A 57,671-nucleotide genomic window follows, 5' to 3' on the forward strand; every position below is an offset into this window, starting at 1 on the left:
ATCAGGGCTCCGGCGTCGATCCGGGCCTGTTCTTCCTGGGTGGGGAACGCGGGCGCGGCCCGGGCGGAGAGGTAGCTGTCGAAGAGCACGTTCATGATGCCGCGGAGTTCGGGGGTGACACCGCCGCGGAGCGGGTAGAGGCCGTCTTTGAACAGGCCGAAGCCGAGGGTGCTGCGGCTTTCGAGCACGGGCTCGGTCGGGGCCGTCCCGTCGGGATCGAGCCGGGCCTGCCACTGCAGCATGATCCCGCGGAGGATGTCCGGGCTGAACGCGAGGCCCTCGCCGGGCAGACCCTGGGTCTCGTCGGTCACCGCGCCGGTCGCGCACGCAACCAGGGCGCGCTCGGCGGTGTGCAGGTCGTCGGGGGCGACCCGGGCGCTGATCTGCTCCAGCCCGGTCACGATCACCTCCGCCGCCTCCAGCCCGAGCTCGCCCTGGGTCAGTGCGGCAGCCACCGCCGGGTAGAACGGCGGCAGGACACCGCCGACCCCGGTGCGGGCGGTGACGAACCCGCCCAGCCGGGACCGGCGTTTGGCCTCCCGCACCGAGATCCGGGTCGCCCGCACGACCACTTCCAGGCCGTCCCGGCACCCCAGCGCGGCCGGCAGCCCCGGCTGGGAACGGCCCGGCGCGATTCGCACCGCCCGGCTGCCGACCTCCGCGGCGGCTGCCACCCTCGCCGCATCGATGCTCCGGCCCAGCCCCTCCACCACGGTGAGCACCGCCACCGTGTCCAGATCACTCAACCGGGACAACGGCACCGCCGCCAACGCGCCCGCCACCATCGCCTGCAGGGCGGCCAGACGCTGCACCGGCGATACCTCCGCAGCATCCGCCCCACCGGCATCCGCCTCGGCACCCGTCGCAACGCCGCCCACACCACCGCCCGCGCCGGCATCCGCCTCGGGGAAGGCGGTGGTGGCACTGGGATCAGGGGTTCCTGCCATGACCCCAGAATACCACAATTCGAACATACATACGAGTATTACTCGTGTTTGTTTGATCGAACATTGGATTCAGTATTCGGTGGCACGGAGTGGACGCGGTCACATAGTCTGGTGGGCTCGCCGACGCCGAGCGGGAAGAGGACGACGATGCAGCACCATCTGGACACGAATCGCGCCAACTGGGACGATCGCGCGGCGGCCCACGCCGCGCGAAACGGACTGGGTTACAACGTTCAGCGCTATGTTGACGACCCCGGACTCCTGTCGGAAATCGTGCGCTTCGACCTCGACCGGCTGGGGGATGTCGCCGGGCTGCGCACGGTGCACCTGCAGTGTCACATCGGAACCGACACTCTCTCCCTGGCCAGACTCGGTGCGCGCGTCACGGGATTGGACTTCTCCCCGGTTGCCCTTGCTGAGGCGCGTGCCCTCGTTGCGGACACCGGCGACCAGGTCGACTTCGTCGAATCGGATGTCTACTCGGCCCTGTCGGTGCTCGAGCCGGAGACCTTCGATCTCGTCTACACGGGGATCGGGGCGCTCTGCTGGCTGCCCAGCATCGACCGCTGGGCGGCCGTGGTGTGTGGCCTGTTGGCGCCGGGCGGACGGCTCTTCCTGCGTGAGGGCCATCCAATCCTGTGGACCATGGACGAGAGGATCGCCGACGACCTGCACCTGCGTTTTCCCTACTTCGAGCAGGAGGAGCCGCTCGAATGGGATGACGACTCCAGCTATGTCGAGACCGACCGGCCGATCACGGCCACGAAGACGTTCGAGTGGAACCACGGTCTCGGCGAGATCGTGACCGCGCTGCTGGGCGTGGGCCTCAACCTCACCATGCTTGTCGAACACGACAGCGTTCCGTGGGAGGCGCTTCCCGGGCAGATGCTTCGGCGCGGCGACGGCGAGTACGCCCTCGACGCGCGGGCCGGGGTCGCGCCGTTGAGCTACACGATCCAGGCCGTGAAGCCGCTGCGTTGAGGCTCTCGGCCGCGGCGAACGGAGGAACCGCCGGCGCTGCTAGGCTGAACCCCGACAGACATCCTTTAACAACCGTCCGGTGAGGCGGGGAAGGAGGTCCGGTTTATGGCACGCACCGTGCTGAACCAGGCTGACATTGCCCGAGCGTTGACTCGGATCTCGCACGAGATCCTGGAGTCCAATCGAGGCCCCGACAAGCTGGTGATCCTGGGCATCCCGACCAGGGGCGTCGTGCTCGCCCAGCGGATCGCCGAGACGATCCAGAGGATCGAACCCACGGCGACGGATGTGCGGGTCGGCTCCCTCGACGTCACCATGTACCGCGACGACCTGGCCCACACTCGCACCCGGACCCCGTCCCGCACCCTGGTGCCCGGCAGCATCGACGGGGCCACGGTCGTGCTCGTCGACGACGTGCTCTACTCCGGTCGCACCATCCGCGCCGCCCTCGACGCGCTCGGCGACCACGGTCGCCCCACCATCGTGCGCCTGGCCGTGCTCGTCGACCGCGGTCACCGCGAACTGCCGATCCGGGCGGACTTCGTCGGCAAGAACCTGCCCAGCTCCACGGCCGAGCGGATCAACGTGCACCTGCTCGAGGTCGACGGCGACGAATTCGTCAGCATCGACGGCGGGGCGCCGGTCGACCATGCTGCGACCAGCCACGACGAGGAGGCCACCCGATGAAGCACCTGCTCTCGACCAAGGCACTGGGCCGCGCCGAGGCGATCGGGCTGCTCGACATCGCCGAGGACATGGCCGACGTCGCCAACCGTGAGGTCAAGAAACTGCCCACGTTGCGCGGCAAGACCGTGGTGAACCTCTTCTTCGAGGACTCCACCCGCACCCGGATCTCCTTCGAGGCCGCCGCCAAACGGCTCAGCGCCGACGTGATCAACTTCAGCGCGAAGGGATCGAGCGTGTCGAAGGGCGAGAGCCTCAAGGACACCGCCCAGACCCTGGCCGCGATGGGAGCCGACGGCGTCGTCATCCGTCACCCGGCCTCCGGCGCCCCCGAGGTGCTCGCCGCCAGCGGCTGGATCGACGCCGGCATCATCAACGCCGGCGACGGCACCCACGAACACCCCACCCAGGCACTGCTCGACGCGTTCACGATCCGCCGCCGGCTGCACGGCGCCGCCTCCCGCGGCAAGGGCCTCGACGGGGTGAGCGTCACCATCGTCGGGGACGTGCTGCACTCCCGGGTGGCCCGCTCCAACCTGTGGCTGCTCACCACACTCGGCGCGGGAGTGACCTTCGTCGCCCCGCCGACCCTGCTGCCGATGGACATGTCCGGCTGGCCCGCCGACGTCGGGTTCGACCTCGACGCGGCGATCGCCGCGAAGCCTGACGTGATCATGATGCTGCGGATCCAGTCCGAGCGGATGAACGCGGCCTTCTTCCCGAACAGCCGCGAGTACTCGCGTCGCTGGGGTCTCGACGACGAGCGATTCGCCCGGCTGGCTCCGACTAGCATTGTCATGCACCCCGGCCCGATGAACCGCGGCCTCGAGATCTCTTCGGCGGCTGCCGATTCGGCCGCGTCGACTGTGCTCGAACAGGTGGCGAACGGGGTTTCCGTGCGGATGGCGGCGCTGTACCTGCTTATGTCCGGTGACCGGGAGGATTCCTAAATGCCCAGCGATAGCACCCCAGGCACGCCCTGGCTCATCCGGGGCGCCACGCTCCCCGACGGCACCCGCGCCGACCTCGTCCTGGACGGCGGACGGATCGCCGAGATCGGCCCCGGCCTCTCCCGCGCCGGCGCCACCACGGTCGACGCCGACGGGCTGATCGCCCTGCCCGGGCTCGTCGACCTGCACACCCACCTTCGCGAGCCGGGCTACGAGCAGAGCGAGACCATTCTCACCGGCAGCCAGGCTGCCGCAATGGGCGGTTTCACCAGCGTCTTCGCCATGGCCAACACCTCCCCGGTGCAGGACACCGCCGGCGTCGTCGAACAGGTCCTCGCACTCGGCGAACAGGCCGGCTACGTCACCGTGCAGCCGATCGGCGCCGTGACCGTCGGCCTGGCGGGGGAGCGGCTGGCCGAACTCGGCGCCATGGCGACCAGCCGGGCGCGCGTGCGGGTGTTCTCCGACGACGGGTTCTGCGTCGCCGACCCGCTCCTGATGCGCCGCGCCCTCGAATACGTCAAGGCGTTCGACGGAGTCATCGCGCAGCATGCCCAGGAGCCGCGGCTCACCGAGAAGGCCCAGATGAACGAGGGCGCCCTGTCCAGCGAACTGGGACTGGCCGGCTGGCCCGCGGTCGCCGAGGAGTCGATCATCGCCCGCGACGTGCTGCTCGCCGAGCACGTCGGTTCCCGCCTGCACGTGTGCCACGTTTCCACCGCCGGGTCCGTCGACGTCATCCGCTGGGCGAAGGCCCGCGGCATCAACGTGACCGCCGAAGCCACCCCGCACCACCTGCTGCTGACGGAAGACCTCGTGCGCGGCTACGACGCCCGGTTCAAGGTCAACCCGCCGCTGCGCCGCCGCGAAGACGTCGAGGCGCTGCGCGCCGGACTTGCCGACGGCACCATCGACATCGTCGCCACCGACCACGCCCCGCACCCGGTCGAGGCCAAGGATTGCGAATGGGATGCCGCGGCCAACGGCATGGTCGGCCTCGAATCCGCCCTGTCCGTCGTGCACGCCGCAGTGGTCCAGAGCGGACTGCTCGACTGGGCGGACATCGCCCGGGTGCTCTCGGCCACGCCCGCGCGGATCGGCCGCGTCACCGGCCAGGGCCAGGGACTCGTCGTCGGAGCGCCGGCGGAGCTCACCCTCTACGACCCGGCCGCCAGCCGGGTCTTCGGGCGGGCCGACCTCGCCGGCAAGGGAACCAACTCGCCGTACCTGAGCATGACGCTCCCCGGCCGGGTGCTCGCGACGTTCCACCGCGGCTACGCGACGGTGCTGGACGGCGCACTGCGACCGGCCGCCGAAATCTCGTCGGAACGGGAGAACAACCATGGATAGGACCATCCCCACTGTCATCACGGCGCTCGTGCTGCTGGGGCTGCTCGCCCTGATGATGCGCAGCTGGCGGGCCCGCGGACGCCGCGACGCCGCCCTGCCGGCCGGTTACCCGCTGCCCGGAGAGACCAGCCCGGAGCTGGCGTCGGCGGCGGCCTTCTATGTGGCCACCACCAGGCGGGGGACACCCCTCGAACGCCTGAACATACGCGGGCTCGGGTTCCGGGCCAGGTCAGTCGTCACCGTCACCGAGGCCGGCGTCCTCCTTTCCCTCGCCGGCGAGGAAGTCGTGTTCATCCCGGCCGACGCCATCGAACTGCTCGAAGCCGCCACCTGGACGATCGACCGGGCCGTCGAATCAGACGGCCTGCTCCTGCTCGGTTGGCGGCTGAACGCCCCGGCCGACGAGACCGGCGAGATCGTCGACAGCTACCTCCGCATCATCGACCCCAGTGACCGCGCCACCGTGAACGACGCGATCCGAACCATTGCTGCCGGAGCCCTGAGCCCGGCCGCGCACGACGAAAGCGAGGCGTAGCGTGAGCAACGCAGCGACCCTGGACCACCCGGACACCAGCCGGCCGAACACCCGCACCACGGATCCCGCCGTGCTCGTGCTCGAGGACGGCCGCCGCTTCGTCGGCCGTGCCTACGGAAGCCGCGGACGGACTCTCGGCGAGATCGTCTTCGCCACCGGGATGACCGGCTACCAGGAGACCCTCACCGACCCGTCCTACGCCGGGCAGATCGTGCTGATGACGGCGCCGCACATCGGCAACACGGGCGCGAACGACGAGGACATGGAGTCCCGCCGGATCTGGGTGTCCGGATTCGTCGTGCGCGAACCCGCCCGAATCGCCTCCAACTTCCGCTCGACCCGGCCCCTGGACGACGACCTCCAAGACGGCGGCGTGGTCGGGATCAGCGGGATCGACACCCGGGCGATCACTCGGCACATCCGCTCGGCCGGCGCCATGCGCTCCGGCATCTTCTCCGGCGACGCCTTCGGCCTCTCCGACGGCGAGCAGCTCGAACTGGTGCGCTCCGGCCAGGCCATGCGCGGCCGCAACCTCTCCGACGAGGTGTCGACAGTCGAACCGTTCTCGGTGCCGGCGAAGGGGGAGCGGATCGGCTCGGTCGCGGTGCTCGACCTCGGCGTGAAGACCTCCACCCTCAACCACCTCGCCGAGCGCGGCTTCGAAGTGCTCGTGCTGCCGCAGTCGGTCACCGCGGAGCACGTGCTCTCGCTGGACCCGTCCGCCGTGTTCTTCTCCAACGGCCCCGGCGACCCGGCCGCCTCCGACGCCCACGTCACCCTCCTCCAGGAGGTGCTCCGTGCGGGCGTGCCGTACTTCGGCATCTGCTTCGGCAACCAGCTCCTCGGCCGGGCCCTCGGCTTCCGCACCTACAAGCTGCCGTTCGGGCACCGCGGCATCAACCAGCCGGTGCTCGACAAGACCACGGGCCGGGTGGAGATCACCTCGCAGAACCACGGCTTCGCCGTCGACATGCCGATCGAGGGGATCAGCGACTCCCGCACCGGATTCGGCCGGGTCGAGGTCAGCCACTACAGCCTCAACGACCAGGTGGTCGAGGGCATCCGCTGCCTCGACATCCCCGCCTTCTCGGTGCAGTACCACCCGGAGTCGGCGGCCGGCCCGCACGACGCCGAGTATCTTTTCGACAGGTTCAGGGACGTGGTTGTCGCGCATATCGCGGCCGCCGGAGCAGGAGACGCCAAGTAATGCCCAAGCGCGACGACATCAACAGCGTCCTTGTCATCGGAAGCGGACCGATCGTGATCGGCCAGGCCTGCGAGTTCGACTACTCCGGCACCCAGGCCTGCCGGGTGCTGCGGGCGGAGGGGGTGCGGGTGATCCTGGTCAACTCCAACCCGGCCACGATCATGACCGACCCCGACTTCGCCGACGCCACCTACATCGAACCGATCACCCCCGAGATCCTCGAGACGATCATCGCCAAGGAACGACCGGATGCGATCCTGCCGACCCTCGGCGGCCAGACGGCCCTCAACGCGGCCATCCAGCTGCACGAGCGCGGCATCCTCGAGAAATACGAAGTCGAACTCATCGGCGCGTCGTTCGACGCGATCCAGAAGGGCGAAGACCGCCAGATCTTCAAACAGCTCGTGCAGGACCTGGGCGGCGGCGTCGCCCGCTCCCACATCGCGCACACCGTCGATGAAGCCGTCGCGTTCGCGGAAGACCTCGGTTACCCGCTCGTCGTGCGCCCCTCCTTCACCATGGGCGGCCTCGGCTCCGGCTTCGCCTACACCGAGGAGGAGCTGCGCCGGATCGTCGGCGACGGCCTGCACCACAGCCCGACCACAGAGGTTCTCCTCGAGGAATCCATCCTAGGCTGGAAGGAATACGAACTCGAGATGATGCGCGACACGGCCGACAACACGGTCGTCGTCTGCTCGATCGAGAACGTCGACCCGGTCGGGGTGCACACCGGTGACTCGATCACCGTCGCCCCCGCCCTGACCCTGACCGACCGCGAATACCAGAAGCTGCGCGACCTCAGCATCGACATCATCCGCGCCGTCGGCGTCGACACCGGCGGCTGCAACATCCAGTTCGCGATCAATCCGGCCGACGGGCGGATCATCGTGATCGAGATGAACCCGCGGGTGTCCCGGTCCTCGGCCCTGGCCAGCAAGGCCACCGGCTTCCCGATCGCGAAGATCGCCGCCAAGCTCGCGCTCGGATACCGGCTCGACGAGATCCCCAACGACATCACCGGGGTCACCCCGGCCAGTTTCGAGCCCACCCTCGACTACGTCGTGGTCAAGGTGCCCCGGTTCGCGTTCGAGAAGTTCCCGGCCGCCGACCCCCGCCTCACCACCACCATGAAGTCCGTCGGTGAGGCCATGGCGATCGGCCGCAACTACGCCTCCGCCCTGCAGAAGGCGCTCCGCTCGCTGGAGAAGCGCGGATCCTCGTTCCACTGGGGCGCCGAGACCCGCAGCCTCGAGGAGCTGCTCCTCGTCGCCGCCGTGCCCACCGACGGCCGCATCGTCACGGTGCAGCAGGCGCTCCGCAAGGGCGCGACCATCGAGCAGGTCTTCGAATCCACGAAGATCGATCCCTGGTTCATCGACCAGATAGTGCTGATCAACGAGATCGCCGCCGAGATCGCCGCCGCCGAGCGCCTCGACACCGACATCCTCCGCACCGCGAAGGACCACGGCTTCTCCGACGCCCAGATCGGCGAGCTCCGCGGCTTCGGCGAAGCGGATGTGCGCAAGGTGCGCCACATCCTCGGCGTGCGCCCGGTCTTCAAGACCGTCGACACCTGCGCCGGCGAATTTCCCGCGCTCACCCCGTACCACTACTCCAGCTACGACCAGGAGACCGAGGTCGTGCCCAGCGACCGCCGGAAGGTCGTCATCCTCGGCTCCGGCCCGAACCGGATCGGGCAGGGCGTCGAGTTCGACTACTCCTGCGTGCACGCGTCCTTCGCGCTCTCGGAGGCCGGCTACGAGACCATCATGATCAACTGCAACCCCGAGACGGTCTCCACCGACTACGACACCTCCGACCGCCTCTACTTCGAGCCGCTCACCCTCGAAGACGTGCTCGAGGTGATCCACGCCGAGAGCCAGAGCGGCGAACTCGTCGGCGTGGTCGTGCAGCTCGGCGGCCAGACCGCGCTCGGCCTGGCCAAGGGCCTCGAGGCAGCCGGGATCCCCATCCTGGGCACCTCGCCGGCAGCGATCGACCTCGCCGAGGAACGCGGACTGTTCTCCGGCATCCTCGACCAGGCCGGCCTGCTCGCGCCGCGCAACGGCGTCGCGACCGACTTCGCCGGCGCCGTCGTCGTCGCGGAGGAGATCGGCTACCCGGTGCTCGTGCGGCCGAGCTACGTGCTCGGCGGCCGCGGCATGGAGATCATCTACGACAGCGCCTCGCTGGCCGACTACTTCACCAGGATGGCCGGCCAGGGCATCATCGGCCCGTCGCATCCGCTGCTCGTGGACCGGTTCCTCGACGACGCGATCGAGATCGACGTCGACGCCATCTTCGACGGCACCGAGCTCTACATCGGCGGCGTGATGGAGCACATCGAGGAGGCGGGCATCCACTCGGGCGACTCCAGCTGCACCCTCCCGCCGGTGACCCTCGGCCGCGCCGAGATCGACCGCGTCCGCGAGGCCACCCTCGGCATCGCCAGGGGCATCGGCGTGCGCGGCCTGCTCAACGTGCAGTTCGCCATCGGGGCCGGGGTGCTCTACGTGCTCGAGGCCAACCCGCGCGCCTCCCGCACGGTGCCGTTCGTCGCCAAGGCGCTGGGCATCACCCTCGCCAAGGCCGCGTCGCTGATCATGGTGGGCAAGACCATCGCCGAGCTCAAGGCCGAGGGCAAACTGCCTCTCATCGACGGGTCCCGGGTGCCGATGGAATCGCCCGTCGCCGTCAAGGAGGCCGTGCTCCCGTTCAACCGGTTCCGCACCCCGGCCGGCCTGGTCGTCGACTCCGTGCTCGGCCCGGAGATGCGCTCCACCGGCGAGGTCATGGGCATCGACCGGGACTTCCCCCGGGCGTTCGCGAAGAGCCAGCTCGCCGCCTACGGCGGAATCCCGCTCAGCGGAACCGTCTTCGTCTCGGTCTCCGACCGGGACAAGCGGGCCATCATCCTGCCGATGCTGCGGATGCAGCAGCTCGGCTACGAGATCGCCGCGACGGAAGGCACCGCGGAGGTCCTCCAGCGCAACGGCATCCGCGCCCGGATCGTGACCAAGTTCAGCGAGAAGAGCGGCGCGGATGACGTGTCGATCGTCGAGCTGATCCGCCGTGAGGAGGTGCAGATCGTCATCAACACCCCCGGCGGTCGCACCGCGCGCGCCGACGGTTACGAGATCCGCGCCGCCGCCGTCGCCGGAGACCTGCCGCTGTTCACGACGATCGCCGAATTGAGCGCCGCCGTCGCCTCGATCGACGCCATCCGAGGTGGCTTCGAGGTGACCTCGCTGCAGGAGTACGCCACCACCCGGACGAACGCCCTGTGAGCCACGATCCGTCCGCGGCGGTCGCCGCGTCGTTCGGGGACCGCCTGGACGCGGTCTTCACCGCGCGCGGCCCGTTGTGCGTGGGCATCGACCCCCACGCCTGGCTCCTGGCCGACTGGGGGCTGCCGGATTCCGCGGCCGGCGCCGAGTCCTTCGGGCGCACGGTGGTCGAGGCCTGCGCCGGGCAGGCGGGAATCGTCAAACCCCAGGTCGCCTTCTACGAGCGCTTCGGCTCGGCCGGCTACGCCGCGCTCGAACGCGTGCTGGCGGATGCCCGCGCCGCCGGTCTCCTCGTCATCGCCGACGTCAAGCGCGGCGACCTCGGCACCAGCGCCGAGGCCTACGGGCAGGCCTGGCTCAGCGGCGGCTCGCCGCTCGAGGTGGATGCCATCACCGTGAACGCCTACATGGGCGTCGGCTCCCTGGCCGCCGTCATCGCCCAGGCCGAGCGGGAGAGCAAAGGGCTGTTCCTGCTCGCCGCCACCTCGAACCCCGAGGCCGAGGCGATTCAGCAGGCGGTTCTGGCCGGCGGGGGACAGGCCGGCCTCACGGTGGCCGGCGCGATCTTCGAGGACGTCGCGGCGCGCAATGCGGAGCACCCGACCCACAGGATCGGCTCCCTCGGCGTCGTGCTCGGCGCGACCCTCGACCTGGCGGCATTCGGGGTCGACCTGACCGTCGCGCCGGCCCGGGCGCTCACTCCTATCCTCGCTCCCGGCTTCGGCCACCAGGGCGCGCAGGTATCAGATGTGAGGAACTTGTACGGGGGGTACGCTCAAGGCGTTATCGTGAGTGAATCGCGTAGCGTTCTTTCGGCCGGTCCCCGCCGAATTGCCGAGACGATAGCGCGCCGAGTACTTGAAGCTGGAGCGGCCCGTGGCTGAGAATCGCCCTACCCCACCCGACGTCGACCGGGTCGCCGCCTCGCGCGCCGCCGTGGCCGCCAGGCGCGCCCGCGCGGCCGTGAAAGACCAAATCGCGCACGAGAAGCGCTCGGCCCTCGAGGTGCTGTCGACCGCGATCAGCAGCCCCGACGGCGTCGAGGGGCGCCTGCGCGTGACCGAGTTCCTGATCAGCATCCCGGCCATCGGCGTGACCAAGATGCGACGCATCATGAGCCAGTTGGAGATCTCGCCGTCCAAGCGTCTCGGCGGCCTGGGCAAGCACCAGCGTGACCGGCTGCGTGACTTCCTGACGAGCCGGTCGAGGGTGCGGCGGGGCGCATCGCCTGCCCGGCTCGTCGTGCTCGCCGGGCCGACGGCGGTGGGCAAGGGAACCGTCGCCGGGTACATCCGCGAGCACTATCCCCAGGTGCTGTTGTCCGTCTCGGCCACCACCAGGGCGCCACGGCCGGGAGAAGTCGAGGGAGTGAGTTACTTCTTCGTCGACGACGCCGAATTCGACCGGATGGTCGAGGCAGGCGAGCTCCTCGAATGGGCGGTCGTGCACAACGCCTACCGGTACGGCACCCCGCGCGGCCCCGTCGAGGCGGCGCTGGCCCGCGGCGACAGCGTCCTGCTCGAGATCGACATCCAGGGCGCCCGCGCCGTGCGACGTTCGATGCCGCAGGCCAGGCTGGTCTTCCTGCTGCCGCCGACCTGGGACGAATTGGTGCGCCGCCTGATCGGCCGCGGCACCGAAAGCCCGGCCGAGCAGGCCCGTCGGCTGGAGACCGCGAAGCTCGAATTGGCTGCCCAGGAGGAGTTCGATTTCCGTGTCGTCAACCACGACGTGGCCGAGGCCGCCCGGGAGGTCGTAGACTTGATGAATCTGCGTCAGGCACCCCAGCTGCCTTAGCGCCCGATTTTTCGTGTTTGAGACGTGCCGACACTCGCCCGTCCAGCCGATCCAGCGTCACCCGCACCACCGCTACCCGCTGCGGCATCACCCCGCAGCACGAACCGCTCTGAAGGAGTGACACCAATGGCCAACAAGCCCACTGGCATCATTGACCCGCCCATCGACGACCTGCTGACCAAGGTCGACTCCAAGTACGCCCTCGTGGTTTTCGCGTCGAAGCGCGCTCGTCAGATCAACGACTACTACGCCGACCTGCACGAAGGCAGCCTGTTCGACAACGTCGGACCGCTGGTCGACTCCACCGTCGACGACAAGCCCCTGTCGGTCGCGCTGCGCGAGATCAACGAAGACAAGCTCGTCTCCCGCCCCATCGTCGAGTAGCCGACCGGGCATACTCGAGCGCGCAGGATGTCGTCAGGTCGCACGGTCGTCGTCGGGATCACCGGGGGCATCGCTGCCTATAAGGCCGTCAACATCGTGCGCGCTTTTGTGTTGCGCGGGGACTCCGTGCACGTCGTCGCCACGCCGGCCGCCCTGCGCTTCGTCGGCCGACCCACCCTCGAGGCCATCTCGCGCAACCCTGTGCACACCGACCTCTACGAGGGGGTCGCCGAGGTGCGGCACGTGGCCATCGGCCAGTCCGCCGACCTGATCGTCGTCGCGCCGGCCACCGCGAACACCATCGCCAAACTCGCCTGCGGGCTGGCCGACGACCTGCTCGGGAACACCATCCTGGCCAGCACAGCGCCGCTGGTGATCGCACCGGCGATGCACACCGAGATGTGGAACAACGCCGCCACCCGGGCCAACGTCGCAACCCTGCGCGAACGCGGCGTCGTCGTCGTCGGTCCGGGGACGGGCCGGCTCACCGGCGCCGACTCCGGGGCGGGCCGGATGGAAGAGCCGGACACGATCGTCGCCGCGGCCCTCGCAGCGTTGGCCGTAGCCGACCGCGGAGGCGCCGCTGGCGACCTGGCCGGGAAACGGATCGTCATCTCCGCCGGGGGAACCCGGGAACCACTCGACCCGGTGAGGTTCCTCGGCAACCGGTCCAGCGGCAAACAGGGCGTCGCCCTGGCTGAGGCGGCCGTGGCCCGCGGGGCCGAGGTCGTCCTCGTCGCCGCCAACCTGGAGGTGCCCGCGCCGACGAACGTCGACGTGCGCCTGGCCGGTTCCGCGGCCGACCTCGAACGGGCGATGACCGAGGCGGCGGCCGAGGCAGACGTCATCATCATGGCGGCCGCCGTGGCCGACTACCGGCCCGCCGAAGTGCGCGCCGACAAGATCAAGAAGGACGACACGGGCGACACCCTCGTGCTCACCCTCGTGCGCAACCCCGACATCCTCGCCGGGCTGGCCGCCGCCCGGAAGCCAGGGCAGGTCGTCATCGGGTTCGCAGCCGAGACCGAGGCCGACCCGGAGTTGCTGCTCCAACTCGGCCGGGAGAAGGCCGCCCGCAAGGGCTGCGACTACCTCGTCCTCAACATGGTGGGCTGGACCGAGGGTTTCGCCTCCGAACGTAATGAGGTCCGGGTGCTCAACCGCCACGGAGATATAGTGATTGAGGCCTCCGGCAGCAAGATGTCGGTGGCCGAGAGCATCCTCGACCTGCTGAGCTGAGCAGGCTCAGCTGATCAACGCTGAGCCGACCGGTTCGGCTCAGACAGACTCCGGCGTGGAACGCAGGCCGTTCCGCGCCGCGTCGGCCGCGTCCGCCGCAACCGTTTTCCCCCATGTACATGAACCACCAACAGAGACGGGCCAGATGAGCGATCTACGCCTCTTCACCTCGGAGTCAGTCACCGAAGGCCACCCCGACAAGATCTGCGACCAGATCTCCGACAGCATCCTGGACGCGCTTCTGGCCGAGGACCCGCACAGCCGGGTCGCGGTGGAGACGCTCGTCACCACCGGTCTCGTGCACGTCGCCGGCGAGGTCACCACGGAGGCCTACGTCGAGATCCCCTCGATCGTGCGCAAGTGCATCACCGACATCGGCTACGACTCGTCCGACGTGTGGTTCGACGGCCGTTCCTGCGGTGTGGAGATCTCCATCGGCGGTCAGTCACCCGACATCGCCCAGGGCGTCGACAACGCCTTCGAACGGCGCGAGGAGTCGAGCATCGACGACTTCGACCGGCAGGGCGCGGGCGACCAGGGCATCATGTTCGGCTACGCCACCCGGGAGACCCCCGAGCTCATGCCGATCCCGATCTGGATCGCGCACCGCCTCGCCGAGCGCCTCGCCGAGGTGCGCAAGTCCGGCGAGCTGGACTACCTCCGCCCCGACGGCAAGACCCAGGTCACCATCGGCTACGACGGCATCATCCCGCGCACCGTCGAGACCGTCGTGCTCTCCACCCAGCACTCCAAGACCGTCTCCAACGAGCAGTTGCGCGCCGAGGTCGAAGAACTCGTCATCCGGCCTGTGCTCGACCGGGTCGACCTCGACTCCTCCGGCCTGAACATGCTGATCAACCCGACCGGCCGCTTCGAGATCGGCGGCCCGCAGGGCGACGCCGGCCTGACCGGGCGCAAGATCATCATCGACACCTACGGCGGATCGAGCCGGCACGGCGGCGGAGCGTTCAGCGGCAAGGACCCGTCGAAGGTCGACCGTTCCGCCGCCTACGCCATGCGCTGGGTGGCCAAGAACGCGGTGGCCGCCGGACTGGCCGACCGCCTGGAGATCCAGGTCGCCTACGCCATCGGCAAGGCCTCCCCGGTGGGGTTGTACGTCGAAACGTTCGGCACCGGAACCCTTCCCGACCGGGAGATCACCGCCGCGATCCGGGAGGTCTTCGATCTCCGGCCGGCCGCGATCATCCATTCCCTCGACCTGCTGCGCCCGATCTACGCCAAGACGGCCACCTACGGCCACTTCGGCCGTGAACTGCCCGACTTCACCTGGGAGCGGCTTGACCGGGTCGAGGAACTGAAGAGCGCCGCCGGGCTGTAGCGATGACCCGCACCGGCCTCGTGGCACGGGTGCTGATCGATTCGCCCCTGCCGCAGCTCGACCACCTCTTCGACTACCGCATCCCGGAAGAGCTCGCCACGCTCGCGCAGCCCGGAGTGCGGGTGCGCGTGCCGCTCCGGTCGGCCGGGCGGGTGGCCGACGGTTACCTGATCGAGGTCGTCGGCGGGGAGACGGCCGCCCCTCCGAGCGGGAGGGAACCGGCGACCCTCGACGGGGTCACCCCCGACTACCACGGCGCGCTCAGCCCGCTCGACGCGGTCGTGTCCGAGGCGCCGGTACTCACCCCCGAGGTCTGGAAGCTGGCCAGGCGGGTGGCCGACCGCGCCGCCGGCAACGCCAGCGACATCATCCGGCTCGCCGTCCCACCCCGGCAGGTGCGGGTCGAGAAGGCCTGGCTCGCCGGCCTGGCTGCGACGGCTGCGACGGCTGCGACGGCTGCGCCGGATGTGACGGCCCCCGTGGCCGCGCCGGCCGCCGCCGACCCGTCATCCGCGGCGCCGCACGTCTTCGCCGACTACCCGGCCGGCAGCCTCGACACCGTCGTCGCGGAACAGAAACGGCTCTGCGTCGCGGCAGTGCCGACGCTGATGCTGCTGCCGGGTGGACTCACCATCGGGCGCTGGGCGCACACCATGGCCGAGCTCGCCGTCGCCGCCCTCTCGGCCGGTCGGAGCAGCATCCTCGTCGTTCCCGACTACCGCGACCAGGACCAGGTCCAGGCGGCACTGGAGCTGCTCGCCCCCGCAGGCACGGTCAGCCGGGTCGACGCCCGCCAGCCCAACGCCGACCGGTACCGGGCCTTCCTCGCCTGCCTGGCCGCCGCCCCGCGGATCGTGCTGGGCAACCGCTCCGCCGTCTACGCCCCGGCGCATGACCTGGGCCTGATCGCGCTCTGGGACGACGGCGACCCCCTGCACGGCGAACAGCTCAGCCCCTACGTGCACGCCAGGGACGCCGCGCTGGTCAGGCAGGGCCAGGCCGGCTGCGCGCTCGTCTTCCTCGGGCACACCCGCACGGTCGAGGTGCAGCGCCTGGTCGAACTCGGCTGGCTCGGCCAGGTGCACCCCACCAGGAACCAGCACCCCCGGATTATCCCAACCGACTTCCAGGCCGAACCCGACCAGCAGGTCCGCGCCGCGCGCATCCCCACCGCCGCGTGGCAGGCCGCCAGGGAAGCCCTCCAGCACGGGCCCGTGCTCGTGCAGGTGGCGAGCCCCGGCTACGCGCCCATGCTCGCCTGCCAGACCTGCAAGAAGGCCGCGCGGTGCACCACCTGCCAGGGCCCGCTCGGCCTGGCCTCGGCGGCCGCGATGCCGTCCTGCCGCTGGTGCGGCGCCCTGGCGGCCGACTGGAGCTGCGTACACTGCGAAGGCCGCAAGCTGCGGGTCGTCACCCTGGGCACCGGCCGCACCGCCGAGGAACTCGGCCGGGCCTTCCCCGGGGCCAGGGTCATCATCGCCGACGGCGACCACCAGGTGCAGCAGCTCGGCGCGGAACCCGCCCTCATCATCGCGACCCGCGGCGCCGAGCCGATCCCGGCCGGCGGCTACCGGGCCATCCTGCTGCTCGACGGGGAACGGATGCTCGCCCGCGAGTCGCTCCGCGTCGGGGACGACAGCCTTCGCGCCTGGTGCAACACGGCCGCCCTGGCCGCCCCGGGGGCGGCCGTGATGCTCGTCGGAGTCGGCGGCACCCTCGCCCGCGCACTGAACGCCTGGCAGCCCGAGGCACACGCGGCAGCGGAGCTGGCCGACCGGCGGCAGCTGCGCTTCCCGCCCGCCGTGCGGGCGGCCTCCGTCACCGGCACCGCCGACGACGTCGCGGCGGCCCTCGTCGACCTCGACCAGGTTCCCGGGCTCGACGTGCTCGGCCCGGTGGCCACCGAGCCGCCCCTCGTGCGCGGAATCGTGCGCTTCCCCTACGCGAGCGGCGACGAGGCCGCCCGCCTGCTCAAGGCCGCCATCGTGCGGAACGCGGCCCGGCGGCGGCGGCCGAAGGGCGCTCCCTTCCGTGCGGCACCTACACTCAAAGTACGATTCGACGACCCGGAGCTGCTCTAAATGAAAATCGTCTTCGCGGGCACCCCCCAGGCGGCCGTGCCCAGCCTGGCGCTGCTGGCCGACTCTCGGCACGACCTCGTCGCCGTGGTGACCAGGGCGGACGCGCCGCTCGGCCGCAAGCGCACTCTCTCCCCGTCCCCGGTCGGGCAGGCAGCCGCGGACCGCGGCCTGCGCCTGCTCAAGACCAACCGGCTCGACGAAGCGGCGACCGCCGAGATCGCGGCCCTCGCCCCCGACCTGGGCGTGATCGTCGCCTACGGGGGACTCGTGCGGGAACCGCTGCTCTCCGTGCCGCGTCTCGGCTGGATCAACCTGCACTTCTCCCTGCTTCCCCGCTGGCGCGGCGCCGCACCGGTGCAGCGCGCCCTGATCGCCGGCGACGCGCGCACCGGCGCCGCCGTGTTCCAGCTGGTGCCCGAACTCGACGCCGGCGCGGTCTTCGCCCAGCAGTCGGAACCGATCGGACGGCACGCGACCGCCGGCACCCTGCTCGCCGGACTCAGTGAGAGCGGCGCCCAGCTGCTGCTCGGCGTGATCGACGACCTCGCCGCCGGGCGGGCGACCTCCCTCGCCCAGGCCGGGGAGGTCACCCTCGCCCCCAAGCTCACCCTCGACGACGCCCGGATCGACTGGGCCGCCCCCGCGGAAACGGTCTACAACCGGGTGCGCGGGGTCACCCCCGAGCCCGGCGCGTTCACGACGGTGAACGACGCGCGCCTCAAACTCCTCGAAGTCGCCCCGACCCATGGGGCCCTGCCGCAACCGGCGGGCTCGATTCGAGAGATCGACAAAAAAGTGCTGATTGGCACCGGGACAGAGCCGCTCGAGCTCGTCACGGTGCAACCGGCGGGAAAGACGGCAATGAAGGCAACGGACTGGTGGCGTGGAGTGGCGGCGACGGAGGTGGTCGCCTCATGAGCGACGAGCGCGGCCGGGGCCGGCAGCAGGAACGCCCGCGCCCGCAACACGATTTCGTCCAGCCGGCCAGGCGGGTCGCCTACGAGGTGATCGCGGCGGTGCGCGAATCCGACGCCTACGCCAACCTGCTGCTGCCCACCCGCATCAAGCGGGCCGCCCTGAACACGGCGGATGCCGCGCTGGCCACCGAGCTGACCTACGGCACCCTGCGAATGCAGGGGTTCTACGACCGGGTCATCGCCGAAGCGGCCGGGCGGCCGGTCTCCGCCATCGACCCGGCCATCCTCGACGTGCTGCGGCTCGGCGCCCACCAGCTCCTCGCGACCCGGGTCGCCACCCACGCCGCGGTGAACGAATCGGTCGAGCTGGCCAGGCAGGTCGGCTCGCGCGCCGCCACCGGCTTCACCAACGGGGTGCTGCGCACCATCTCCCGCTCCAGCACCGAGGAATGGCGGGAGCGGATCCTCGCCGACGCCACCGGGGAGGACGACCGACTCGCGATCGAACACTCGCACCCGGTCTGGGTGGTCCGGGCCTTCCGCCAGTCCCTGCGACTCGAGGGGCGCGAAGCCGAACTGGAAGACCTGCTCATCGCCGACAATGCGGCCCCCCGGGTGAACATGGTCGCCCTCCCTGGGCTCGTGCCCGCCGACGAGACGGCCGGCCTTGGCGAGCCCAACGCGTTCTCCCCGACCGGATTCGTGCTCGCCGGCGGAGACCCCGTGCACCTCATGCACGACCACAACGGCCGCATCCGCGTGCAGGACGAAGGCTCGCAACTGGCAGCCCTGGCCCTGAGCCGTGCCCGCCCGGCCGTCCCGGGCGAACGCTGGCTCGACCTCTGCGCCGGCCCGGGCGGCAAGGCCGCGCTGCTTGCCGCCGAGGCCCTCGCCGCCGGCGCCACCCTCGTCGCCAACGAACTCGTCCCCGCGCGGGCGACGCTCGTGCGCAAGGCCCTGGCCGCCGTTCCGGCCTCGGTCCCCGTCTGGGAAGAGGACGGCACCACCTTCGGTGATGCCCACCCCGAGGCCTTCGACCGGATCCTCCTCGACGCGCCGTGCACCGGCCTCGGCGCCCTGCGCCGCCGGCCGGAGGCGCGCTGGCGCAAACTGCCCCGGGACGTCGCGGAACTCAGCGACCTGCAGTCGGGCCTGATCGACGCCGCCCTCGGTGCCCTCAAGCCCGGCGGCATCCTGGCCTACGTCACCTGTTCGCCGCACATCGCCGAGACCCGGGGGATCGTGGCCACGGCGCTGAAGAAGTGGGGCGGCACGGTGCGCACCCTCGACACCGCCGGGATCGTTCAGGGCCTCGCGAATTCGCCGCTCGACCTGCCCGCCGACGGCGGGAGCGTGCAGCTCTGGCCGCACCGGCACGGCACCGACGCGATGTTCATCACCCTGCTCGAACGCACCGCCTAGCCTGCGCCGAATCGGACGGGCCGCAGGGCGGCGGCGGCGGCGGGCGGCGGGCGGATGCCACGGGCTAGGGTGAAGTCATGCCCTCCAGGATCAACCCGAGCATTCTCGCCGCCGACTTCGCCAACCTCGAACGGGAACTGGGGCGCATCCGCACCGCCGACCTCGTGCACGTGGACATCATGGACAACCATTTCGTGCCCAACCTCACGTTCGGCCCGCCCGTCGTCTCCCGCCTGGCCCAGGTTTCACCGCTGCCGTTCGACGTGCACCTGATGATCGAGAACCCCGAACGGTGGGCTCCCGGCTACGCGGAGGCCGGCGCCTTCTCGGTGACCTTCCACGCCGAGGCCACCACCAACCCGGTCGGCCTGGCGCGGAAGCTGCGCTCGATCGGCGCTCGGGCGGGCATCGCCCTCAAGCCGGGCACCGCGGTCGAGCCCTACCTCGAACTCCTGCCCGAATTCGACCAGGTGCTGGTGATGACCGTCGAGCCCGGTTTCGGTGGGCAGAGCTTCATGCCGTCGACCATGCGCAAGCTGAAGACGCTCTCCGAGACGGTGCGCAAAAGCGGTCTCGACGTCTGGGTGCAGGTCGACGGGGGCATCACCGAGGAGACCATCGTGGTCGCCGCCGAGGCCGGCGCCGACACCTTCGTGGCCGGTTCGAGCGTGTTCAACGCCGCCGACCCTGCCGCCCAGATCGCCCGGCTGCGCGCCGCCGCGGACGAACACCGGCACGCGCACTAGTAACCTAGGGGAGTGAAGACATTCGACGACCTCTTCGCTGAGCTGAGCGACAAAGCACTAACCAGGCCCGAGGGGTCTGGAACCGTGCGTGAGCTTGATGCCGGCGTGCACGCCATTGGCAAGAAGATCGTTGAGGAAGCCGCAGAAGTCTGGATGGCGGCCGAATTCCAAAGCGACGAGGAGACGGCGGCCGAGATGTCGCAGCTCATCTACCACGTGCAGGTGCTCATGCTGGCCAAGGGGCTCACCCCGGCCGACGTGTACCGGCATCTGTGACGGCCAGGCCACCGGCCGACTCCGTCCACCTCCCCGCCAACGCTGAAAGAACACCATGCTGAGAATCGCCGTGCCCAACAAGGGCTCGTTGTCCGAAACCGCCGCGCAGATGCTGGCCGAGGCCGGGTACACCGGCCGCCGCGACCCGCGCGACCTCGTCGTCGCCGATCCGCTCAACGACGTCGAGTTCTTCTACCTCCGGCCCCGCGACATCGCGACCTACGTCGGATCCGGAGCCCTCGACGTGGGAATCACCGGCCGGGACCTGCTGCTCGACTCCCGCTCGACCGCCCACGAGATCGCCAGCCTCGACTTCGGCGACTCCACCTTCCGCTTCGCCGGCCCCGCGGGCCGCTTCACCGACCTCTCCGACCTGGCCGGCCTCCGCGTGGCGACCAGCTACCCGGGCCTGGTCGAGGCGTTCCTCGCCCGGCACGACGTGTCGGTCACCCTCGTCACCCTCGACGGGGCGGTCGAATCCGCGGTGCAGCTCGGCGTGGCGGATGCCGTCGCCGACGTCGTCTCCACCGGCTCCACCCTGCGCAAGGCCGGCCTGGACATCTTCGGCCCGGTCATCCTCCAGTCGACGGCCGTGCTGATCACCGCCGAAAACGAGAAGCCCGGGATCGCGACCCTCCTCCGCCGGCTGCAGGGTGTGCTCGTGGCCCGCCAGTACGTGCTGATGGACTACGACATCCCGGCGGCCCTGCTCGACGACGCCTGCCTGCTGGCCCCCGGCATCGAGTCGCCCACGGTGTCGTCGCTGCACGACCCCGACTGGGTCGCCGTGCGGGTGATGATCCCGCGCCTGAACACCAACCACGTCATGGACGCGCTCTACGAGCTGGGCGCCAGGGCGATCCTGATCAGCTCCATCCACAACGCCCGCCTGTAACCAACGAGTCCGGGTAAGAGAATTGTCACGGAGGAAATCGTGAGTCTTGCTGTGCGGGTCATCCCCTGTCTCGACGTGGCCAACGGCCGCGTGGTGAAGGGCGTGAACTTCCAGAACCTGCGCGACGCGGGCGACCCGGTCGAGCTCGCCCGCCGGTACTACGAACAGGGTGCCGACGAACTCACCTTCCTCGACGTCACCGCGACCGTGGACAACCGGTCCACCACCTACGACGTGGTGCGTGCCACCGCGGAACAGGTGTTCATCCCGCTCACCGTCGGCGGCGGCATCCGCAGCGTCGAGGACGTCTCCCGGCTGCAGGCCAGCGGCGCCGACAAGGTCGGCGTCAACAGTGCGGCCATCGCCCGCCCGGCGCTGATCGGGGAGATCGCCGACCGCTTCGGCTCGCAGGTCCTCGTGCTCTCACTCGACGTGAAGCGCAGCGACCGGACCGAATCCGGCTTCGTCGTCACGACCCACGGCGGCCGCACCGAAACCGACCTGGACGCCCTGGCCTGGGCCGGCACCGCGATCGAACTGGGCGTCGGCGAACTCCTCGTGAACTCCATCGACGCCGACGGCACCAAGGCCGGCTTCGACCTCGAACTCATCCGGCTCATGCGGGAAATCAGCCGCGTGCCGGTGATCGCCTCCGGCGGCGCCGGACGGGCACAGGACTTCCCACCGGCGATCGCTGCCGGAGCGGACGCGGTGCTCGCGGCATCCGTCTTCCACAACGGCGAACTGACCATCGACGACGTGAAGCGGGAGCTCCGCGCCGCCGGGATGCCGGTGCGCTGATGAGCCACGCCAGACGACCCCAGCCCCACGACCGATGAACCCCGAACGAGAGGGCGCCACCATGAACGACCAGGCACTGTCATCCGTCGACGCCGGCCTCGCGCTGGCCGCCTTCAACGCCGACGGCCTGCTGCCGGCGGTGATCCAGCAGTGGGACACCGGCGAGGTGCTCATGCTCGGCTGGATGGACCGGGAGGCGCTGCGACGCACCCTCACCGAGGGCCGCGTCACCTTCTGGTCTCGCAGCCGCCAGGAATACTGGCGCAAGGGCGACACCTCCGGGCACGGGCAGTACGTGAAGTCCGCCGCCCTCGACTGCGACGCCGACACCCTCCTCGTGCAGGTCGACCAGGTCGGCGCCGCCTGTCACACCGGCACGCGCACCTGTTTCGACGGCCGGGGCATCGGCGTCGCCACCGGCACCCGCCCTGTCGCCTCCGCCGCCGCATCCGTCGAAACGGTGAACTGACCGTGGCCGTCGACGAAACCACGGCCGGCACGACGACGGCCGAACAGTTCGCCGCCCTCGGACAGGAGCACCGGGTCATCCCGGTCATCCGTGAACTCTTCGCCGACGGGGAGACCCCGGTCGGCATCTACCGGAAGCTCGCCGCCGGGGCGCCGGGCAGCTTCCTCCTCGAGTCGGCCGAACAGGGCGGGATCTGGTCCCGGTTCTCCTTCGTCGGGGTGTCCTCCTTCGGCGTGCTGACCCAGCAGGGGGACGACACCCGCTGGATCGACTACGGCGTGGACGCCGACCGCGCGCTCGGAGTCGCCGCCGGTCTCGGCCCGCTGGCGGCGCTCTCCGGCCTGTTCGAACGTTGGCGGACGCCGTGCCTGCCCGGGCACCCGCCGCTCACCGGCGGCCTGGTCGGTTTCATCGGCTGGGAAGCCATCCGCCAGATCGAACGTCTGCCGAACCGGCCGCCGGCCGACTACGACGTGCCGGGTGAGGCGTTCAGTTTCGTTGCCGACCTCGTCGCGATCGACCACAAGTACGGCACCGTGCAGCTCATCGCGAACGTGCTCAACGACGGCACGGACACCCAGGCCGAACTCTGGGCGAGCGCCCAGGCGAGGCTCGACTCCCTCCAGGCCCGCCTCGCGGCACCCTCGGAGGCGTGGCTCGCGGAGGTCGACCTGTCCACGGCGCCCGAACCGGAGATGCGCACCACCCGCGCCGACTTCCTCGCCTCGGTCGAGGTCGCCAAGCAGCGCATCGTCGACGGGGACATCTTCCAGGTCGTCATCTCCCAGCGCTTCGACCAGGCCTGCACCGCCGACCCGATCGACGTCTACCGGGTGCTCCGCAGCCTCAACCCCAGCCCGTACATGTACCTGCTCAGCCTCGAGTCCACGACGGGCGAACCGTACTGGATCGTCGGCTCCTCGCCGGAGGCCCTGGTCAAGGTGCAGCAGGACCGGGTGTTCACCCACCCGATCGCCGGATCGAAGCCCCGCGGGACCACACCGGAAACCGATGCCGACTTCGAAACCGAACTCGCCGGCGACCCCAAGGAACGAGCAGAGCACCTCATGCTCGTCGACCTGGCCCGGAACGACCTGCTCAAGGTCTGCGCGGCCGGGTCGGTGGAGGTCACCGAGTTCATGCGGATCGAACGGTTCAGCCACATCATGCACCTCGTCTCGTCGGTGGAGGGCAACCTCCTGCCCGGCAAGACCGCCATAGACGTGTTCCGGGCGACCTTCCCGGCCGGTACCCTGTCCGGCGCACCGAAGCCCAGCGCCCTGGCGATCATCGACGAACTCGAACCCACCCAGCGCGGCGTCTACGGGGGAGTGGTCGGCTACTTCGGCTTCGCCGGTGACGCGGACCTCGCCATCGCCATCCGCACGGCCACCATCATGAACGGCACAGCCCGGGTGCAGTCAGGTGGCGGCCTCGTCGCAGACTCCGATCCGGCATCCGAGTACCAGGAGTCGCAGAACAAGGCCGCCGCCCCGTTGCGGGCCGTGGCCGTGGCCAACGCCATGAAACGGGTGCGCTGAGTGTCCGCCCGCAGGCTCAAGCTCGCCGTTCTCCTGCTGGTGCTCGCCGCCAGCGCCCTGGCGCTGCTGGCCTGGACTCAGGTCTGGATCACCGCCGACGCCGTGCAACCCGGCTCGGCCGCGAAGACGCTCGCGGTCACCGGTTCGACCGCCGCGCCCGGCCTGACCGCACTGGCCCTCGCCGGGGTGGCCCTCGCGGGCGCGCTGACCATCGCCGGTCCCGTCATCCGGGTCGTCCTCGGCCTGCTCGAAATCCTGCTCGGCTTATCGGTCGGCCTCGCCGCCGCTCTCGCGCTCGGTGACCCGGCCGGAGCCAGCTCGGCCCTGATCACCGCGGCCACCGGGATCGCCGGCAAGGAATCCGTCACGGACGGAGTCGTCGCCTCGGTCTCGACGCCCTGGCCCTACCTGGCACTCGTCGCCGGCGTGGCGATGGCCGCGGCCGGCATCCTCATCCTCGTCACGGCCCGCCGCTGGCCGGGCCCCGGCTCCCGGTACCAGGCCGTGCGGTTCGCCGCCGCGGATGCTTCCGGCCACCCGGTCACCGACCCCTCCGGCGACCCGTCGAGCGACGCCGTCGACGACTGGGACGGGCTCACCCGCGGCGAGGACCCCACCGCTCGTCGCTGAAGACGATCACCGTCAGGCCGCTAGACTTGATCCGCACGTCAACGCACAAAAGGAGATCCATGAGCTTCGAGTCGGTAGACCCTGGCGAAGGCCATTCCATTGCGGCCTGGACCGCCGTCACCATCATGCTGCTGGCCATCGCCGTCGGCACCGTGGCGTTCTTCCTCGCGCTGTCCTGGCTCGTCTGGGCCTCGGTGGTGCTGCTGGTCGTCGGTCTCGGCGTCGGCTGGGTGCTGTCCAAGGTGGGCTACGGCGTAGCCGACACCCAGCCGCACGAAGGCCACTAGCCGAGTGCTTTCCGAGCTGCTAGCCGGGGCGATCGCCGACGCGGACCTCCGCCGCCGGGATCGCCCGTACTCCGCCGTCGAGGCGGACGCCCTCGCGCGCCCGGCCGCCATCGACGCCCTGTCCGCGCTCGCACCGGCGGATCGGGTGAAGATCATCGCCGAGGTGAAGCGGGCCAGTCCGTCCCGCGGCACCCTCGCCGAGATCCGCGACCCGGCCGCCCTGGCCGTGTCCTACGAGTTCGGCGGCGCGAGCGCCATCAGCGTGCTGACTGAGGGGCGCCGTTTCCTCGGCTCGCTGTCGGACCTCGAGCAGGTGCGTTCGGCCGTCTCGGTTCCGGTCCTCCGGAAGGACTTCATCGGCGACCCGTACCAGGTCCTCGAAGCCCGCGCCGCGGGAGCCGACCTCGTGCTGCTGATCGTCGCTGCCCTTGACCAGGCCACGATGGTCTCCCTGCACGACCTCGTCCGTGAACTCGGCATGACCGCCCTCGTCGAAACGCACAGCGCCGACGAGGTCGACCGTGCCCTCGACCTCGGCGCCGGCCTCGTCGGAGTGAACGCCCGCGACCTGTCCACATTCACGCTCGACCAGGACCTGTTCGGCCGACTGGCCGATCGGATCCCCTCCGGCGTGGTCCGGGTCGCCGAATCCGCGGTCAAGACGGCGGCGGATGTCGCGCACTACCGCGCCGCCGGAGCCGACGTCGTGCTCGTCGGCGAAGCGCTCGTCACGAGCGACCCCATCCGCACCCTCACCGAATTCCTGGCGGTATAGACATGTCCCTCAAAGCAGAAGCAGGCCCGTACTTCGGAGATTTCGGCGGACGTTTCGTCCCCGAATCCCTGGTGGCCGCGCTCGACGAACTCACCAACGAGTACACCCTCGCCCGCTCCGACCCGGCCTTCGCCGCGGAGCTGATGGAACTGCACCGCACCTACACGGGGCGCCCCTCCATCATCACCGAGGTGCCCCGGTTCGCCGCCGACGCCGGCGGCGCCCGCGTCATCCTCAAGCGCGAAGACCTCAACCACACCGGTTCGCACAAGATCAACAATGTGCTCGGCCAGGCCCTGCTCACCAAGCGGATCGGCAAGACCCGGGTGATCGCCGAGACCGGGGCCGGCCAGCACGGCGTGGCCACGGCGACCGCCGCAGCCCTGTTCGGGCTGGACTGCGTCGTCTACATGGGCGAAGTCGACACCGAACGGCAGGCCCTCAACGTGGCCAGGATGCGGCTGCTCGGCGCGGAGGTCGTGCCGGTCACGACCGGCTCCCGCACGCTCAAGGACGCCATCAACGACGCCATGCGCGACTGGGTGACCAACGTCGAGAACACCAACTACATCTTCGGAACGGTCGCCGGCCCGCACCCGTTCCCGGCGATGGTGCGCGACTTCCAGAAGATCATCGGCGAGGAGGCCCGCCAGCAGGTCCTCGACCTGACCGGGCGCCTCCCCGACGCGGTCACCGCCTGCGTCGGCGGCGGCTCCAACGCGATGGGCATCTTCCACGCGTTCCTCGACGACGCCGATGTGGCCCTGTACGGCTACGAGGCCGGCGGCGACGGCGCGGAGACCCTCCGGCACGCCGCCACGATCACCAAGGGGCGCCCCGGCATCCTGCACGGCGCCCGCAGCTTCCTGCTCCAGGATGAGGACGGCCAGACCGTCGAGTCCCACTCGATCTCCGCCGGCCTGGACTACCCGGGCGTCGGTCCGGAGCACTCCTGGCTGGCCAGTATCGGCCGGGCGACCTACCTGCCCGTCACCGATGCGGAGGCGATGAGCGCCCTGCGGCTGCTCAGCCGCACCGAGGGAATCATCCCGGCGATCGAGTCGGCACACGCTCTCGCCGGCACCCTCGACCTGGGCAAGCGGCTCGGACCGGACGCCACCATCCTGGTGAACCTCTCCGGCCGCGGCGACAAGGACATGGAAACCGCGGGCCGATACTTCGACCTGCTCGACGAGGGCGCGGCACAGCTATGACGACGACGACGAGCACGGTCGAATCCACCATCGCCCTCCGGCGCCAACAGGGCGGCGGGGCCCTGATCGGCTACCTGCCGGTCGGCTTCCCGACCCTCTCCGAGAGCATCGACGCGGCCGTCGCCCTCGTCGCCGGTGGTGTCGACATCCTCGAATTGGGCCTGCCGTACTCTGACCCCGTGATGGACGGCCCGGTCATCCAGGCCGCCACCCAGCAGGCCCTGGCCAACGGCTTCCGGCTGCGCCACGGCATCGAGGCCGTCGCGGCGATCACCGCCCAGGTGGATGCCCCGGTGCTCGTGATGACCTACTGGAACCCGATCGTGCAGTACGGCGTCGACCGGTTCGCCGACGACCTCCAGGTCGCCGGCGGCGCCGGGCTGATCACGCCCGACCTCATCCCCGACGACGCCGCGGACTGGGTCGCGGCCAGTGACCGCACCGGCCTCGACCGGGTATTCCTCGCCGCGCCGTCGTCCTCGGATGCCCGGCTCGCGCAGGCGGTGCAGGCGAGCCGCGGCTTCGTCTACGCCGTGTCCACGATGGGGATCACCGGAGCGCGCAGCGACGTCGACTCGGCGGCGCGGGTCCTCATCGACCGCCTGCGCGCGGTCGGGTCGACGAGCGCCTGTGTCGGGCTCGGCATCTCCACCCCCAGCCAGGTGCGGGAGATCCTCGGCTACGCCGACGGCGCCATCGTCGGCTCCGCGCTGGTGAAGGCCCTCGCCGAAGGGGGAGTCCCGGCCGTCGCCGCCCTCGCCCGCGACCTCGCCGCCGGGGCCAGGGACATCCGACCCGCAGTCTGAGGTATGTTGACCGAGGCGGTCGTTCGACGCCTCGACAGTTTTGTCGGGCCGACCACCGGTTTCGGCCAACCCGGAGTGACGTCGTCACGATGAAAGGTAATACCAGGTGTCTTTTCTGCTGAGCATCCCGAGCCCCAGCCCGGAGTGGAGCTTCTTCGACGTCGGACCGTTCCGGATCCACGCCTACGCCCTCTGCATCCTGGCCGGGATCATCGCCGCCACCGTGCTGACCTCGCGCCGCCTGACCAGCCGCGGCGGCGAACCGGGCGTGGTGCTTGACATCATCCTCTGGGCCGTCCCGCTCGGCATCGTCGGGGCGCGGATCTACCACGTCCTCACCCACCCGGGCGACTACTTCTACGCCGGCGCCGACCTGCTCCGCACCCTGTACATCTGGGAGGGCGGCAACGCGATCTTCGGAGCGCTGCTCGGCGGCGCCGTCGGCGCATACATCGGCTGCCGGCTGTCCGGCATCCGGTTCTGGGCGTTCGCGGACGCCCTGGCGCCCGGCATGCTCGTCGCCCAGGCGATGGGGCGGCTCGGCAACTGGTTCAACCACGAACTGTTCGGCCTGCCGACCACCCTGCCCTGGGGCCTGCAGATCGAGACGACCAATCCGGCCTACCCGGTCGGGCTGCCCGCCGGCACCCTGTTCCACCCCACCTTCCTCTACGAGATGATCTGGAACGTGATCGGCGTCGCCGTGATCCTCCTGCTCGAACGCAGGCTCACCCTGCGCTGGGGCAAGGCCTTCGGCGTCTACCTGATCTGGTACGGCCTCGGGCGCAGCTTCTTCGAGTCGATCCGGGTGGACCCGAGCGAAATCTACTTCGGAATCCGCACCAACGTCTGGGCCGCGTACGCCGCGATCCTGATCGGCCTGGTCATCCTCATCGTGCAGAGCCGGCGCCACACCGGGACCCCCGTCGGTGCCTACCGACCCGGCCGCGAATGGAAGGGACCCGATGCTGAGGTAGAATCTGATGAGTTTGATTCGGATACCGAGGATCACGGTGATGACGCCGTCGAACCCACCGGATCAGGCGAGGTTGCAGCCACAAGCACCAGCAACTCGCGCCTTTAGCCCCAGGGAAAACCCGCTACGGCTTGTCACCCGGTATCACGGGCCGCCGCGCACCAGATCACTTTCAGCGGGCCAGCGTCGTCCCCACTTGCCAGTCACTTCGTGAGGACGGTCCCATGCCGCAAACACCCCTCTTCTCGCGCTTCAGCAGCGTGCCGAAGCCCCAAGGGCTGTACAACCCTGCCGACGAGCGTGACGCGTGCGGTCTGGCCATGGTCGCCACCCTGCGCGGCACGGCCGGCCACGACATCATCACGCTCGCCCTCGACGCGCTCCGCAACCTCGAACACCGCGGCGCGGTGGGCTCCGATGCCGGAACCGGCGACGGCGCCGGCATCATCACCCAGATCCCCGACGACTTCCTCCGTTCCGTCACGGACTTCTCCCTCCCCGCGGTGGGCCGGTACGCCGTCGGAAACGTCTTCCTGCCCACCGACCCGACCTCCCGCAGCAAGATCAAGCGCGAGATCGCCCGGATCGTGCGCGAGGAAGGCCTCACGATCCTCGGCTGGCGCGAGGTCCCGGTGCGCCCAGACGAGGTCGGGAACCTGGCCCGGGCCGCCATGCCGGCGATCCAGCAGCTCTTCGTGCAGAGCGAACGCACCGACGACGCCGGGTCGACCCTGGGCGACATCGCCCTGGACCGCCAGGCGGTGCGGCTGCGCAAGCGCGCCGAACGCGAACTGGAGATCTACTTCGCTTCGTTGTCCTGCCGCACCATGGTCTACAAGGGCATGGTCACCACCCTCCAGCTGGAACCGTTCTACCCAGACCTCTCCGACCCGCGGTTCGTCTCCAAGCTGGCGCTCGTGCACTCCCGGTACTCCACGAACACCTTTCCGTCCTGGCCGCTCGCCCAGCCGTTCCGGATGATCGCGCACAACGGCGAGATCAACACCGTGCAGGGCAACCGCAACTGGATGCAGGCGCGCCAGTCACAACTCGAATCAGAGCTGCTCGGAGACCTGGCCCCGCTGCTGCCGATCGTCACCCCGGGCGGAAGCGACTCCGCCTCCTTCGACGAGGTGGTCGAACTGCTCAGCCTGTCCGGGCGTTCCCTCCCGCACGCCGTCATGATGATGGTGCCGGAGGCCTGGGAGAACCAGACCGACCTCGACGAGGAACGCCGCGCGTTCTACGAGTACCACTCCATGCTGATGGAACCGTGGGACGGACCGGCCGCGATCGTCTTCACCGACGGCTCCCTCGTCGGCGCGACCCTCGACCGCAACGGACTCCGCCCCGGCCGCTACCTGATCACCGATGACGGACTCGTCGTGCTGGCCAGCGAAATCGGCGTGCTCGACATCGACCCCGCCCGTGTCGTGCGCAAGGGCCGGCTCCGCCCCGGAAAGATGTTCCTCGTCGACACCGTCGCCGGGCGACTGATCGAGGACGACGAGATCAAGGCCGACCTGGCCGCCAGCGAACCGTGGGGAACCTGGCTCGACGCGGGCCGGATCAACCTCAAGGACCTGCCCGACCGGGAGCACATCGTGCACCCGCCCGCATCCGTCGTGCGCCGCCAGCGCACCTTCGGCTACACCGAGGAAGAGGTGCGGGTCCTGCTCGCGCCGATGGCGCGCACAGGCGGGGAACCGCTCGGAGCGATGGGTTCCGACACCCCGATCGCCGTGCTCAGCGACCGGCCCAGGCTCATCTTCGACTACTTCACCCAGCAGTTCGCGCAGGTGACCAACCCGCCGCTCGACTCGATCCGGGAAGAGGTCGTCACCTCGCTCAAGCTCGGGCTCGGCCCGGAACGCAACCTGCTCTCGGCCGGACCGGAGCACGCCCGCCAGGTCGTGCTCGACTTCCCGGTGATCGACAACGACGAGCTGGCCAAGATCCAGCACATCGACACCGCGCCCGGCAGTCGCACGACCACCACCATCCGCGGGCTCTACCGGTTCGACGACGGGCCCGACGCGCTGTCCACCCGGATCGCCGAGATGTGCCTGGAGGCCGACGCCGCCATCGAGGCCGGAGCGATGTTCATCGTTCTCTCCGACCGTGATTCCAACAAGGACTTCGCGCCGATCCCGTCCCTGCTGATGATCGCCGCCGTGCACCACCACCTGATCCGCACCGAGAACCGGATGAAGGTCGGCATCGTGGTCGAGGCCGGCGACGTGCGCGAGGTGCACCACGTGGCCCTCCTGATCGGCTACGGCGCCTCCGCGGTCAACCCGTACCTGGCGATGGAAACCTGCGAGGACCTCGTCCGCAGCGGCTACATCACGTCCGGAACGCCCGAACAGGCCGTGCGCAACGTGATCAAAGCGCTCGGCAAGGGTGTGCTCAAGATCATGTCGAAGATGGGCATCTCCACCGTCTCGTCCTATGCGGGCGCCCAGACGTTCGAGGCCGTCGGCCTCAGCCAGGAATTCATCGACCAGTACTTCACCGGCACCACCAGCAAGCTCGGCGGGGTGGGCATCGACGTCATCGCCGCGGAGAACGAGGCCCGTCACGCCTCCGCCTACCCGGAGGATGCCGCCGTCACCGCGCACGAGCGACTGAACACGGGCGGTGAGTACCAGTGGCGCCGCGATGGCTCACCGCACCTGTTCAACCCGGAGACCATCTTCCGGCTCCAGCACTCCACCCGCACCCGCCGGTACGACATCTTCCGCGAGTACACGAAACTCGTCGACGACCAGGCCGAGAGCCTGATGACGCTGCGAGGGATGTTCACCTTCGACACCAGCAAGCGCCACCCCGTCCCGCTGGACGAGGTCGAGTCGATCGAGTCGATCGTCAAGCGCTTCGCGACCGGTGCGATGAGCTACGGCTCGATCTCGCCCGAGGCCCACGAGACGCTCGCCATCGCGATGAACCGCCTCGGCGGCAAGTCCAACACCGGCGAGGGCGGCGAAGACCTCGACCGGCTGATCGACCCTGAGCGGCGCAGCGCCGTGAAGCAGGTCGCGTCCGGCCGGTTCGGCGTGACGAGCATGTACCTCTCGCATGCCGACGACATCCAGATCAAGCTCGCCCAGGGGGCCAAGCCGGGCGAGGGTGGCCAGTTGCCGCCGACGAAGGTGTATCCGTGGATCGCCCGCACCCGCCACGCCACCGCGGGAGTCGGCCTGATCTCGCCGCCGCCGCACCACGACATCTACTCGATCGAAGACCTCAAACAGCTGATCTTCGACCTCAAACGGGCCAACCCCCAGGCGCGGATCCACACCAAGCTGGTCAGCCAGTCCGGCATCGGCGCGGTCGCGGCCGGCGTCGCGAAGGCCCTGTCCGATGTGATCCTGATCTCCGGCCACGACGGCGGCACCGGCGCGAGCCCGTTGAACTCGCTCAAGCACGCCGGAACCCCGTGGGAACTCGGCCTCGCCGAGACCCAGCAGACCCTCATGCTCAACGGCATGCGCGACCGGGTGGTGCTGCAGGTCGACGGTCAGCTCAAGACCGGCAGGGACGTTGTCATCGGCGCGCTGCTCGGCGCCGAGGAGTTCGGCTTCGCCACCGCCCCGCTCATCGTCGAGGGCTGCGTCATGATGCGCGTCTGCCACCTGGACACCTGCCCGGTCGGCGTCGCCACCCAGAACCCGGAGCTGCGGAAGCGCTTCACCGGCAAGGCCGAATACGTGATCAACTTCTTCGAGTTCATCGCCCAGGAGGTGCGCGAGTATCTGGCCGATCTGGGTTTCCGCAGCCTCGAGGAGGCGATCGGGCACCGGGAGATCCTCAACGTGGACGGCGCTCTCACGCACTGGAAGGCATCCGGACTCGACCTGTCGCCGATCCTGGTCGGACCGGACTTCTCCGCCGGTGAGCCGCGGCAATCCGGCCGCCCGCAGGAGCACGAACTCGAACTGCACTTCGACAACGAGCTCATCCGCCGGAGCGCCAGCGTGCTCGAGCACGGCGGCAGGATCGCCATCGAACTGCCCATCCGCAACACCGAACGGGCCGTCGGAACGATGCTCGGCCACGAGGTGACCGTGCGCCACGGCGAGCAGGGGCTCCCCGCCGGTTCGATCGACGTCACCCTCACCGGATCCGCAGGCCAGTCCTTCGGCGCGTTCCTGCCGAGCGGGATCACCCTGCGGCTCGAGGGCGACTCGAACGACTACGTCGGAAAGGGGCTCTCCGGGGGTCAGATCATCGTGCGCCCCGACCGGCGCAGCCTCTTTCCCGCGGAGAAGAACGTCATCGCCGGCAACGTGATCGGCTACGGCGCGACCCAGGGCAGCATGTTCATCCGCGGCATCGTGGGGGAGCGGTTCCTGGTGCGCAACTCGGGCGCGACCGCCGTCGTCGAAGGCGTCGGCGACCACGCCCTCGAGTACATGACCGGCGGGCTCGCGGTGATCCTCGGCGAGACGGGGCGCAACCTGGGGGCCGGAATGAGCGGCGGAACGGCGTACATCTACGACCTCCGGAGCGACAACGTCAACTTCCAGGCCCTGCAATCCGGGGAACTGACCATGTCGCCGCTCGGGATCGCCGACCAGGAGATCGTGCGCGACCTGCTCGAACAGCACCGCGACCACACCGATTCACCGCTCGCGGCCCGGCTCCTCGCCGACCTCGAAACCACCATGTCCACATTCGTCAAGGTGCTGCCGCGGGACTACGCGGCCGTGCTGGCAACCAGGCAGAACGCTGTCGCCGAGGGTCTCGACCCCGACGGCGACGTCGTCTGGAACCGCATTCTGGAGGTAACCAATGGCTGACCCGAAGGGCTTCCTGAAAACCACGGAACGGGAAACCCCGGCCCGTCGTCCCGTTTCCGTGCGCCTGATGGACTGGAAAGAGGTCTACGAGCAGGGCGACGCGGCGCAGCTGAAGCGCCAGGCCGGCCGCTGCATGGACTGTGGCGTGCCGTTCTGCCATCAGGGCTGTCCCCTCGGCAACCTGATCCCCGAGTGGAACGACCTCACCTGGCGGGACGAGGGCCGGCAGGCGATCGAACGCCTCCACTCGACGAACAACTTCCCGGAGTTCACCGGCCGGCTCTGCCCGGCACCCTGCGAATCAGCCTGTGTTCTGGCCATCAGCCAGCCCGCCGTCACGATCAAGCAGGTTGAGGTGTCCATCATCGACCAGGCGTTCGCCAACGGCTGGGTGCAGCCCCAGCCGCCGGGGCGCCTCACCGGCAAGACCGTCGCCGTCGTCGGCTCCGGCCCGGCCGGGCTCGCTGCGGCGCAGCAGCTCACCCGCGCCGGCCACACCGTCGCGGTCTTCGAACGAGACGACCGGATCGGCGGGCTGCTCCGCTACGGCATCCCGGACTTCAAGATGGAGAAGAAGCACCTCGAGTTGCGTCTGGCGCAGATGACCGCAGAGGGAACCCGGTTCCGGGCCGGCGTCAACATCGGCGTCGACATCACCTGGGACGCCCTGCGGGCCCGGTACGACGCCGTGGTGATCGCCACCGGCGCCATGGTGCCCCGCGATCTCCCGATCCCCGGGCGGGACCTGTCCGGGGTGCACTTCGCGATGGAGTACCTGGTCCAGCAGAACAAGGTCGGGGCCGGCGACACGGTCGACCAGCAGATCACCGCGGAAGGCAAGCACGTGGTCGTGCTCGGCGGCGGCGACACCGGCGCGGACTGCATCGGCACCGCGCACCGGCAGCTCGCGGCATCCGTCACCAACCTCGCGATCGGCAAGCAGCCGGGCGCGAGCCGCGCGGAGCACCAGCCGTGGCCGCTGTCGCCGACGCTGTTCGAAGTGTCGAGCGCCCACGAAGAGGGCGGCAGCCGGCAGTACCTCGCGTCGACGATCGAGTTCCTGGCGAACGATGCCGGCGAGGTGCGCGCGATCCGGGTCGCCGAGACCGAATACCTCGATGGGCGCCGCGTGCCCAAGGCTGGCACCGAGCGGGAGATCCCCGCTGATCTCGTGCTTCTGTCCCTCGGATTCACCGGGCCGGAATCCCGCGACCTCACCGCGCAACTGCAATTGCCGGTCGACGACCGGAGTAATGTCGAACGTGACGGCAACTACCAGACCAGTCACGAAGGCGTGTTCGTTGCCGGCGACGCCGGTCGCGGCCAGTCGCTCATCGTATGGGCGATCGCCGAGGGCCGGGCTGCGGCAGCCGCCGTCGATCGTTACCTCGAAGGTGAGACCCTACTGCCTGCTCCGGTCAAACCGACCGACCATGCCTTCGCAATCTGATTGGTCCGAAACCCAAGTGATCACCACCCAAGAGACCCACCACCCCGTGGTCTCTGCCCCCACGAAAGCACCACAGCGCCAAAAAAGCGCGGAAACCGGAGAATTTTCAGTATGAGACGCGCCAAAATCGTCGCCACCCTCGGGCCGGCAGCATCCAGCTACGATCAAATTCGAGCGCTCATCGATGCGGGCGTCGATGTCTGCCGGATGAACCTCAGCCATGGGGACTACCAAGTCCACGAGGGTGTTTACGCGAACGTCCGCAAGGCGGCGAATGACTCCGGCCGTGCGGTCGCGGTCATGGTCGACCTGCAGGGGCCGAAAATCCGTCTCGGCAAGTTCGAAGGCGGCCCTTACGAACTGGCCGTCGGAGACATCTTTAAGATCACCATCGAAGAGGTCGTCGGCACCCGGGAACTCTCCGGCACCACGTACAAGGGCCTTCCCCAGGACGTCAAGGCCGGGGACTTCCTCCTCATCGACGACGGCAAGGTCAAGGTGGAGGTCGTTGCCACGAACGACACCGTCGTGACCACCAAGGTCGTCGTGGCAGGCCCCGTCTCCAACAACAAGGGCATCAACCTGCCCGGCGTCGCCGTCAACGTGCCGGCCCTGTCCGAAAAGGACGAGGCCGACCTGCGCTGGGGCCTCCGGCTCGGAACGGACCTGATCGCGTTGTCGTTCGTCCGTGACGCCGCCGATATCACCCGCGTGCACGAGATCATGGCTGAAGAAGGCCGCCGCGTCCCCGTGATCGCGAAGATCGAGAAGCCGCAGGCCGTCGAGAACCTCGAAGGAATCGTCGACGCGTTCGACGCGATCATGGTCGCCCGTGGCGACCTGGGCGTCGAATTGCCGCTGGAAGCCGTGCCGATCGTGCAGAAGCAGGCGGTCGAGCTCGCTCGTCGCATGGCCAAGCCGGTCATCGTGGCCACCCAGATGCTGGAATCCATGATTCACAGCCCGGTCCCGACCCGCGCTGAAACGTCCGACGTGGCCAATGCCGTTCTCGACGGTGCCGACGCAGTCATGCTCAGCGGCGAGACCAGCGTCGGAGAGTACCCCGTCGTCACGGTCCAGACGATGGCGCGCATCGTGGCGTCGACTGAGGACCACGGCCTGGAGCGCATTGCTCCGCTGACGAACAAGCCGCGCACCCAGGGTGGGGCGATCACCCTCGCCGCCATCGAGGTAGCCGAGTTCGTCGAGGCGAAGTTCCTCTGTATCTTCACGGAGTCGGGTGACTCGGCCAGGCGGATGTCCCGCCTGCGCTCGAAGATCCCGATGCTGGCCTTCACCCCGGAGCCCGGCATCCGTCGTCGCCTTGCCCTCACCTGGGGCATCCAGACGTACCTGGTCGATCGGGTCACCCACACCGACGCCATGTTCGGACAGGTGGATGACATCCTGCTCAGCCAGGGTCTTGCCCAGCTCGGTGACAAGGTCGTCGTGATCAGCGGATCCCCTCCCGGAATCGCCGGCTCCACGAACGACATCCGTGTGCACCGCGTCGGCGATGCGCACAACGAGGTTCACCCGGCTTACGCCAAGAACTAGTTCGTTCCCGTACAAGCCCCGTCGCCCGGCCCAGCCGGACGGCGGGGCTTCTCCGTGCCCGCCGCGCGCTCAGCCCTGACCCCGGCCGCGAGAACGCAGAAGAAGCCCCTTCGGGGGAGCTGAACGGGCGGATTGTGCACTCTCGCGAAACCTGGGAATCGGCGCGGAGGCCGGGGAGAGTGAAGGGGTGCGCAGCGGGGGTGTTGGTACCGGTGGTGGGACTCGAACCCACACGTCCTCTCGAACAAAGCATTTTGAGTGCTCCGCGTCTGCCATTCCGCCACACCGGCTCACAACACCTGGATCAGAATACCGTAGGCTTTGACCCGTGACCGACCAAGATTCCACCCCAGTTCCTCCTCGCCGCGTTGTCGTGGCCGAAGACGAGTCCCTCATCCGCCTCGACATCGTCGAAATCCTCCGCGACGCCGGATTCGAGGTGGTCGGCGAAGCCGGCGACGGCGAAACCGCCGTGGCCCTCGCCACCGAGCTGCGGCCCGACCTGGTGATCATGGATGTGAAGATGCCGCACCTCGACGGCATCTCCGCGGCCGAACGCATCACCAAGGCGCACATCGCGCCGGTCGTGCTGCTCACGGCGTTCAGTCAGAAGGAGCTCGTCGAGCGGGCGACCGAGGCCGGCGCGCTGGCCTACGTGGTCAAGCCGTTCACGCCGAACGACCTTCTCCCTGCGATCGAGATCGCCCTCTCCCGGTACAGCCAGATCATCACGCTCGAGGCCGAGGTCGCCGATCTGGTCGAGCGCTTCGAGACCCGCAAGCTCGTCGACCGGGCCAAGGGCCTGCTCAACGAGAAGATGGGCCTCTCCGAGCCGGAGTCGTTCCGCTGGATCCAGAAGGCGTCCATGGACCGTCGCCTCACCATGCACGACGTCGCCCAGGCGATCATCGAGCAGCTCTCCGCCAAGAAATAGGCGGCACTCACAACTCTGAGCGAGACACGCAGGCAAACCGTGGGTGGACGGGTTGCCTGCGTGTCGTCTATGCAGACGCCGGCAGTTCCTTGATCAGGTTGGTGATCCGGATGGTCGAACAGCGCCGGCCCCGATCGTCGGTGACGACGATTTCGTGGGTGGTCAGCGTGCGGCCCAGATGCAGCGGTGTGCACACGCCCGTGACATAGCCGGACGTGGCCGACCCCGTGTGGCTGGCGTTGATCTCGATGCCCACCGCGAGACGCCCGTGACCGGCGTACAGGTTGGCCGCCATCGACCCGAGAGACTCGCCCAGCACCACGTAAGCGCCGCCGTGGAGCAGCATCGCCGGCTGGGTGTTGCCTTCGACGGGCATCCGCGCGATCGCCCGTTCGATCGTGAACTCGACGAACTCGATCCCCATCTTCTCGGCCAGGCTGCCTGCCCCGCGCTCCTGAACCCAGGCCAACGCGTCTTCGGTCTTCTCGATCATGATCACCTTTGGTCGCCGCACCCTGCCCGCGTCTGACGACGCTTGTAGGCTGTCTCTGTGTTGGATTCCGAAAAGCCTACCCTGATGATCATCGACGGCCATTCCCTGGCCTACCGGGCGTTCCATGCTCTCCCGGTCGACAGTTTCCAGACCCGGGACGGGCAGCATACCAACGCCATCCACGGGTTCATCTCGATGCTGCTGAGCCTGCTGCGCAACGAGAAGCCCACCCACATCGCGGTGGCCTTCGACATCTCCCGGTTCTCCTTCCGCACCCGCGAATACCCCGACTACAAGGGCACCAGGGCCAGCACTCCCAGCGAATTCATCGGCCAGGTCCCGCTGCTCCAGGACGCCCTCGCCGCGATGAACATCACGACCCTGACGAAGGAGGACTTCGAGGCCGACGACATCCTCGCGACCCTGTCCGTGCGCGGCACCGACGAGGGGTACCACGTGCTCGTCGTCTCCGGCGACCGGGACACCATCCAGCTCGTCAACGACAACGTCACCCTGCTATATCCGGCCAGCCAGGGCGTGTCCGCACTGACCCGGTACGACCCGGAGCGCGTGATGGAGAAGTACGGCATCGAGCCGGCCCAGTATCCGGATGTCGCGGCGCTGGTCGGCGAAACCAGCGACAACCTGATCGGCATCTCCAAGGTCGGCGAGAAGACGGCCGTGAAATGGCTGGGACTCTACGGCAGCCTCGACGGGATCCTGGAACACGCCGACGAGATCAAGGGCGTCGTCGGCAACAACCTGCGCGAGCAGAAGGAGAACGCGATCCGCAACCGCCGGCTGAACCGGCTGGTGACCGACCTCGACCTGCCCGTGCAGATCACCGACCTGGCCCGCGGCCAGATCAACGAACCGGCCGTGCGCGACATCTTCGGCCGGCTCGAATTCAAGACCCTGCTCGACCGGGTGATCAAGCTCGAGGGTGGGCCCGTCGACGCCGACTCGGCCGCGACTCCGGCCGCGGCCCCGGAAACCGTCCCCGCCCCGACGGCGCCCGCCGCGCAGGACCTGCTCGACGAGGAACTCGGCGCCTGGATCGGCCGGGCCGTGGCCGCTTCACCGGAGGGCCTCGGCCTGTGCGTCGAGGTGCAGGACGGCAGGGCGATCGGGTTCGGCCTGGCCGGCCCGACCGAGACCGTCAACCTGCCCTGGCAGCCGGGCCGCACCGACTACCTCCCGCTCGAGGAATGGCTCGCCAGCGACTCGCCCAAGATCATGCACGACGCCAAACAACAGATCAAGGCGTTGCGCCGCAGCAACCTGGCCTTCACCGGCCTGGCCACCGACACGCTCATCGCCGGCTGGCTGCTGCGTCCCGGCGGCCCCGACAAGACGCTCACCGACCTGGTCACCCGCTATCTCGACGAGACCCTTCCCGTGCACGACCCCAACCAGCTCGTGCCGGATGACGCGGAGGCCGGGGGAGTGCCGATGCAGGCGTGGTACACCTTCCGCCTCGCCCAGGTCCTGGCCGCGCAGCTCGACGAGGGCTCCCAGCGGGTGCTGACCGGCATTGAGATGCCCACATTGGTCGCGCTCGTGGACATGGAGCTGACCGGGGTCGCCGTCTCGCACGACGAGCTGTCGGCGCTGTCCGCCCAGCTCGGCGAACGCTCCGCCGCCCTGGCCGCGGGCGCCTACGCCGAGATCGGCCGCGAGGTCAACCTCGGGTCGCCCAAGCAGCTCCAGGAGGTGCTGTTCGACCAGCTCGGCATGCCCAAGACCCGGGCGAACAAGACCGGGTACTCCACGGATGCCGGGGCCCTCGCCGACCTGCAGGCCAGCAACCCGCATCCGTTCCTCGACCTGCTCCTGCAGCACCGCGACGCGACCAAGCTGCGCCAGATCGTGGAGACCCTCGACAAGGCCATCGACGCGACGGGCCGCATCCACACCAACTACGTGCAGATCGGCACGGCCACCGGGCGCATCTCGTCGACCGACCCCAACCTCCAGAACATCCCCGTGCGCACCGAGGAGGGCCGCCGCATCCGCGCCGCCTTCCACGCCGGGCCCGGCAGTGAATGCCTGCTCACCGCGGACTATTCCCAGATCGAAATGCGCATCATGGCGCACCTCTCCGAGGACGCCGGCCTGATCGAGGCTTTCAACGCCGGCGAGGACCTGCACCGGTTCGTCGGCGCGAGCGTGTTCGGCGTGGCCCCCGCCGACGTCACCCCCGAGATGCGTACCAAGGTCAAGGCGATGTCCTACGGCCTCGCCTACGGGCTGAGCGCATTCGGACTGTCCCGCCAGCTCCGGATCGACACCAAGGAGGCCAAACAGCTGATCGCTGACTACTTCGCCCGGTTCGGCGCGGTGCGGGACTACCTCAGGCATGTCGTCGAACAGGCCAAGCTCGACGGCTACACCGCCACCATCTACGGCCGTCGCCGTCCCTTCCCCGAGTTGCACAGTGCCAACCGGGTGCTCCGCGAGAACGCGGAACGTGCGGCCCTCAACGCGCCGATCCAGGGCTCGGCCGCGGACATCATGAAGATCGCGATGAACGGGATCGCCGACGACCTGGCCGAGGGCGCCCTCGAGTCCCGGATGATGCTCCAGGTGCACGACGAACTGATCTTCGAGGTCGCCCCCGGGGAATGGGACGCACTCCGCGCTGTTGTGACGCACCGGATGGAGACGGCGGCCGACCTCCTCGTGCCGCTCGAGGTGCAAGTCGGCCGAGGCGCGAACTGGGATGCGGCCGCGCACTAGTCACCACCCGCATCCGCCGGTGCCCGCAGATTCCCGCGCGCACCGGCCCGACCGGGCCGCCGTGACCTAGGCTCGTGCCATGACAAAGGACATTCAGCGCACTCCGACGGCGATCGATGCGATTGCCGAGGACTGGGTCGACACCCTCGTCGACCTCGACCCGACGGTGGGAACCTACATCGGCCGCACCGAGGGCGACGGACGGTTCGGGGACTACTCACCGGCCGGCGACGAGCGCCGCCAACTCGAGGTGAAGAAGGTCATCGCCCTCCTGGATGCGGCGCAGGCCATGGACGACGTCGACGTCGTCACCCGCACCGACCTGCGCAGCTCGCTCGCCCTCGACGTGGAGAGCCACGAGGCCGGACTGCAGCTGCGTGACCTCAACGTGATCGCGTCGCCGGCCCAGGGCATCCGTGAGATCTTCGATCTCATGCCGACGGGGACCGTCGACGACTGGGAGAACATCGCCGCCCGCCTCGGCAGCGTCCCCGCGGCAATGGACGGTTATCTCCAGACCCTCCGCGAGGGGATGCGCCAGGGCATCATGCCGGCCAGGCGCCAGGTGCGCGAGGTGGCCGGCCAGGCGAAACGCCACGCCGCGAACGGCGGTTTCTTCGCCCGGTTCGCCGCCGAGGCCAGCCTGGAATCCGGCAGCCTGCCGGCCTCCCTGGCGACCGACCTCGCCGCGGGGGCGCGCGCCGCCGCCGCCGCGTACGGCACCCTCGCCGAATTCCTCGGTGGCACGCTCGAGGGCGCCGCCCCCGAGAAGGACGCGGTCGGGCGTGAGCTGTACGCGCTCCAGTCCCGACGTTTCCTCGGCGCCACCATCGACCTCGACGAGACCTACGAATGGGGCGTCGAGGAACTGGCCCGGATGGTCGCCGAACAGGAGAGCATCGCCGACCAGATCAAGCCGGGCGCGAGCGTGCTCGAGGCGATCGCCCACCTCGACACCGACCCGAGCCGCAAGCTGCACGGCACGGAGGCGCTGCAGAAGTGGATGCAGGAGACCAGCGACCGCGCCGTGGCCGAACTGTCCGGCACCCAGTTCGACATCCCCGACGAAATCAAACGGCTCGAGTGCCTGATCGCCCCCACCCAGGAGGGCGGGATCTACTACACCGGCCCCACCGACGACTTCTCCCGCCCCGGCCGGATGTGGTGGTCCGTCCCCGTCGGCGTCACCGAATTCGACACCTGGCGCGAACTCACCACCGTCTACCACGAAGGGATCCCCGGCCACCACCTGCAGATCGGCCAGGCCGTCTACAACCGGGCCAAACTGAACACCTGGCGCCGTCAGCTCGCCGGTACCTCCGGCCATGCCGAAGGCTGGGCCCTGTACGCCGAACGCCTGATGGAGCAGCTCGGCTACCTCGACGACCCGGCCGACCGCCTCGGCATGCTCGACGGCCAGCGGATGCGCGCCGCCCGCGTCGTGCTCGACATCGGGGTTCACCTGGAGAAGCAGCTCCCGGACGGCTCCGGACCGTGGACGGCGGACTACGCGTTCGACTTCCTCCGCCAGAACGTGAACATGAACGACAGCTTCGTGAAGTTCGAGGTCAACCGTTACCTCGGCTGGCCCGGCCAGGCACCCTCCTACAAGGTCGGCCAGCGGATCTGGGAAGAGCTGCGCGACACCTACCGCGAGAAGGAAGGCGACGCGTTCTCGATCAAGGACTTCCACCGCAAGGCCCTGGACCTCGGCGGAGTCGGCCTCGACACGCTCCGATCGGCGATGCTCGGCTAGGTCCTGAACCGGTGACGCGACCAGGCGCGTCGCCGGTTCCGGGCGGTTCCGGCCGGTTCTGGTGAAGTTGCCGCGCCCGTCCGCAAACAGCTAAGCTTGACTGTCACGTTTGTGACGTCCTATCCGCTGCCACGCGCGGTGCGCAACCCTGAAATCCTTTCTGCGTGTGGCCCGATCTATGTCCATCCTGGAGCAACTACTACATGACAATCGCAACGACCGAACGGGCACCCAAGCAGGTCGCCATCAACGACATTGGATCTGCTGAAGACTTTCTTGCCGCGGTCGAAAAGACTCTGAAATTCTTCAACGACGGCGACCTCATCGAAGGCACCGTAGTGAAGATCGACCGCGACGAGGTTCTCCTCGACGTGGGCTACAAGACCGAGGGTGTCATCCCCTCCCGCGAACTTTCCATCAAGCACGACGTTGACCCCTCTGAGGTCGTCAAGGTCGGCGACCTGGTTGAGGCCCTCGTTCTTCAGAAGGAAGACAAAGAAGGCCGTCTCATCCTGTCCAAGAAGCGCGCTCAGTACGAGCGTGCATGGGGCGACGTCGAGAAGATCAAGGAATCGGATGGCGTCGTCACCGGTTCGGTCATCGAGGTTGTCAAGGGTGGCCTCATCGTGGACATCGGCCTCCGTGGCTTCCTCCCCGCATCGCTCATCGAGCTGCGCCGCGTTCGCGACCTGACCCCGTACCTGGGCCAGGAGATCGAGGCCAAGATCCTCGAACTCGACAAGAACCGCAACAACGTCGTGCTGTCCCGTCGCGCCCTGCTCGAGCAGACGCAGTCCGAGAGCCGCACCACGTTCCTCAACAACCTCCAGAAGGGACAGGTCCGCAAGGGCGTCGTCTCGTCGATCGTCAACTTCGGTGCGTTCGTCGACCTGGGCGGCGTTGATGGTCTGGTTCACGTCTCCGAACTCAGCTGGAAGCACATCGAGCACGCCAGCGAGGTCGTCGAGGTCGGTCAGGAAGTCACCGTCGAGATCCTCGAGGTCGACCTCGAGCGCGAGCGCGTGTCGCTGTCGCTCAAGGCGACGCAGGAAGACCCGTGGCAGGTCTTCGCCCGCACCCACGCCATCGGCCAGGTTGCACCGGGTAAGGTCACCAAGCTCGTCCCGTTCGGCGCGTTCGTTCGCGTCGCCGAGGGCATCGAGGGCCTGGTCCACATCTCCGAGCTCTCCGGCAAGCACGTCGAGCTCGCCGAGCAGGTCGTCTCCGTCGGCGACGAGGTCTTCGTCAAGGTCATCGACATCGACCTCGAGCGTCGCCGCATCTCGCTGAGCCTCAAGCAGGCCAACGAGGGTGTCGACCCCGAGGGCACCGAGTTCGACCCGGCACTCTACGGAATGCTCACCGAGTACGACGACCAGGGCAACTACAAGTACCCTGAGGGCTTCGACCCGGAGACCAACGAGTGGCGCGAAGGCTTCGAAACCCAGCGCGAGAAGTGGGAGCAGGACTACGCTGCAGCCCAGGCTCGCTGGGAAGCCCACAAGAAGCAGGTGGCCTCCGCCAACGACGAGATCATCGCCCCCGGCGATGTCCCGTCCGCAGCAGGCTCCTCCTTCTCCAGCGAGACCGCCGGCGCCGGCACCCTCGCGGACGACGAGGCCCTCGCCGCTCTGCGCGAGAAGCTCTCCAGCTCCAACTAGCAGCGAATCTCCACCCAGCCGGACGGAACCTGCACGGTGACGTCCCGCTGAATCAGGCCGGGCCCTTCGGGGTCCGGCCTGTTTCGTTCCCGGACTTGCCAGAATCGATCCGGATCGTAGACTGCGGGCATGCCCCGTCTCCGATTCGCGGTCACCGTTCCCGTCCTCCTCACCCTCGCCCTGTCCGGCTGTGCGGCGCCCGGTCCGGGCGGCTCGGCTTCGCCGCGCCCGAACGGTTCCTCGGGCCCGTCCGCCACAGCGACCACCACGGCCTCCCCGACGGCCACGCCGACCGGGCCTGCGACGGCAGGCGACTGCACGGCAGCGGATGCCCGCACCGCCGCCACGACCTACACCGTGCTGGCCGACGACTCGACGACGCCGGTCACCATCACCTACACCGCCTTCACCACCGATGGCGGCACACCCCTGCGCACCGCCGTCGTCTACGGACCGGTGGCCAGCACCACCGTCTACGCCTGCGTGCCCGACGTCAGCGGAGGACTCTGGACCTTCACGGCGACCAGCACGACCACGGGCGCGCTGTCCTGTATCCTCGGCTTCGGCGGCAGGACCGTGGCCCGGGACTCCGCCTACAACGAGGGGGCGCTCGTACCGGAGACGGTCGACTGCACGGGCAACCCCGGGCGCTGAGCGCCCTGCGGGACGTTAGCATTGCACGCGTGTACCTGATTGGACTGACCGGCGGGATCGCATCCGGAAAAAGCACCGTGGCGCGGAGGCTCGCCGAACTCGGCGCCGTGCACATCGACGCCGACCAGCTGGCACGGGTCGCGGTGGAACCCGGCACCGCCGCGCTCGACCAGATCGGCCGCTCGTTCGGCCCCTCGGTGATCGCGTCGGACGGCAGCCTCGACCGGGCGGCACTGGGGGCCGTCGTCTTCGCCGACCCGGCGGCGCTCGCGCTGCTCAACTCGATCGTGCACCCGGCCGTGCGTTCCCTGTCGAACCGAATGATCCATGAGGCCTCGGAGAGCGACCCGCACGCGGTCGTGGTCTACGACGTCCCCCTGCTGGTGGAGGCGGCCGTCGACCACCCGTTCGACCTGATCGTGGTCACCCACACCGACGAGGCCGCCCGGGTGCGGAGGATGGTCGACCTCCGCGGCATGCCGGAGGCGGAAGCCGTGCGCCGGATCCGGTCCCAGGCCAGCGACGCCGAGCGCCTGGCCGTCGCGGACGTCGTCATCGACACCACCGGCACGCTCGGCCACACCCTGGCCCAGGTCGACGACCTCTGGCACCGTGTGCGGGCCGCCGCCGAGACGACTGTCAGTGGTGCTCCATAGACTGGAGGCATGGAACCCACGCGCTCTGTACATCCGTTCGAGGTCGTGAGCGAGTACACCCCCAGCGGTGACCAGCCGACCGCGATCGCCGAGCTGGCCGGCCGGATCAATGCCGGTGAGACCGACATCGTGCTGCTCGGTGCCACCGGGACCGGGAAGTCGGCGACGACCGCCTGGCTGATCGAGCAGGTGCAACGCCCCACACTGGTGCTCGCCCACAACAAGACCCTGGCCGCGCAGCTGGTGAACGAGTTCCGTGGGCTGATGCCCAACAACGCCGTCGAGTATTTCGTCTCCTACTACGACTACTACCAGCCGGAGGCCTACGTTCCGCAGACCGACACCTTCATCGAGAAGGACTCGTCGATCAACGCGGAGGTGGAGCGGCTGCGGCACTCCACCACCAACTCGCTGCTGAGCCGGCGCGACGTGATCGTCGTGTCCACCGTCTCCTGCATCTACGGCCTCGGCACCCCCGAGGGCTACCTCGAGGCCATGATCGCCCTGCAGGTCGGCCAGAAGGTCAGCCGGGACTGGCTCGTCCGCCGGTTCGTCGCCATGCAGTACCAGCGCAACGACGTCGACTTCTCCCGGGGTCACTTCCGGGTGCGGGGCGACACCATCGAGATCATCCCGATGTACGAGGAACTCGCGATCCGGATCGAGATGTTCGGTGACGAGATCGAGGCGCTGTACAGCCTGCACCCGCTGACCGGAGACATCGTGCGCAAGCTCGACTCCGTCTCCGTCTTCCCCGGATCGCACTACGTCGCCAGCACCGAGGTCATGCAGCGCGCCATCGGCACCATCCAGGAAGAGCTGGCCGAACGCCTCGAACAACTCGAGCGTGAGGGCAAGCTGCTGGAGGCGCAGCGCCTGCGCATGCGCACCACCTTCGACCTGGAGATGATGGAGCAGATCGGTTTCTGCTCCGGGATCGAGAACTACTCGCGGCACATCGACGCCCGCCAGCCGGGGGAGGCGCCGCACTGCCTGCTCGACTACTTCCCCGACGACTTCCTGATGGTCATCGACGAGTCGCACGTGACCGTGCCCCAGATCGGCGCCATGTACGAGGGAGACTCCTCCCGCAAGCGAACCCTCGTCGAACACGGTTTCCGGCTCCCCAGCGCCCTGGACAACCGGCCGCTCAAGTTCAGTGAGTTCAAGGGCAGGGTCGGCCAGACCGTGTACCTGTCCGCGACCCCCGGCAAGTACGAGATGGGGATAGCCGACGGCGTCGTCGAGCAGATCATCCGCCCGACCGGGCTGATCGACCCGCAGATCGTCGTGAAGCCCAGCAAGGGGCAGATCGACGACCTCCTCGAGGAGATCCACAAGAGGGTCGAGCGCAACGAACGGGTGCTCGTCACGACCCTGACCAAGAAGATGGCCGAGGAACTCACCGACTTCCTCACCGAGGCCGGGGTGCGGGTGCGCTACCTGCACTCCGACGTCGACACCCTGCGCCGGGTCGAACTGCTCACGGAGCTCCGCGCCGGCGTCTACGACGTGCTCGTCGGAATCAACCTGCTGCGGGAGGGCCTCGACCTGCCCGAGGTGTCGCTGGTCGCCATCCTCGACGCCGACAAGGAAGGCTTCCTCCGCTCGGCGACCTCACTCATCCAGACCATCGGCCGAGCCGCCCGCAACGTGTCCGGCGAGGTTCACATGTACGCCGACCGGCTCACCGCCTCGATGGAACGCGCCATCGACGAAACCGACCGCCGGCGCGAGAAGCAGGTGGCCTACAACACCCTGCACGGGATCGACCCCACCCCGCTCCGCAAGCGGATCGCGGACATCACCGAGGTTCTCGCCCGGGAGGAGGCAGACACCGCCGAGCTCCTGGCCGGCCGCACCGAGCGGCGCAAGGGGAGCGCCCCGACCCCTCGCCGCCAGGGCCTGGCCGCGAACGGCGCCAACGACCTGGAGTCGATCATCGCGGACCTGAATGGCCAGATGCTCGAGGCTGCCGGGGAACTCAAGTTCGAACTCGCGGCGCGGCTGCGTGACGAGGTGTCCGAGCTGAAGCGCGAACTGCGCCAGATGGAGAAGGCCGGCCACATCTAGCCCGCCGTGCTCGAACACCTGCGCCACTGAATTCCGAATTGTCGAACATGTGTTCGCTCAGGGCGTGTTGCTGGCGCACCGGAGTGTCGGCGGCACTGCATAGACTCGAATGGTGTCAATTTCCAAGGTAGAGTCCGGGTCAAAACTCAGTGTTCGCGGCGCACGGGTGCACAATCTGCACAACGTGGATCTGGAGATCCCTCGGGATTCCCTTGTGGTCTTCACCGGGCTGTCCGGGTCGGGCAAGTCATCGCTCGCCTTCGACACCATTTTCGCGGAGGGCCAGCGCCGCTACGTCGAGTCGCTGTCCGCCTACGCGCGCCAGTTCCTCGGCCAGGTCGACCGCCCCGACGTCGACTTCATCGAGGGACTCAGCCCCGCCGTCTCGATCGACCAGAAGTCCACCAACCGCAACCCCCGGTCCACGGTCGGCACGATCACCGAGGTGTACGACTACATGCGACTGCTGTGGGCGCGGATCGGTGTGCCGCATTGCGCCGTCTGCGGTGAGGTCATCCAGGCCCAGACCGTGCAGCAGATCGCCGACCAGCTGATGGAGCTGGAGGCCGGCATCCGCTACCAGGTGCTCAGCCCCGTGGTCTCGCAGAAGAAGGGCGAGTTCGTCGACCTGTTCAAGGAACTCGCGGCCGGCGGTTACTCGCGGGCGATCGTCGACGGCACGCAGATCCAGCTCAACGAGCCGCCCGTGCTCAAGAAGCAGATCAAGCACGACATCTCCGTGGTCGTCGACCGGCTCGTTGCCGGGCCGGAACTGCTCAGCCGGCTCACCGACTCCCTCGAGACGGCGCTCAAGCTCACCGACGGCATCGTGCAGATCAACTACGTCGACGGCGAGGGCGACGACGCCTGGCAGAGCTACTCGGAGAAGCTCTCCTGCCCCAACAACCACCCCGTGCAACTGACCGAGATCGAACCGCGCACCTTCTCGTTCAACGCGCCGTTCGGCGCCTGCCCCGAGTGCTCAGGACTCGGCACGCGCATGTCCGTCGACGCCGACCTCCTGCTCGGCGACCCGGAGCTCAGCATCGCCGACGGCGTCGTGCTGCCCTGGACCACCCAGGGCAAAGGCCTGTTCCAGTACTACGAGAAGCTCCTCGACGGGCTCTCCCGCGACCTCGACTTCTCCCTCGACACCCCCTGGGGCGAGCTGCCCGCCGAGGTGCAGAACGCCGTGCTCCGCGGCGACAACTTCGAGGTCAAGGTGAAGTGGAAGAACCGCTACGGCCGGGAGATGAGCTACACGTCCGGTTTCGAAGGCGTCGTGCCCTACATCGAACGCCAGTACCTCCAGGCCGAATCCGACACCCAGCGGGCGCGCTGGGGCGAGTACCTGCGCGAGGTCGACTGCCCGGTCTGCTCCGGCACCCGGCTCAAGCCGGAAGTCCTCGCCGTGCTGGTGCACGGGTCGAGCATCGCGGATGTCTGCAACCTCAGCCTGACCGACGCCCGCTCGTTCATGAACAAGCTCGAGCTCACCGACCGCGAATCGACCATCGCGGCGCAGGTGCTCCGGGAGATCAAGGCCCGGCTGGACTTCCTGATCCGGGTCGGCCTCAACTACCTCAACCTGGCCAGGGCCGCGGCGACGCTGTCCGGCGGTGAGGCGCAGCGCATCCGTCTCGCCACCCAGATCGGCTCAGGCCTCACCGGCGTGCTCTACGTGCTCGACGAACCGAGCATCGGGCTGCACCAGCGGGACAACCGCCGGCTGATCGAGACCCTGGTGGCCCTGCGCGACCTCGGCAACACCCTGATCGTCGTTGAGCACGACGAAGACACCATCAAGACCGCTGACTGGATCGTCGACATCGGGCCGGGCGCCGGCGTCAACGGCGGCCATGTCGTGCACTCCGGCTCCTACGAGAGCCTGCTGACCAACAAGAAGTCACTGACCGGCGACTACCTGGCGGGCCGCAAGATCATTCCCACGCCGAGTACGCGACGCGAGATCGACCCGGCCCGTGAGATCACCGTGGTCGGGGCTGAGGCGAACAACCTCCGCAAGGTGTCGGTGAGCTTCCCCCTCGGCACGTTCACCGCCGTCACCGGGGTCAGCGGCTCCGGCAAGTCGTCGCTGGTCAACGACATCCTCTACCGGGTCCTCGCCAACCGCCTCAACGGCGCACGCAAGCTGCCCGGAAGGCACACCAGGGTCACCGGCCTCGACCATCTGGACAAGGTCATCCACGTCGACCAGGCTCCGATCGGGCGGACCCCCCGTTCCAACCCGGCCACCTACACGGGCGTCTTCGACAAGATCCGCACCCTGTTCTCCGAAACGATCGAGGCGAAGGCGCGAGGCTACCTGCCGGGCCGGTTCAGTTTCAACGTCAAGGGCGGCCGCTGTGAGGCCTGCTCGGGCGACGGCACGATCAAGATCGAGATGAACTTCCTGCCCGATGTCTACGTCGCCTGTGAGGTGTGCGGGGGAGCGCGGTACAACCGGGACACCCTCACCGTGCACTACAAGGGCAAGAACATCGCCGAGGTGCTCGACATGCCCATCAGCGAGGCGGCGGAGTTCTTCGAGCCGATCTCGGCCATCCATCGATTCCTCAAGACCCTCGTCGAGGTGGGCCTCGGCTACGTGCGGCTCGGCCAGAGCGCCACCACCCTCTCCGGCGGTGAGGCCCAACGAGTCAAGCTCGCCACGGAACTGCAGCGCCGCTCCAACGGGCGCAGCGTCTATGTGCTTGACGAGCCGACCACCGGGCTGCACTTCGAAGACGTGCGCAAGCTCCTGCTGGTGCTGAACAGCCTCGTCGACAAGGGCAACACCGTCATCGTGATCGAACACAACCTCGACGTCATCAAGTCCGCGGACTGGGTGATCGACCTCGGCCCCGAGGGCGGGTCCGGCGGCGGTCGCGTGCTCGCGACCGGTACCCCGGAGCACGTGGCCACCGTCAAGAAGAGCCACACCGGGAAGTTCCTCAAGGAGGTCCTGGCGGCGCAGTAGGCGCGGACCAGGGGAGGCCATGTCCGACGCGCTGAGTTACCGCCCCAAGGCGGGCGAGATCCCGACCCGCCCGGGGGTGTACCGGTTCCGTGACGAGACCGGTCGCGTTCTCTACGTCGGCAAGGCGAAGAACCTCCGGGCCCGGCTCAGCAACTACTTCGCGCCGTTGGGCAGCCTGCACGAACGCACCAGGCGGATGGTCACCACGGCCACCTCCGTGGAGTGGACCGTCGTCGGCACCGAGGTGGAGGCGCTGCAACTCGAGTGGACCTGGATCAATGAGTTCGATCCTCCCTTCAACGTGCAGTTCAAGGACGACAAGTCCTACCCTTACCTGGCGGTCACCCTGGCCGACGAGGCGCCGCGCGCCCTTGTCACCCGCACCACCGGCATCCGCGGGGCCCGCTACTTCGGGCCGTACCCGAAGGTCTGGGCGGTGCACGAGACCATCGACCTGATGCTCAAGGCATTCCCCATCCGCACCTGCAACAACGCCAACTACAAGCGGGCGATGCAGTCCGGCAAGCCCTGCTTCGCCGGTCAGATCGGGCGGTGCTTCGGACCGTGCTCCGGAACGGTGACCATCGAGGAACACCGCGTCATCGTCAACGAATTCGTGAGCTTCCTGGGCAGCCAGGACCGCAAACTGATCAACCGGCTGACCACGGAGATGAAGGTGGCCGCGGCCGAACAGCAGTACGAAACGGCCGCCAAACGGCGTGACCAGATCCGCGCCCTCGATGCGGTGCTCGAAAAGAGCGCCGTCGTCCTCCGCGACAACGTCGACATCGACCTGTTCGCGTTCGACGAGGACGAGCTCGCGGCCGCCGTCCAGCTGTTCATCGTGCGCGGCGGACGAATCCGCGGTGTCCGCGGCTGGATGGTCGACAAGGAACTCGACCTGTCCACCAGCGAACTCATCGACTCGATCATGCAGACCGCGTACGGCGGGGATGCCGTGCCGCCGCGGGAAATCGTGGTTCCCGAGCTGCCCGACGACGCCGAGGCCCTCGAGGGCTGGCTCGCCGGCATCGCCGGACGAAAGGTGCGGATCCTCGCCGCCCAGCGAGGTGACAAGGCGGCCCTGCTCGCGACGGCGACGCAGAACGCCAAGCACGCCCTGATGCTGTACAAGACGCGGCGAAGTTCGGACTTCGTGGCGCGCTCCAAGGCGCTGGAGGACATCCAGGAAGCCCTGGGGATGCCGTCCGCGCCGCTCCGGATGGAGTGTTACGACGTGTCGCACCTGAGCGGCACCAACATTGTCGCCTCGATGGTCGTCTTCGAGGACGGCCTGCCCCGCACCGACGAATACCGCCGGTTCGGGATCCCGGAGTCGACGGACGACACCGACTCCATCTACCGCACGCTGACCCGGCGTCTGGCCTACCTGATCCCCGATGACGCACCGGATGCGCCCGCCGACGACGCCGGCGAGGCGCCGGTCAAGCGGCGCAAGTTCCGCTACCAGCCCAACCTGCTCATCGTCGACGGGGGGCAGCCGCAGGTCACGGCCGCGGCCCGGGCACTCCGGGAATCGGGGGTCACCGGCATCACCCTCTGCGGCATCGCCAAGCGGCTCGAGGAGATCTGGCTGCCGGACTCGGACTACCCCGTCATCCTGCCCAGGAACAGCGACGCGTTGTTCCTGATCCAGCGGATCAGGGACGAGGCGCACCGGTTCGCGATCACCCATCAACGGGCCAGGCGCAAACGGGACATCTCCACCGTCCTCGGCGAGATCCCGGGCCTCGGCCCCGCGCGTGTCAAGGTTCTGCTGCAGCATTTCGGCTCGGTGGCTCGTCTGAAAGAAGCCTCGGCGGAGTCGATCGCCGAGGTCCGGGGGATCGGCCCCGGCCTCGCTGCCACGATCCATCAGCACTTGCGCGCCTGAAGGCCCCGGCCGGTCGGTAGGCTGGACACGCGATATCCACCACAACCGAAGGCGCCAGAGCGAATATGACAACGGAGAACGACAAGCAGGAGATGCTTATCGTGACGGGCATGTCCGGAGCGGGACGCTCGACCGTGGCCAACGCCTTGGAAGACCTCGGCTGGTACGTCGTGGACAACCTGCCCCCGCAGATGCTGCGACCGCTGGTGGAACTGGTCAGCCGGGCCGGCACCAGCCTGCCGAAGATCGCCGCCGTCGTCGATATCCGCGGCCGGGGCTTCTTCACTGACTTCCAGGAGATCGTCCAGTCCCTGCGCAAGAGCGCCCGCGTCAGGGTCATCTTCCTCGAGGCCCGGGATGATGTGCTCGTGCGCCGGTTCGAGTCGGTGCGCAGGCCGCATCCGCTCCAGGGTGACGGCACCATCCTCGACGGGATTTCGGCCGAGCGCAGCAAACTCAGCGCCGTGCGGGAATCCTGCGATCTGGTGATCGACACCTCGGACCTGAACATCCACCAACTGGCCACGACGATCACCGACCGGTTCGCGGCGGCCGACACCGCCGGGGTCAACGTCACCCTGATGAGCTTCGGCTTCAAGTACGGCCTGCCCACGGATGTCGACATGGTCGCCGACGTGCGCTTCCTGCCGAATCCCTTCTGGATCCCCGAGCTCCGCGCCCACACCGGGCAGGACGCCGAAGTCCGTGACTTCGTGCTGGCCCAGACCGGCGCGGTGGAGTTCCTGGACAACTATGCGGCGGCACTGGAACCTGTCCTCGCCGGCTACCAGCGTGAGAACAAGCGCCACGTGACGATCGCGGTCGGCTGCACCGGAGGCAAGCACCGTTCGGTCGCGATGTCGGCCGAGATCGCCGGCCGGATCAAGAACTTTCCCGGGGTAGCGGTCAGTCTCAAGAACCGCGACCTCGGACGAGAATAACCACGGCCGACGGTGCCTGGAAACAGCCACCGGGCCCAGCCAGAACAACTCCCGGCCGGGACAAGGCCAGGACAACAGAATGGACAAGCGATTGGCACTCACGGCCGACGTTAAAGACGAACTCGCTCGCGTCGAGGTTTCGAAGACCACGGTTCGGGCCGCTGAACTGGCCACCATCCTTCGGTTCTCCGGCGGACTCCACATGATCTCCAGCCGGATCGCCATCGAATCCGAGCTCGACACCGCACTGCTCGCCCGCCGCGTTCGCAAGGACCTGGCCGAACTGTACGGGGTGCGCAGCGACGTCTCCGTCATCGCCGCCTCCGGGCTGCGCAGGACGAGTCATTTCCTCGTGCGCGTCCTCGACGGGGGAGAGACCCTGGCCAGGCAGACCGGGCTGCTGGACGCCAGGCGGCGCCCGATCCGCGGGCTTCCGAACCGGCTGACCACAGGGTCGAAGGAAGAGATCGCCGCCGTGTGGCGGGGCGCGTTCCTGGCCCACGGCTCATTGACCGACCCGGGGCGCTCCGCTGCCCTCGAGATCACCTGCCCGGGCAACGAAGCGGCGATGGCTCTCGTCGGTGCGGCCGGGCGCCTGGGCGTGGTCGCCAAGGCGAGGGAGGTGCGCGGGGTCCACCGGGTGGTCATCCGCGACGGCGACGCGATCGGCGCGATGCTCGTGCACATGGGCGCCCAGGACACCGTGCTCAACTGGGAGGCACTCCGCCAGCGCCGGGAGGTGCGAGCCACCGCGAACCGGCTCGTCAACTTCGACGACGCCAACCTCCGCCGGTCCGCGCAGGCCGCCGTCGCCGCCTGCGCCCGGGTTCAGCGGGCGATGGAGATCCTCGGCACCGACATTCCCGAGCACCTGCGCTATGCGGGGGAGTTGCGCCTCTCGTTCCGGGATTCAAGCCTTGACGAGCTCGGCCATCACGCGGACCCGCCGATGACCAAGGACGCCGTCGCCGGCAGGATCCGCCGCCTGCTCGCGATGGCGGACAAGAAGGCCGCCGACCAGGGGATCCCCGGAACCGACGCCGATCTGCCCTCCGACCTCGACGAGGTCTGATTCCGCCGTTCGTCACGCGGCCAGCTTGACCTGAGTAGACTAGATAGGTCGCTCACTAACTGGTGGCGGAGCAATTACCGCCGACAAATTCAGAGGAGATACACATTGGCTGAATACACACTCCCGGCCCTCGCCTATGACTACTCGGCGCTCGCGCCGAGCATCAGCGGCACCATCATGGAACTCCACCACAGCAAGCACCACCAGGCTTATGTGACCGGGGCCAACACCGCCCTCGCGCAGCTGGCCGAAGCCCGTGATTCCGGGCAGCTGACCTACGTCAACAAGCTTGAGAAGGACCTCGCCTTCAACCTGGGCGGGCACGTCAACCACTCGATCTTCTGGACCAACCTCTCCCCGGACGGCGGCGACAAGCCCACCGGCGACCTGGCCAGCGCCATCGACGACAACTTCGGCTCCTTCGACAAGTTCCAGGCCCACTTCGCGGCCACCGCGCTCGGAGTGCAGGGTTCCGGCTGGGCAGTGCTCGCCTGGGACTCGATCGGCCAGCGTCTGATCATCCAGCAGTTCTTCGACCAGCAGGCCAACTTCGCCGCCGGCACGATCCCGGTGCTGATGCTGGACGTCTGGGAGCACGCGTACTACCTCGACTACCGCAACGTGCGTGCGGACTACGTGAAGGCATTCTGGAACATCGTCAACTGGGCGAACGTCCAGGAACGCTTCACGATCGCACGCGAAAAGACCAACGGGTTGCTCCTGCTCTCATAGCAGGACCGGCCCCCGGGAGGGGGCCGGCACCCCGTCCAGTTCACCCACAAGAAACGCGCTTCGGCGCACAAGATTAGGAGACATTCGTGTCTGTAAAGATTGGTATTAACGGATTTGGCCGCATTGGCCGTAATTATCTTCGCGCCGCCCTCGCCCAGGGCAGCGACATTGAGATCGTCGCCGTGAACGACCTCACCGACACGAAGACGCTGGCTCACCTCCTTAAATATGACTCCATCACCGGGCGCCTCGCCGCGACCGTCTCGGTTGACGGCGACTCGATCCTCGTCAACGGCAAGCCGATTAAGGTCCTCGCCGAGCGCGACCCGGCCAACCTCCCGTGGGGTGCGCTGGGCGTCGACATCGTCATCGAGTCCACCGGTCGTTTCACCAAGGCCGACGACGCGCGCAAGCACATCACCGCCGGCGCCAAGAAGGTCATTGTCTCCGCTCCCGCCACCGGCGAGGTCGCGACGATCGTCATGGGCGTCAACGAGCAGGACTACGACCCGGCCAAGTTCGACATCATCTCCAACGCGTCGTGCACCACGAACTGCCTCGCGCCGCTGGCCAAGGTCTTCAACGACAACTTCGGCATCAAGTCCGGTCTGATGACCACGATCCACGCGTACACGGCCGACCAGAACCTTCAGGATGGCCCGCACTCCGACCTGCGCCGCGCTCGCGCCGCCGCGCTCAACATCATCCCGACCTCGACCGGTGCCGCCAAGGCGCTCGGCATCGTGCTCCCGGAGCTCAAGGGCAAGCTTGACGGCTTCGCGCTTCGCGTCCCGGTTCCCACCGGTTCCATCACCGACCTGACCGTCATCGCCGAACGCCCGGTGACCGTCGAAGCCATCAAGGCCGCCTACAAGGCAGCAGCCGAGGGCCCCCTCAAGGGAATCCTGATGTACACCGAAGACGAGATCGTCTCCAGCGACATCGTCACGGACCCGCACTCCTCCATCTTCGATGCCGGACTGCTGCGCGTCATCGGCGACCAGGTCAAGCTGTCGTCCTGGTACGACAACGAGTGGGGTTACTCCAACCGCATGGTTGACCTCACCGAACTCGTCGCCAAGAGCCTCTAACCGAGGCCCACGGTGACACTTCGAACAATCGAATCACTGGGGCAGCTCCACGGCAAGCGGGTCATCGTCCGTTGCGATCTCAATGTTCCGTTGAAAGACGGAGAGATCACGGACGATGGCCGCGTTCGCGCGTCCCTGCCCACCATCAAGGCGCTGCTCGTCCAGGGCGCCCGAGTCGTGATCGTCTCGCACCTCGGCCGGCCCAAGGGCGCACCCGAGGACAGGTACAGCCTGGCCCCGGTCGCAGCACGCCTGGCTGAGTTGCTGGGCAGCGACGTCGCGTTCGCCACCGACACCGTCGGCGAGTCCGCGACGGCTGCCGTCGCAGCCCTGGCCGACGGTGACGTCGTCGTACTGGAGAACCTCCGGTTCAACGCCGGGGAGACCAGCAAGGTCGACGCCGAACGCGTTGCGTTCGCCAATGAGCTTGCCGCTCTCGGTGACGTGCTCGTCTCGGATGGCTTCGGTGTCGTCCACCGCAAGCAGGCCAGCGTGTTCGACCTGGCATCGATTCTGCCCAGCGCCGCCGGTCTGCTGATCGCCGCGGAGCTCGAGGTCCTCGATCGCCTCACCGAGAAGCCGGAGGCACCGTACACGGTCGTCCTCGGCGGCTCGAAGGTGTCGGACAAGCTCGGCGTGATCGGTCACCTCCTGCCGCGGGTCAACTCGCTGCTCATCGGTGGCGGAATGCTCTACACGTTCCTCGCAGCTCAGGGCCACAAGGTGGGCGCGAGCCTGCTCGAGGCCGACCAGATCGAAACCGTTCGCGGTTACCTGGTCGAGGCTGAGCGCCTGGGTGTGAAGATCGTCCTGCCGACGGATATCGTCGTGGCGGCGAAGTTCGCACCCGATGCCGAGCACGTGATCACCACGGCCGACTCGATCGAGGACACCGCATTCGGTGCCACCGGCATGGGCCTGGACATCGGCCCGGAGACGGCCGCGGCGTTCGCCGCGATCATCAGTTCCTCGAAGACGGTGTTCTGGAACGGCCCCATGGGCGTGTTCGAGTTCGCACCGTTTGCGGAGGGCACCCGTGTGGTGGCCGCCGCCCTGACTGAGGTCGATGGGCTGAGCGTCGTCGGAGGTGGCGATTCCGCCGCCGCCGTGCGCACGCTCGGTTTCACGGACGATCAGTTCGGTCACATCTCAACCGGCGGTGGCGCCAGCCTCGAATTCCTCGAAGGCAAGCGCCTGCCAGGACTGGAGGTCCTCGGATGGCAGTAAACGACAACCCGCGGCGCACCCCGCTGATCGCGGGCAACTGGAAGATGAACCTGGACCACCTCCAGGCCATCGCGTTCGTGCAGAAGCTGGCATGGAACCTCAAGGATGCGAAGCACGACTTCTCAGCCGTCGAGGTTGCCGTGTTCCCGCCGTTCACCGATCTCCGTTCGGTGCAGACGCTCGTGTCCGCTGACAAGCTCCCGCTCGCCTACGGCGGGCAGGACCTGTCGGCACAGGACTCCGGCGCCTACACCGGCGAGATCTCCGGCGCGTTCCTCTCGCAGCTGGAGTGCCAGTACGTTCTGATCGGTCACTCCGAGCGGCGCACGCTGCACGGCGAGAACGACGAGCAGGTCGCTGCCAAGGTCAAGGCCGCGCTCAAGCACAACCTGGTTCCGATCATCTGCGTCGGCGAGACCGCCG

Annotated in this window: 47 protein-coding genes and 1 tRNA gene (1 of these 48 running past the window's edge); 45 read left to right on the forward strand and 3 right to left on the reverse strand. The window is 68.6% G+C overall.

The window, feature by feature from the left end:
* A partial coding sequence (locus IWX89_RS10485) for a DUF222 domain-containing protein (protein ID WP_196903518.1) occupies positions 1-947 on the reverse strand: 947 nt, incomplete at its 3' end.
* 147 nt (positions 948-1,094) lie between these two features.
* On the opposite strand from IWX89_RS10485, the gene IWX89_RS10490 reads away from it, so the two are divergent.
* The 30 genes from IWX89_RS10490 (at position 1,095) to pyk (ending at position 36,345) form a co-directional block, all read left to right on the forward strand.
* On the forward strand, positions 1,095-1,928 hold the full coding sequence (locus IWX89_RS10490) for a bifunctional 2-polyprenyl-6-hydroxyphenol methylase/3-demethylubiquinol 3-O-methyltransferase UbiG (protein WP_196903519.1): 834 nt from the start codon (positions 1,095-1,097) through the stop codon (positions 1,926-1,928).
* 105 nt (positions 1,929-2,033) lie between these two features.
* Positions 2,034-2,615 (forward strand): bifunctional pyr operon transcriptional regulator/uracil phosphoribosyltransferase PyrR, encoded by a 582-nt coding sequence (pyrR, locus tag IWX89_RS10495; RefSeq protein WP_196903520.1) that lies wholly within the window; start codon positions 2,034-2,036, stop codon positions 2,613-2,615.
* Complete coding sequence (locus IWX89_RS10500) at positions 2,612-3,562, forward strand: aspartate carbamoyltransferase catalytic subunit (protein ID WP_196903521.1); 951 nt, start codon at positions 2,612-2,614, stop codon at positions 3,560-3,562. The genes pyrR and IWX89_RS10500 overlap by 4 nt, the downstream gene beginning before the upstream one ends.
* Positions 3,563-4,912, forward strand: a complete 1,350-nt coding sequence (locus tag IWX89_RS10505; RefSeq protein WP_196903522.1) for a dihydroorotase — start codon at positions 3,563-3,565, stop codon at positions 4,910-4,912.
* Positions 4,905-5,447 (forward strand): hypothetical protein, encoded by a 543-nt coding sequence (locus IWX89_RS10510; RefSeq protein ID WP_196903523.1) that lies wholly within the window; start codon positions 4,905-4,907, stop codon positions 5,445-5,447. The genes IWX89_RS10505 and IWX89_RS10510 overlap by 8 nt, the downstream gene beginning before the upstream one ends.
* 70 nt (positions 5,448-5,517) lie before the next feature.
* The gene (gene carA, locus IWX89_RS10515; protein ID WP_196903648.1) at positions 5,518-6,654 is read left to right on the forward strand and encodes a glutamine-hydrolyzing carbamoyl-phosphate synthase small subunit; all 1,137 of its coding nucleotides are present in this window, start codon (positions 5,518-5,520) and stop codon (positions 6,652-6,654) included.
* Positions 6,654-9,941 (forward strand): carbamoyl-phosphate synthase large subunit, encoded by a 3,288-nt coding sequence (gene carB, locus IWX89_RS10520; RefSeq protein ID WP_196903524.1) that lies wholly within the window; start codon positions 6,654-6,656, stop codon positions 9,939-9,941. The genes carA and carB overlap by 1 nt, the downstream gene beginning before the upstream one ends.
* Positions 9,938-10,825 (forward strand): orotidine-5'-phosphate decarboxylase, encoded by an 888-nt coding sequence (gene pyrF, locus IWX89_RS10525; RefSeq protein ID WP_196903525.1) that lies wholly within the window; start codon positions 9,938-9,940, stop codon positions 10,823-10,825. Before carB ends, pyrF begins: the two co-directional genes overlap by 4 nt.
* The gene (gmk, locus tag IWX89_RS10530) at positions 10,818-11,738 is read left to right on the forward strand and encodes a guanylate kinase (protein ID WP_196903526.1); all 921 of its coding nucleotides are present in this window, start codon (positions 10,818-10,820) and stop codon (positions 11,736-11,738) included. The genes pyrF and gmk overlap by 8 nt, the downstream gene beginning before the upstream one ends.
* A gap of 126 nt (positions 11,739-11,864) precedes the next feature.
* A complete protein-coding gene (gene rpoZ, locus IWX89_RS10535; RefSeq protein ID WP_134506697.1) occupies positions 11,865-12,122 on the forward strand; it encodes a DNA-directed RNA polymerase subunit omega in 258 nt (85 codons plus the stop codon).
* A 27-nt stretch (positions 12,123-12,149) separates the two neighbouring features.
* Positions 12,150-13,361, forward strand: a complete 1,212-nt coding sequence (gene coaBC / locus IWX89_RS10540) for a bifunctional phosphopantothenoylcysteine decarboxylase/phosphopantothenate--cysteine ligase CoaBC (RefSeq protein ID WP_196903527.1) — start codon at positions 12,150-12,152, stop codon at positions 13,359-13,361.
* 145 nt (positions 13,362-13,506) lie between these two features.
* Positions 13,507-14,700, forward strand: a complete 1,194-nt coding sequence (gene metK, locus IWX89_RS10545; protein WP_196903528.1) for a methionine adenosyltransferase — start codon at positions 13,507-13,509, stop codon at positions 14,698-14,700.
* Positions 14,701-14,702: 2 nt separating this feature from the next.
* Complete coding sequence (locus tag IWX89_RS10550) at positions 14,703-16,781, forward strand: primosomal protein N' (protein WP_196903529.1); 2,079 nt, start codon at positions 14,703-14,705, stop codon at positions 16,779-16,781.
* Positions 16,782-17,699: a methionyl-tRNA formyltransferase gene (gene fmt, locus IWX89_RS10555; protein ID WP_196903530.1), complete on the forward strand. Its 918-nt coding sequence runs from the start codon at positions 16,782-16,784 to the stop codon at positions 17,697-17,699.
* Entirely contained in the window at positions 17,696-19,120 is a 1,425-nt protein-coding gene (locus IWX89_RS10560; RefSeq protein ID WP_196903531.1) for an RsmB/NOP family class I SAM-dependent RNA methyltransferase, read from the forward strand. The genes fmt and IWX89_RS10560 overlap by 4 nt, the downstream gene beginning before the upstream one ends.
* A gap of 77 nt (positions 19,121-19,197) precedes the next feature.
* A complete protein-coding gene (gene rpe / locus IWX89_RS10565; RefSeq protein WP_196903532.1) occupies positions 19,198-19,866 on the forward strand; it encodes a ribulose-phosphate 3-epimerase in 669 nt (222 codons plus the stop codon).
* A 12-nt stretch (positions 19,867-19,878) separates the two neighbouring features.
* A complete protein-coding gene (locus IWX89_RS10570; protein ID WP_196903533.1) occupies positions 19,879-20,142 on the forward strand; it encodes a phosphoribosyl-ATP diphosphatase in 264 nt (87 codons plus the stop codon).
* Between the two features lie 55 nt (positions 20,143-20,197).
* The gene (gene hisG / locus IWX89_RS10575) at positions 20,198-21,037 is read left to right on the forward strand and encodes an ATP phosphoribosyltransferase (RefSeq protein ID WP_196903534.1); all 840 of its coding nucleotides are present in this window, start codon (positions 20,198-20,200) and stop codon (positions 21,035-21,037) included.
* A 39-nt stretch (positions 21,038-21,076) separates the two neighbouring features.
* Positions 21,077-21,838, forward strand: coding sequence for an imidazole glycerol phosphate synthase subunit HisF (hisF, locus tag IWX89_RS10580; protein ID WP_196903535.1), 762 nt, complete (start codon positions 21,077-21,079; stop codon positions 21,836-21,838).
* A gap of 61 nt (positions 21,839-21,899) precedes the next feature.
* Positions 21,900-22,307, forward strand: coding sequence for a phosphoribosyl-AMP cyclohydrolase (hisI, locus tag IWX89_RS10585; RefSeq protein WP_196903536.1), 408 nt, complete (start codon positions 21,900-21,902; stop codon positions 22,305-22,307).
* 2 nt (positions 22,308-22,309) lie between these two features.
* On the forward strand, positions 22,310-23,848 hold the full coding sequence (locus tag IWX89_RS10590) for an anthranilate synthase component I (RefSeq protein WP_196903537.1): 1,539 nt from the start codon (positions 22,310-22,312) through the stop codon (positions 23,846-23,848).
* Positions 23,849-24,478: a Trp biosynthesis-associated membrane protein gene (locus tag IWX89_RS10595; RefSeq protein ID WP_196903538.1), complete on the forward strand. Its 630-nt coding sequence runs from the start codon at positions 23,849-23,851 to the stop codon at positions 24,476-24,478.
* A 59-nt stretch (positions 24,479-24,537) separates the two neighbouring features.
* On the forward strand, positions 24,538-24,765 hold the full coding sequence (locus IWX89_RS10600) for a DUF6704 family protein (RefSeq protein WP_196903539.1): 228 nt from the start codon (positions 24,538-24,540) through the stop codon (positions 24,763-24,765).
* 4 nt (positions 24,766-24,769) lie between these two features.
* Positions 24,770-25,540 carry an indole-3-glycerol phosphate synthase TrpC gene (gene trpC / locus IWX89_RS10605; protein WP_196903540.1) on the forward strand — a complete coding sequence of 257 codons (771 nt, stop codon included), beginning with the start codon at positions 24,770-24,772 and terminating at the stop codon, positions 25,538-25,540.
* 2 nt (positions 25,541-25,542) lie between these two features.
* A complete protein-coding gene (gene trpB, locus IWX89_RS10610) occupies positions 25,543-26,754 on the forward strand; it encodes a tryptophan synthase subunit beta (protein ID WP_196903541.1) in 1,212 nt (403 codons plus the stop codon).
* Positions 26,751-27,560, forward strand: coding sequence for a tryptophan synthase subunit alpha (gene trpA, locus IWX89_RS10615; protein WP_196903542.1), 810 nt, complete (start codon positions 26,751-26,753; stop codon positions 27,558-27,560). Before trpB ends, trpA begins: the two co-directional genes overlap by 4 nt.
* 106 nt (positions 27,561-27,666) lie before the next feature.
* On the forward strand, positions 27,667-28,644 hold the full coding sequence (lgt, locus tag IWX89_RS10620) for a prolipoprotein diacylglyceryl transferase (protein WP_307836509.1): 978 nt from the start codon (positions 27,667-27,669) through the stop codon (positions 28,642-28,644).
* Between the two features lie 116 nt (positions 28,645-28,760).
* The gene (gene gltB / locus IWX89_RS10625; RefSeq protein ID WP_196903543.1) at positions 28,761-33,338 is read left to right on the forward strand and encodes a glutamate synthase large subunit; all 4,578 of its coding nucleotides are present in this window, start codon (positions 28,761-28,763) and stop codon (positions 33,336-33,338) included.
* A complete protein-coding gene (locus IWX89_RS10630) occupies positions 33,331-34,788 on the forward strand; it encodes a glutamate synthase subunit beta (protein ID WP_196903544.1) in 1,458 nt (485 codons plus the stop codon). The genes gltB and IWX89_RS10630 overlap by 8 nt, the downstream gene beginning before the upstream one ends.
* A 111-nt stretch (positions 34,789-34,899) precedes the next feature.
* Positions 34,900-36,345 carry a pyruvate kinase gene (pyk, locus tag IWX89_RS10635; RefSeq protein ID WP_196903545.1) on the forward strand — a complete coding sequence of 482 codons (1,446 nt, stop codon included), beginning with the start codon at positions 34,900-34,902 and terminating at the stop codon, positions 36,343-36,345.
* 204 nt (positions 36,346-36,549) lie between these two features.
* On the opposite strand, the gene IWX89_RS10640 is transcribed toward pyk, so the two are convergent.
* Positions 36,550-36,635: transfer RNA gene (locus IWX89_RS10640), tRNA-Leu, on the reverse strand.
* Positions 36,636-36,673: 38 nt separating this feature from the next.
* Here IWX89_RS10640 and IWX89_RS10645 point away from each other — a divergent pair.
* Entirely contained in the window at positions 36,674-37,279 is a 606-nt protein-coding gene (locus tag IWX89_RS10645) for an ANTAR domain-containing response regulator (protein WP_134506658.1), read from the forward strand.
* Positions 37,280-37,346: 67 nt separating this feature from the next.
* Here the strand turns inward: IWX89_RS10645 and IWX89_RS10650 are convergent, their stop codons facing one another.
* Positions 37,347-37,772, reverse strand: coding sequence for a hotdog fold thioesterase (locus IWX89_RS10650; protein ID WP_134537398.1), 426 nt, complete (start codon positions 37,770-37,772; stop codon positions 37,347-37,349).
* A gap of 57 nt (positions 37,773-37,829) precedes the next feature.
* Between IWX89_RS10650 and polA the strand changes: the two genes are divergently transcribed.
* From polA to tpiA, 14 genes are all read left to right on the forward strand, one after another.
* A complete protein-coding gene (gene polA, locus IWX89_RS10655; RefSeq protein WP_196903546.1) occupies positions 37,830-40,511 on the forward strand; it encodes a DNA polymerase I in 2,682 nt (893 codons plus the stop codon).
* Between the two features lie 79 nt (positions 40,512-40,590).
* The gene (locus tag IWX89_RS10660) at positions 40,591-42,267 is read left to right on the forward strand and encodes a DUF885 domain-containing protein (RefSeq protein ID WP_196903547.1); all 1,677 of its coding nucleotides are present in this window, start codon (positions 40,591-40,593) and stop codon (positions 42,265-42,267) included.
* Between the two features lie 203 nt (positions 42,268-42,470).
* Positions 42,471-43,928 carry a 30S ribosomal protein S1 gene (gene rpsA / locus IWX89_RS10665; protein WP_134506644.1) on the forward strand — a complete coding sequence of 486 codons (1,458 nt, stop codon included), beginning with the start codon at positions 42,471-42,473 and terminating at the stop codon, positions 43,926-43,928.
* A 129-nt stretch (positions 43,929-44,057) separates the two neighbouring features.
* Positions 44,058-44,582 carry a hypothetical protein gene (locus IWX89_RS10670; protein ID WP_196903548.1) on the forward strand — a complete coding sequence of 175 codons (525 nt, stop codon included), beginning with the start codon at positions 44,058-44,060 and terminating at the stop codon, positions 44,580-44,582.
* Positions 44,583-44,611: 29 nt separating this feature from the next.
* Complete coding sequence (gene coaE / locus IWX89_RS10675; protein ID WP_196903549.1) at positions 44,612-45,238, forward strand: dephospho-CoA kinase; 627 nt, start codon at positions 44,612-44,614, stop codon at positions 45,236-45,238.
* A gap of 9 nt (positions 45,239-45,247) precedes the next feature.
* Positions 45,248-47,311: an excinuclease ABC subunit UvrB gene (gene uvrB / locus IWX89_RS10680; RefSeq protein WP_196903550.1), complete on the forward strand. Its 2,064-nt coding sequence runs from the start codon at positions 45,248-45,250 to the stop codon at positions 47,309-47,311.
* 109 nt (positions 47,312-47,420) lie between these two features.
* Positions 47,421-50,291 carry an excinuclease ABC subunit UvrA gene (gene uvrA, locus IWX89_RS10685; protein WP_196903551.1) on the forward strand — a complete coding sequence of 957 codons (2,871 nt, stop codon included), beginning with the start codon at positions 47,421-47,423 and terminating at the stop codon, positions 50,289-50,291.
* A 19-nt stretch (positions 50,292-50,310) separates the two neighbouring features.
* Positions 50,311-52,185 (forward strand): excinuclease ABC subunit UvrC, encoded by a 1,875-nt coding sequence (uvrC, locus tag IWX89_RS10690; protein ID WP_196903552.1) that lies wholly within the window; start codon positions 50,311-50,313, stop codon positions 52,183-52,185.
* A gap of 65 nt (positions 52,186-52,250) precedes the next feature.
* Entirely contained in the window at positions 52,251-53,126 is an 876-nt protein-coding gene (gene rapZ, locus IWX89_RS10695; protein WP_196903553.1) for an RNase adapter RapZ, read from the forward strand.
* Between the two features lie 91 nt (positions 53,127-53,217).
* A complete protein-coding gene (gene whiA, locus IWX89_RS10700; RefSeq protein WP_196903650.1) occupies positions 53,218-54,198 on the forward strand; it encodes a DNA-binding protein WhiA in 981 nt (326 codons plus the stop codon).
* Positions 54,199-54,303: 105 nt separating this feature from the next.
* Positions 54,304-54,930: a superoxide dismutase gene (locus IWX89_RS10705; RefSeq protein WP_134506632.1), complete on the forward strand. Its 627-nt coding sequence runs from the start codon at positions 54,304-54,306 to the stop codon at positions 54,928-54,930.
* 86 nt (positions 54,931-55,016) lie between these two features.
* Complete coding sequence (gap, locus tag IWX89_RS10710) at positions 55,017-56,021, forward strand: type I glyceraldehyde-3-phosphate dehydrogenase (protein ID WP_196903554.1); 1,005 nt, start codon at positions 55,017-55,019, stop codon at positions 56,019-56,021.
* A 12-nt stretch (positions 56,022-56,033) separates the two neighbouring features.
* A complete protein-coding gene (gene pgk, locus IWX89_RS10715; RefSeq protein WP_196903555.1) occupies positions 56,034-57,248 on the forward strand; it encodes a phosphoglycerate kinase in 1,215 nt (404 codons plus the stop codon).
* A protein-coding gene (gene tpiA, locus IWX89_RS10720; protein WP_196903556.1) for a triose-phosphate isomerase crosses the window boundary here: on the forward strand, positions 57,239-57,671 show its 5' portion. 368 nt of this gene lie beyond the right edge of the window; only the first 433 of its 801 coding nucleotides appear in the window; it begins with the start codon at positions 57,239-57,241; its stop codon lies off the right edge, out of view. The genes pgk and tpiA overlap by 10 nt, the downstream gene beginning before the upstream one ends.

This window comes from Cryobacterium sp. MP_M3, from assembly GCF_015752155.1.
Taxonomy (GTDB): Bacteria; Actinomycetota; Actinomycetes; order Actinomycetales; family Microbacteriaceae; genus Cryobacterium.

What these genes read in the sequence shown, in the direction of transcription:
- IWX89_RS10510 (WP_196903523.1), top strand. Translation starts at nt 4,905, where the DNA reads ATGGATAGGACCATCCCCACTGTCATCACGGCGCTCGTGCTGCTGGGG.
- IWX89_RS10600 (WP_196903539.1), top strand. Translation starts at nt 24,538, where the DNA reads ATGAGCTTCGAGTCGGTAGACCCTGGCGAAGGCCATTCCATTGCGGCC.
- IWX89_RS10630 (WP_196903544.1), top strand. Translation starts at nt 33,331, where the DNA reads ATGGCTGACCCGAAGGGCTTCCTGAAAACCACGGAACGGGAAACCCCG.
- IWX89_RS10550 (WP_196903529.1), top strand. Translation starts at nt 14,703, where the DNA reads ATGACCCGCACCGGCCTCGTGGCACGGGTGCTGATCGATTCGCCCCTG.
- carB (WP_196903524.1), top strand. Translation starts at nt 6,654, where the DNA reads ATGCCCAAGCGCGACGACATCAACAGCGTCCTTGTCATCGGAAGCGGA.
- trpB (WP_196903541.1), top strand. Translation starts at nt 25,543, where the DNA reads ATGTCCCTCAAAGCAGAAGCAGGCCCGTACTTCGGAGATTTCGGCGGA.
- rpe (WP_196903532.1), top strand. Translation starts at nt 19,198, where the DNA reads ATGCCCTCCAGGATCAACCCGAGCATTCTCGCCGCCGACTTCGCCAAC.
- IWX89_RS10505 (WP_196903522.1), top strand. Translation starts at nt 3,563, where the DNA reads ATGCCCAGCGATAGCACCCCAGGCACGCCCTGGCTCATCCGGGGCGCC.
- IWX89_RS10650 (WP_134537398.1), bottom strand. Translation starts at nt 37,772, where the DNA reads ATGATCGAGAAGACCGAAGACGCGTTGGCCTGGGTTCAGGAGCGCGGG.
- uvrB (WP_196903550.1), top strand. Translation starts at nt 45,248, where the DNA reads ATGGAACCCACGCGCTCTGTACATCCGTTCGAGGTCGTGAGCGAGTAC.
- hisG (WP_196903534.1), top strand. Translation starts at nt 20,198, where the DNA reads ATGCTGAGAATCGCCGTGCCCAACAAGGGCTCGTTGTCCGAAACCGCC.
- IWX89_RS10560 (WP_196903531.1), top strand. Translation starts at nt 17,696, where the DNA reads ATGAGCGACGAGCGCGGCCGGGGCCGGCAGCAGGAACGCCCGCGCCCG.
- IWX89_RS10490 (WP_196903519.1), top strand. Translation starts at nt 1,095, where the DNA reads ATGCAGCACCATCTGGACACGAATCGCGCCAACTGGGACGATCGCGCG.
- rpoZ (WP_134506697.1), top strand. Translation starts at nt 11,865, where the DNA reads ATGGCCAACAAGCCCACTGGCATCATTGACCCGCCCATCGACGACCTG.
- gltB (WP_196903543.1), top strand. Translation starts at nt 28,761, where the DNA reads ATGCCGCAAACACCCCTCTTCTCGCGCTTCAGCAGCGTGCCGAAGCCC.
- uvrC (WP_196903552.1), top strand. Translation starts at nt 50,311, where the DNA reads ATGTCCGACGCGCTGAGTTACCGCCCCAAGGCGGGCGAGATCCCGACC.
- metK (WP_196903528.1), top strand. Translation starts at nt 13,507, where the DNA reads ATGAGCGATCTACGCCTCTTCACCTCGGAGTCAGTCACCGAAGGCCAC.
- uvrA (WP_196903551.1), top strand. Translation starts at nt 47,421, where the DNA reads ATGGTGTCAATTTCCAAGGTAGAGTCCGGGTCAAAACTCAGTGTTCGC.
- hisI (WP_196903536.1), top strand. Translation starts at nt 21,900, where the DNA reads ATGAACGACCAGGCACTGTCATCCGTCGACGCCGGCCTCGCGCTGGCC.
- IWX89_RS10660 (WP_196903547.1), top strand. Translation starts at nt 40,591, where the DNA reads ATGACAAAGGACATTCAGCGCACTCCGACGGCGATCGATGCGATTGCC.
- rapZ (WP_196903553.1), top strand. Translation starts at nt 52,251, where the DNA reads ATGACAACGGAGAACGACAAGCAGGAGATGCTTATCGTGACGGGCATG.
- fmt (WP_196903530.1), top strand. Translation starts at nt 16,782, where the DNA reads ATGAAAATCGTCTTCGCGGGCACCCCCCAGGCGGCCGTGCCCAGCCTG.
- trpA (WP_196903542.1), top strand. Translation starts at nt 26,751, where the DNA reads ATGACGACGACGACGAGCACGGTCGAATCCACCATCGCCCTCCGGCGC.
- IWX89_RS10500 (WP_196903521.1), top strand. Translation starts at nt 2,612, where the DNA reads ATGAAGCACCTGCTCTCGACCAAGGCACTGGGCCGCGCCGAGGCGATC.
- IWX89_RS10670 (WP_196903548.1), top strand. Translation starts at nt 44,058, where the DNA reads ATGCCCCGTCTCCGATTCGCGGTCACCGTTCCCGTCCTCCTCACCCTC.
- coaBC (WP_196903527.1), top strand. Translation starts at nt 12,150, where the DNA reads ATGTCGTCAGGTCGCACGGTCGTCGTCGGGATCACCGGGGGCATCGCT.
- rpsA (WP_134506644.1), top strand. Translation starts at nt 42,471, where the DNA reads ATGACAATCGCAACGACCGAACGGGCACCCAAGCAGGTCGCCATCAAC.
- pyk (WP_196903545.1), top strand. Translation starts at nt 34,900, where the DNA reads ATGAGACGCGCCAAAATCGTCGCCACCCTCGGGCCGGCAGCATCCAGC.
- pyrR (WP_196903520.1), top strand. Translation starts at nt 2,034, where the DNA reads ATGGCACGCACCGTGCTGAACCAGGCTGACATTGCCCGAGCGTTGACT.